The following is a 57671-nucleotide window of genomic DNA, read 5'->3' as shown; positions in this document are numbered from 1 at the left end:
TCGAGCGAACAGGCGGCAGGCAGTTTGCGCCGAAGCGCCGAAAGCTGTCAGTGTCAGCCATGCCGACAGTGCTATCGCGACGCGTGAGTGTTGCATTGGTCTTTTGCTCTACTGGTGATTATTGATCTGACTGCCTGGCGCTTTTCACGGCCCCCGTTTTGTCGCGGCCTCTGCGTCAGACGACGGACATTTAGGTGCGTAATGCGTTCGCACTGGTTCGTCCAGTCCACTGTGGTCGTTCCACGTCCCATGTGGCGATCGTCCTGGCTAATTCGGCCAGGACGAGACATTCGACACCACCACCTGAATTGGTGACGATTCACGCACCTCAAGCGATCGAGATTATAAAAGCGGGGCAAATTTGCCGACGATGCTTGATCTTGCCAACGTTGATGACATCGATTACGGCTCATGCGAAGGACAGACGAGCCGGTCTTACGCGTTCCGGACCGGTGATGCGTGCCTCGGTGAACTTAATCTTGGATTAGCTGTCAGCAACGGTCTTCAAATCTACAATCGCTGCATGGCCATTTTCGCGATGAACTTGCAACCCTTTTCCGGAACACAAATTTTGGTTAAAAATCGATGGATCGGAGTGGCATTCGCGCTTTGCAGCGCTAATGCCTGGGCGCAATTTGACGGCGCGAACAAAAATGATATTTTGACCGTCTCGGGGCCTTTGCAGATCGTCAAGCTTGCGCGCCCTGCGCCGGACGGCGCGAACTTCAGAGCGACTTTGAACGGTTCGCCGTTCGACCAGCTTTACGGTCTCCGCTTCATTTACTATACCGATTCGCCTGCGGAAGGCAAACCCGCCTCGCGCGTCGTCATTGAAGACTTTATTAATGGTTTTTCAGACGCACCGTCGGTCATCCTGTACGACTTCCAAAAGAAGCCAGCTACCGCGTTGCCCATCAGTGACAGGCTCGATGTCGACGACGTTCGCTGGACCAATAATTCCGTTGAGCTGAGTGCAAACGGCCAGTGGTTTGCATTCTCAGGTCACAAGTTGACCCGCATTCACCCCGTAGGCCAATGACAACGACGCCCGAAGATTTTCGATTCTCGTTTTTTCCGCGTGGTTGGCTATTAGATACGGTCTCCAGCCGATACTCAGGGCGCTAACGAGTGAAACTAAAGACGACCATACATGAAAATAGCGATCAAGCACATGATGCGCGCCGTCGGGGGCTGCCTTTTGGTTCTTACAGCGGCGTGGCTTTTCATATCGACCGATATACCTCGCGCGCCAAGCGTGCCGCCCGGGAGCCGTGAGTGGATCGCCTACGTTAGTGACCGTTATTTCGACATTTCGGATGGGGAAGGACACGGCCCCGATCCGGGGAGCGAGGAATGGCTGCACAGCGTGGAGAGGCAAGCGAAACTTCAAGACCACAACGATCTTCCATTTATCGAAGGCTGCAAGATGGTCCAACAGCAGCTCTTGCGGCATGTTTTCATCCTCAACCGGCCACTGGGCTGGATTTTCATGCTGTGAAAGAGACTGATGGGGATGGGTTAAGCCCCGCGAGGAAAAGACTGGAGCCTTTCAGTCTCGCGCTTGTCGGCAGGACACTCTCCGCTCGTACGCGACTCGCCGCGCGGGAGAGTGCTGCTTTGCCAGTCATTCTGCGTGGGCCGTAGGCACGCGTGCAATCGGCGCCTCGACGTTTCTTCCAATTCACTTTTCTGCCGGGGCTTAGGCGAGCCGTAACTTCGCCGGTTCGAACGGAGCAGCTATGACTGTCCGCTAACGAGAATCCCAGAGGTCCGCTCCGGGTCCGCGTGCTGCTGATCGCGACCGTGCGAGATTCGGGCGGTCTATGGCGTCTTGCATGAGGTAGAGATCGTTAACGGTTACCGCCCTCCTAGCCGGTGATGCATTGGGCATTCAGACAAACGCGGACCGCGCTGATCCTGGCAATCAGTCGATCGTGACGGCGGCGTCAATGCTCGTGACCGGCCTGATTGCCGGTGCGACGGGCGAAAATGTCCAAGGTGCGGCCGCTGCGGCGCAGAACGAGGCTCTAAACAACTATCTGTCGAAGAAGCAGGAGGCCGACAAAGCGGCCGCGGACCAGAATTGCGGGTCGAATTGTGACCAGGTCGATGCGGCGTTCAAGAGCCTGTCGGATGCAAATAACGCTGCTCTCGCATCGTGTCTCGCTAAAGGAAGCTGTCGAAGGACTGGGTGACGTCGGTACTGGGTAATCTTGACCCTGCATCGCCAGCGTATCAGGCGGTTCTCAAGGCGCAAGCCAACGGGACGTTGACAACTGCTGTTGCTGGAGTGAATCGGACAACTGGGCAGGTTATCGCGGTCCCTGTCAAAATTAGCCAATAGTAGGAAACGAGTGAATCATGGGAAAAACTGACAACACGAAGGATCTGCAGGCAGGCATTGCGCACGTGCAGGCTCACCAGCAGGTACTGTCTGACAACCTGGAATTGTTTTTGAAGCACGTTCAGAACGGGACAGGCGACGTATATTCGTGTTTGCTTAGCTTGCGTAGTCATGCTGCCGCATGTTCGCTGGTGGCGTGGTCCGTTAATCGGGATCTAGGTCTGTTCAAGCAGTGGTCCTATGTGGAAGGAAAGCTTTCGCGGATACTTTTTCAGCAGCAGCCGCGCAATTGGTATCCCGCTTATTTGTTGTTGGGCCCGTTGCTGTCCGATCATGAGCCATTGATTAATTGGTTCGCGCACTATGAGCTTCCTTTCGATGAGAGTCGAGCCGACGATATTTCAACCGCTGACTTTCACGGATATCAGGCGCTCTTAGCGATACGGGGCGATTGGGATTTACTGGAGGAGCGGTGTTTGCGAATTCTCAACAATCCAGTCACCGCGCAGAAAAAGTATGAGATCGATCATCGCTTTTATCTTGCCCTCGCACGTGGCGATCTGGGCGGCATGGAGTCCGCGCTGGAGGAGCTGACTTCGCCAAAGATAGCACGCGTTCGCAACGTGGAGCAGGCGTTTGGTTTCACTAAAAAGCTAATAGGAACGCACGCGGTAATCTACGCAAAAATCGCGTGGCGACACGGATACAGGGTGCAGCTTTCGTCTCCGTTTGTACCCGTCGAATGGTTGCCGGTGGCTCCGTTGGCGTCTTACGAGGATCCCTATGATTTTATGAAGAACTTCGACATTAATATGCCGGTGGGCTAGTCTCGACCGGCCGCAACAGTGATAGTCAGCTACGATGGCGGGACCGCATCGTCTGCGTTAAACCAATTTCTGAGTGACCTTGCAGGTGCACAAGGTCGTTAGAGGGTCCATGTTGGATTTCCCAACCGACGTGCCTAATCTGTTTGAAAAAGTACAGGCACAGGATTGGGAACGCTTGCTTGTCGATCGAGGTAGCGGCATCGGTAGACCAACCTGGCAAACGACAAGCGACGCCGTCGGCCTGGTACTCCAGATGTGAGGGCCTTCCGGTGACCTGACACATGTCTTCCTGCGGAAGGCGCACGATCCAGCTCGCGTCGCTCGACTACGAGCGCTTTCTGATTCTCGAACGTTGCGATCTCGCAGTTCGCTGCGGGGAGTCCGTACGCTGCTACGATTTTCGAGCACAGCCATTCGTTCTCGATTGAGGTCCGCATGTCCGCCTGCATGTTCCCAACCAGACCGAGCGGGAGCTTGAAGATATGCGTGGTCGGCGTGCTGCCAGTCGGGTAGATCCACTGTTCGTCGTGGCGAAGCAGCGCCGTTTTTTCCTGAGCCCCGGCAATCGATAACCTTAAATCCGCGCCGCTGTCGCATTGGCCGAGCGGCGCCGCTGAGGTGGCATTGCGCAGAAGCAACGCGATCTGCGGCTCGGATAACGGCGTTCCGGAGATGTTGTAAAGGTCGGTGGGTTGCTCGTCAGGCGGCAGTAGTTGGATCGCGCCGACGCAGTCACGGCCAAGCGCTACCAGCAGGTCGAATGCGTTCGTGCTGCCCGTGCGATGCCGTTGAGCCAATCGCCGGCGTATCGTATCGCTATCGGTATAGCAGATTGTCGAAGAATGCGTTGACTACATCGCCACGGTACGTTTGGTTCCCGGGCGTGAACGGCATCGATAGGGAAAGGGGACGCCCCTGTTCGTCTCCGAGCCACTTGTCGAAATAACTCAGGCGGTCGCCGTCCCGTGCTTTTTCCCAGTAGCCGACGGGCAAGCCGTTCATCCAGATGTTGAGCCGTTGTGTCTGAGAGCGGCGTGCCATGGTTACCAGTTTTCCCGTTTCTTTCCGGTCTTGGTTGCCCCGAGGGGATGCTGCGAACTCGACGCTTTCCGGGTTCGGCCCGAGTGGTTGGCCACCGACTGAGATTTCGTTTTCCTGGCGGCGGGGACGTGTTGTTGAAGCTCCGGCGTCTCGCCCTGCGCTGGTTCGCCGTCAGGCGCCGACGACGTCTGACTCATACGCAACTCCACGTTCAGCAAACGCATGACCTTAAAAAGCCGTGCGACGCTTGCCGATGCCGGATTGGCTTCCAGTTGCGCGTAGCTTTGCTGCGTGATGCCTAGCAGTCCGGCCACGGCGGCCTGTGTGAGTCCAGCAGACTTGCGGAAGCCCAGCAGAATGGGGCGGAGCTGACTTAGCGTCTTGATAGCGTAATCCATCGGATTTTCTTCAGGCTCGTACAGTCTCTGAACTGTGTCATGGAAATACAGACAATAGACTGTAATTTACCTATACAGGTTTTAGTTTGTATTTTCAATTTACAGATCACAGCCTGTTAAGACATAGCATAAAATCAATCGATGAACACGAGTTCACGGAAGCGCGAATAGCCTTGGTCCGCTTCATGCCCGCTCCCAGCAGCCCCAACGAGTCTGCGGTATAAATACCTCCCGCCTCACCCGCAAACCCCCAACACAAAACATGTCCCACTACTTCTACAACCCCGCCACCGGCCACGGCCTTCCGCACGACCCGTTCAAGGCCATCGTCGCTCCGCGCCTGATCGGCTGGATTTCCTCCCGCGCCACCGACGGCACGTTGAACCTCGCGCCCTACAGTTTTTTCGGCGCATTCGCCAGCTCCCCGCCGATCATCGGCTTCTGCAGCGAAGGCCGGAAAGACAGCATCGCCAACATCGAGGCCACTGGCGAATTCGTCTGGAATCTGTCCAGCAAGCCGCTCGCCGAGCAGATGAACCGCTCCTCCGCGCCGGTCCCGTCCCACGTCGACGAATTCGAACTCGCGGGCCTTACACCTGCACCGGGTCGCAACGTAGCCGTGCCGCACGTCGCCGAATCGCCGGCCGCGCTCGAATGCAAGTTGCTGCAAGTGGTCCGTCTGCATACCCTCGACGGCAAGCCCATGGACAACTACCTGTCGCTAGGCCAGGTAGTCGGCGTCCACATCAACGAGGCCTACCTGAAAGATGGCCTGTTCGACACCCACGCCGCGCAGCCGATCATGCGCGCCGGCTACCGCGCCGACTACGCCGATATAGGCGAAATGTTTCAGATGTTCCGCCCAACCGCATAAGCACCCAAATCGGCACCCAAAGCATTTGAATCACCTCGCGCCGCGCCATGCGGCGCGGCGCCCATCTGATCGCCTCCGCGAAACACAAAGCCAACGCCCCGCAAACTGGCCCGCTTGATGCTTGCAACCGACGCTCCAACGCGTCGTTTTCAACTGCCGGCTCACTCAAGAGGAGCGCGATCATGTCCACCGAATTCGCCACGCAGTTCAGCCATATCCGTCCGCAAGACACGTCCTACGTGGATCAGGGCTTACGCGATTTTTTTCTGTACCGGGATTTAGGCATCGCGCAGGCAACCGGCGGCAAGGTGCTCGCGCAACTCGTCAAGGCGAATCACGCACCAGAGCAAGGCACCGGTTGGCACCGCCATGAAGCCGATTTCCACATTGTGATCATGTTGAAGGGCTGGGCGCGCTTCATGTACGGCGACAAGGAGACGCTCGTCGCCGCCGGCGATTGCGTGCATCAGGCGCCGGGCATCGTCCACTATCTGTTCGATTACTCGGAGGATATGGAGTACATCGAAATCGTGTCGCCGGCCGATTTCAAGTCGATTGAAGTCGAAGGCCCGTGCGAAGTGCCGGCGGTGAAGCCGTGGAAGAGCGCCGTGACTTGACTCACGATTGCGTCGCGGGTGGCCGCCGGCGCGGTGCCCGTGACGCCTGCTGAGTCTTGGCGGCAGAGCCGGAGCCAACCCCGTTCGACGTGGTGGTCACCGCCGGCGCCGAATCCACCTCGACATCAACCACTGCAGCAGCGGCCGGGGCTGACGCGATCGCTTCCGAAGCGGCAGCCGCCGACACCGGTTGAATCGTCCGCGCCCGCGAACTCACCACCACGGCACGCGGTTCATTGTCGTAGATCACTGCCCGGACACGCGGATAAATCTGCCGTTCCCACCGATGTCCATTGAACACGCCATAGTGCCCCACGCCGGTCTGCACATGATGCGTCTTCAGATACGGCCGCAACTTGTCGCACATGTCCTGCGCAGCGAGCGTCTGCCCAACCGCGCAGATATCGTCTTTTTCGCCCTCGACGGTCAGCAGCGCAGTACGGCGAATCTTTGAAGGCTCCACGAGCCGGCCTTTCACCTCGAGTTCGTGCAACGGCAACGCATGTCGCTGAAAAACAGTGTCGACCGTTTCCAGATAGAAATCGGCCGTCAGGTCCATCGTGGCGAAGTATTCTTCGTAGAAAGTGTGGATCGTGTCGGCCTTCGCGGGATCGCCTTTGGCGCGCTCGTAGTACATGCTCTCGAATGATTCGAGATGACGGCCGAGGTTCATCGACATAAACGCGGTCAATTGCACGAAACCGGGGTACACGCGACGATGTGCGCCCGCAAAACCAAACGGCACCGCGCTGATCAGGTTCTGCTCGAACCACTCAATCGGTTTGCTTTTAGCCAGTTCGTTGACGCGCGTCGGATTGATGCGAGTGTCGAGCGGACCCGCCATCAGCGTCATGCTGGCGGGCTGCGCGGGGTTGTCGTCGGCGGCCATGAGGGCGACTGCGGCCAACGCGGCGACCGTCGGCTGACACACCGCCAGCAGATGCGCGCCCGGCCCGATCGTCTCGGTGAAGTCGATTACATGCTGCACGAATTCGTCGAAGCCGAAGCGGCCCTGGCTTAGCGGTACATCGCGCGGGTTGTGCCAATCGGTGATATAGACGTCGTGCTCGGCCAGCATCGTGCGCACGGTGCCGCGCAGCAGCGTCGCGAAGTGGCCGGACATGGGCGCGATCACCAGCACGCGCGGCTGCGGATGAGAAAGAGAGGCATCCTTCCGGAAATGCAACAGCGAACAGAACGGCGTGTGCGCCGCCACTTCCTCGACGATTCGCACTGATTTGCCTTCCGTCATCACGCTGTCGATATCGAACGGCGGCCTCACAGGCGTAAGTCCGGCGAGCGTCAGCAACTCGCAGGCCGCGCGTATCGAGCGTCCATGCGACGTGTCGCCAAATGCAGGCCACGCATCGAGCGAATGATTCATCAGTGCCGCGCCGTGCCGCATTGGCAGCATCGTGTCAGCGAAAGCCTGATATGTGGAATATGCGAACAGGTTCATAACCTTCGCACGAATGCAGAAAAGGAAGGAGCCCGAATATAGGCAAGTCATGTGCCAATTACGTGGCCGCGTGACGCAGCCGTCGCTGCACGTTGGCATAGCATTTGCGCGGGTTGTTGCAACGGGCCGAATTTGCCGCGCTTTGGTGCGTCCGCGCACGACAACGTGCATGCGCATTGTCAGACGTCGGCGGAACGCCTCATCTGGAGGAGAAACGTATGGCGAATACCACGCTCACCATCAGCAGCAAGAACTATTCGTCATGGTCGCTGCGGGGCTGGCTGCTGACAAAGTTCAGCGGCTTGCCTTTCGAAGAGATCGTGATGCCGATCGACGATCCCGCCGCGCGCGCCGAATTGCTGCTGTTGTCGCCGTCGATCCTGGTGCCGTGTCTCTTTCACGACGGCATCAAGATCTGGGACACCCTGGCGATCGCCGAGTATCTGAACGAGTTGAAACCGGAAGCGGCGCTCCTGCCGAAAGACATCCGCGCGCGGGCGCATTGCCGCTCGATTTGCGGTGAGATGCATTCGGGCTTTGCTTCGCTGCGTTCGGCTTTGCCGATGAACCTGAAAGCGCATTTTCCGGGCTTCAAGGTCTGGGCTCGGGCGCAATCGGATATCGACCGCATCGTGACGATCTGGAGCGAGTGTCTGCAACAGTACGGCGGCCCGTTTCTGTTTGGCGAGCGTAGCGCGGCGGATGCGATGTACGCGCCGGTGGTGACGCGCTTCGTGACCTACGACGTCAAGCTGGACCCTGGGATCGTCGATTATGGGCAACGCATTATGGCGCTGCCTGAAATGCAGCAGTGGATCGCGGATGCGCAGCAGGAAGTGGAAGAGATCGACGAACTGGATGTGGAGTTCTGATAACGTCGCGCAACGCTGAAAACCGCCGCCGCAGGCCAATATTGGCGCGGCCCGATGCCCCGCGCCAATGCAAAGGCAAACCTCAATCCCGCCCTGCTTCCAGCTTGAACACGCTAACTACCTGCGCAAGCCGCGCGGCCTGATCGCGCAACTCGGCTGCGGCGAGTTCCGCCTCGCCGACAATCGTCGCATTCTGCTGGGTCGCTTCACCGATCTGCGTGACAGCGAGATTGACCTGCTCGATGCCGCCCGATTGCTCGCGTGACGCCACGCTGATTTCCGCCATGATCGCGCGCACCTGGCCGACCTGTTGAACGATGCCTTGCATGGTCGAACTGGCTTCTTCGGCGATGCGGAAACCGCTTTGCACGGTCGCCGTGGAGGCGGCGATCAGCCCCTCGATCTCCTTGACCGAAGCCGCGCTGCGCTGGGCGAGCGCGCGCACTTCCGAGGCCACCACCGCGAAGCCCTTACCGTGCTCGCCGGCACGCGCGGCTTCAACGGCGGCGTTCAACGCGAGAATATTGGTCTGGAACGCAATGCCTTCAATCACGCTGGTGATCTCGGCGATTTTCTGCGACGAGCGGCTGATCTCGCCCATCGTCGAGACCACGCGTTCGACGGCGCGGCCGCCCTCGAGCGCGGCGTCCGCGGCATGCGTGACGAGCGTGTTGGCTTGCGCGGCGTGATCGGCGTTCTGCTGCACGGTCGAGGTGATCTGTTCCATGCTGGCGGCCGTTTCTTCGAGGCTGCTTGCCTGGGTCGCAATCCGCGCGGCGATGTTGCCACTGCCGGTGGCGATCTTTTCGGTGCCCTCCGACATGTCCGTCGACGCATTGCGCACTTGCGAAACAATGCGCGCGAGGCCTTCGCCGATGCCGTCGATCGACTGCATCAGGCGGCCGATTTCGTCGGCGCGTGCCTTCGTACCGTTGGCGCCCTTGGCCACGCGCACGCTCAGATCGCCCGAGGCGAAGCGCTCAGACGCCTTCGCGGCTTCATCGAGCGGACGGCTCACGAGGCGGCGCACGGCAATCAGGAACACGATCGCGAACACGCCGACCAGCACGAAACCGATCAGCAGGAACCGGTTGCGCGTGGCGCTCACCTCCGCCATCACCTCGTCGCGCGGCGCAACGCCGCCTACCAGCCATTGCCACTGCGGCACCGTGATGAACGACACGAATTTGTCGCGCGCGTTGTGCTCGCCGAGCGTGGCGTCGGCGGAGCTGAATTCGAGCTGGCCTTCCTTCATGTCGAGCATTTGCTGATACGGCGCGTTCGCGTTGTCCGCGTTCTGGCCGGCGGCGGCCGGATGCACGATCAGCTTGCCGCGATCCGCGCCCGTCGAGGCGTTGACCACGAAGTAATAGCCGCTGTCGCCGATTTTCAGTTGGCGGATACCGTCTTCGACCGACTGGATTTCCTTGTCCACGTTCACGCCGACGAACAGCGCACCGATCACGCGGCCGCTCGCGTCCGTGACCGGTCGATATTGGGTAATCCAACGTTTGCCAAAGAGCGTGGCAAGTCCCGTATACGATTTGTTCGCGAGAATCGGCGCGTATGCGGGCCCCTTGCGGTCGAGCAGCGTGCCGATCGCGCGCGAGCCGTCCTGTTTCTTCAGCGAAGTCGTCACGCGGACGAAATCGTCGCCGCTGCGGGCGAACACGGTGGCCACCGCGCCGCTGCGTTCGAGAAACTGGTCGGGAATCGAGAAGTCCATGTTCAGGACTTTGTCGCCGGCCTTGATGGTCGGCGTGGCGACGCCATTGACGTCGATTTTCTGGCTTTCGTCGAGCGTGTAGCCGGTGGGCAGGAAACTCGCGAATAGTGACGTCGAGCGATCGACTTCGGCAGACAGCGCTTCGTCGAACAGCGTGATCATGGCCGCAATCGAGCGGTCTTTATCGGCAATGCGCTGCAGGACCTGATCGCTGACCTGCTGGCCGGCGCTGCGCGTGAGCGCCCACGTAAAGGCGGCGAAAATCAGTGCCACCAGCGCGCACGACAGTACCGCGAGCCGGGCGCCGACGCTGGCGCGGCGCAAAGAGAGAAATTCCATGGGTATTCGGCGTAAAGGAAGACATGTGGTGTGCAAGCCATGTGAATACATGGTTTACACCTATGTCAGGATTACGGCCGAATCGCGCACATCTTTAGAGATTTCGAAGGCTTTTCGTAATGTATCGACGTATATTGCCGTTACCGTGCCGACGCGCCGCGCCAGGTGCGCAGCAGTAGCGCGTTGGTGACCACGCTGACGCTCGAAAACGCCATCGCTGCACCGGCTAACATCGGATTGAGCAGGCCGAAGGCGGCCAGCGGAATACCGATCAGGTTGTAGACGAACGCCCAGAACAGGTTCTGCTGGATCTTCCGCCAGGTACGCCGCGAAATGTCGAAGGCGTCGGCTACCAGCGCCGGATCGCCGCGCATCAGCGTGATGCCGGCCGCCTGCATGGCGACGTCGGTGCCGGTCGCCATGGCGATACCGATGTCGGCGGCGGCGAGCGCGGGGGCGTCGTTGATGCCGTCGCCCACCATCGCGACAATGCCGGCGCTGCGGATCTTCAGGTCGCGGATCACGCGGGCTTTGTCGTCGGGCAGCACTTCGGCATGGAATTCGGCGATGCCGAGCGCCTGGGCGACGCTTGCCGCACTGCCTTGGTTATCGCCGGTGACGAGCACGCTTTTGATACCCATCTGGGCGAGCCGTTCGACCGCCGCGCGCGCGCTCGGTTTGACGGTGTCGCCGAAGGCGATCAGCGCGAGCGCGGCGGGTGCCTGCGGCGCTCGCCGCATCAGCCAGGAGACGGTGTTGCCGGCGGCTTCGAGTTGTTTTGCGCGCTCGGCGAATGGCGCTGGTAACACGATGCCGAGTTCGTTGAGCCAGCGCGTGCTGCCGAGCGCGAGCGTACGGCCGTCGACGTCGGCTTCCACGCCGCGCCCCGGCACCGCGCGTGCGGCGCTGGCCGTGAATGCCGCAACCGGCGTAATTGACGCAAATGACGCAACCGGCGACTCCGTTGCGGCCTGCACCACGGCCCGCGCCAACGGATGATCGCTATGCCGCTGCACGGCTGCGGCGAGCGCGAGCGCCTCGTCGCGCCCGATGCCGTCGAGCGCTTCGAACGCTGTCACCGACGGCTGACCGAGCGTCAGCGTACCGGTTTTATCGAACGCGACGATATTCACCCGATGCGCGGTTTCCAGCGCCTCGGCGTCCTTGATCAGCACGCCGCGCCGCGCGGCGACGCCGGTGCCGGCCATGATGGCCGCGGGCGTTGCCAATCCGAGCGCACACGGGCAGGCGATCACCAGCACGGCGACCGCGTTCAGTATCGCGGTTTCACCGCCCGCACCGGCAATCAGCCAGCCCACCAGTGTGAGCGCCGCAATCGCCAGAATCGCCGGCACGAAGATTTCGCTGACACGATCGACCAGACGCTGTATCGGCGCCTTCTCGGCCTGCGCGCTTTCCACGAGGCGAATGATTCGGGCAAGCGTCGTTTCCGCGCCGATCGCGGTGGTCGTCACCGCAATCGCGCCTTCGCCGTTGATCGAACCGGCGGTCACCGGATTGCTTGCCTGCTTCGGCACCGGCAAGCTTTCGCCGGTAATCAGCGACTCGTCGATATGGGTGCGGCCTTCGAGCACCGCGCCGTCGACCGGCACACGTTCGCCCGGACGCACGATCACCACCGTGCCGACCCGAACTTGCGCGAGCGGCACTTCGCGTTCGTCCGCGCCGACGCGAATGCGTGCCCGGTCGGGGCGCAACGCGTTAAGCGCGCGGATCGCGTCCGTGGTCTGGCGCTTGGCGCGCGCCTCGAGCCATTTGCCGAAGCGCACCAGCGTAATCACCACCGCCGACGCTTCGAAATACAGATGCGTCATGTCGCCGCCATGGGTCGCCAGTTCGTAGACGCTGATCCCATAGGCCGCCGACGTGCCGAGCGCCACCAGCAAGTCCATGTTCCCGGCGCCGGCCCGCACCGCCCGGTAAGCCGCGCGATAGAAGCGCGCGCCGAATACGAATTGCACGATCGAGGCGAGACTGAACTGCAGCCAGGGAGACAGCATCGCGTGCAAGCCGAACCATTCGCCGACCATCGGCAGCAGAAGCGGCAGCGTCAGCACGGCGGAGACGACAACGGCCGCCAGTTCGCGGCGGGTCTGGTTGCATTTGCTTTGCGCGACTGAGGCGAGCGCGGCCGTGTCGGTGACGCAAGCCGCTGCGTCCGGCGGCGCCATTAGCGTCGCCTCGTAGCCCGCTTTTCTGACTGCGGCGATGAGCGCGTCGGTGTCGGCGCCCGCGCCCGTCTGGTCTGGATTGACGCTCGCCGTTTCGGTCGCCAGATTCACCGACACGTTCGCGACGCCCGGCACCTTGGCGAGCGCCTTCTCCACGCGCATCGCGCATGAGGCGCAGGTCATCCCGCCGATTGCCAGTTCCGTGGCCCGCGAGCCTGGCGCCGGCGTGGTGTCCCGTGGTGCCGACACTGTGGCTTCGTAGCCCGCTTTGCGCACGGCGCCGGCGAGCGTTTCGGGGTCCACTGCTGCGTCGCTGTCGACGCTGGCCTTTTCAGTGGCGAGATTCACCGACGCGCGCGTGACGCCCGGCACTTTGGCGAGCGCCTTCTCCACGCGCATCGCGCACGAGGCGCAGGTCATCCCGCCGATGTCGAGTTCGGTGGTTCTGGCGGGCGTAGCGTCCGCGGGACGCTGGGGTGTGGCAAGTTCTGTCATGGCAGGAAAGGCTCGTCGCAGCATTGGGCCGCATCATGAACCCAGTATTGACCTTCCCATAATGGGAAGGTCAAGGATGTTTTTGTCGCACGACGGTAGACCAGGCCGGTGAGCAAAAAGCTCACAATGGCGGCGGAGCGTCCAGCATCGCCTGCCCAACGGCTTTCTGTTCGTCGCTCGTGCGCGCCAGCAGCGTTTCGGCCGCGCCGCGCCGGTCGGCGGCTTCCTTGTTCTGACCGAGTTTCCATTTGCCGACCAGTCGCGTGACCTCGATCTCGAGACCCACAATCGCCCGCAGCATCTGGGCAATATAGTCGGCCGGCGCGTCGCCCATCTTCCAGGGTACCGGTTCGCCGGCTTCCATCTTGCGGGTGAGCCGCGCGACCAGGCCGCGCAAGAACGCCTCGTCGTCGCGCACCACAATCCGGCCGTGCGCGTGCACCACCATATAGTTGTAAGTCGGCACCTGGCGATGCGTCTCGTGCTTGCTCGGATACCAGGTCGGCGAGATGTAGGCGGCGGGGCCCTGGAAAATGACGAGGGCTTCCGGGTTGGCGGCGACTTCCTGCCAGACCGGATTGGCCCGGGCGACGTGAGCGCGGAGGATGCCGTGGGTTTGGGTGACGCCGTCAACCCCTCCGGGAACTGGTTTTGCGTCGAACTCGAATGGCAAATGGTTCGCATCGAGCCCATTCGGTCCGTGAGTAACCAGCGCGCCGAACGGCTGCCCGGCGATCAGGCTGTGGAGAACCTCCGGGCGGTTCTCTTCGAAATGGGCGGGCATATACATAAAACGCTCCGGGGAATAAAGGACAGCGAGTGGCCGGGATGGGCGGCCAACCGGCAGGCAGGAACCGACGTGGGAGTGACAAAACCGTTCACGCACCGCAAATGGTGTCCGCGCGCGCATTACAACGCGCTATTGCTGCCTTTGCGCTTGCCTGGCGAACAAGGATACGATACAACCCGATGTTGTCGGCAACACAAGCTGCGGACTCGCTGCGCCTGGCTTTGGGAGGCCACGCAAACAGGTTTCGCCGCGAACCGACGCCTCCCTTAGGACCGCACGTTCTGCCACCTGAACGAATGATAAAAAATCGCCAAGAACTGTTTTCGCTTCACTGGACCTGCGCATCGCTCGCAGGCCTCGCATTTCTGGCTGGTTGTGCGTCGACTCCGTCCACGACGCAGAAAACCACCGGCTGGATCAAGGACGAAGTTGCCGATTCGTATGTGTTCGGCTATCCGCTGGTGCTGATGGGCGTCGCGCGCGACGCGGCGGTTGGCACCGACCCGGGCCAGGCACCGATCAATACCTTGCGCCACGCCCAGGCCTTGCCGCCGATCGGCGCAGCCAATCCATTGCAGCCGAGCCTCGATACGCTCGATTCGACCGGCTGGCTGGACGTCGGCAGCGAACCGGTGATCGTGGCGCTGCCCGACTCGCACGGCCGCTACGTCGATGCCCGCGTGCTCGACATGTGGACCAATGTGGTGTGGTCGACCAGCTCACAATTTGCCACCCGCGCTGCGGGCATCAAGGCGCAAACGATTGCTTTCGTCGGCCCGGGCTGGCAGGGCGATCTGCCCAGGGGTGTTACGCGCGTCGACGTGCCGACCCGCAACGCATGGGTGAGCGTGCGTATCCAGTCGAACGGCACCCGTGACCTTACCGCGGTGCGCAAGCTGCAGCGCGCGATTCGCGTTGTGCCGCTGAGCGTCTACGCCGGCGGCACGCGCTCGGCGTCGATCGCGGCGCCGCGCAGCACGGCCGCCGATGCCGCGGTGGCCGCTTCCGGCACACCGGCCGCGCAAGTTGCCGCGCTCGACGCGAACGGTTTTTTCAGCCGGCTCGCGCAAGCGCTGCCGGACAACCCGCCAACGCCGGCTGACCCGCACGCGCTGAAAATCCTTTCCGATTTCGGCGTGACGCCAGGCGAGCCGGTGAAGTTGCCGAACTCGCCCGATGTGATTGCCGCGGGTCTCGCCGAGGGGCATGAGCGCGTCGTCACGCCGCCGTCCAATCTGCTGAGCAGCAATGGCTGGAGCTGGTTCGGCGACGGCGTCGGCAATTACGGCCCTGACTATGCGATGCGGGCCTACGCTGCGGCGACCCAGCCGGGCATCGGCACGAAGGACGACGAAGTGCGCGCAGTCGTCACCCAGGACAGCGACGGCCATGCGCTCAACGGTGCGAACCGCTACGTGATCCACTTCGCGCCGAATCAGTTGCCGCCGGTGCGTGGTTTCTGGTCGATCACCGCGTACACGAAGGACGGTGCGTTAGGGGAAAGCGCGCCGGCGCGTCTGGCGGTTGGCGATCGCAACGGTGCGCGCCGCAATCGCGACGGTTCGCTCGACGTGACGGTGTCCTCGGTGCGCAGCAGGAGCGGCAACTGGCTGCCGGCGCCGCGCGCCGATCTGCAACTGGTGCTGCGCTTGTACGCTCCTAAGCCGCAAGCGACTGACGGCAGCTGGCAACCACCGGCCGTGGTGCGCCAGTGAAATGGCGGCAATGCAGTTCGCGAGTGAAAGACCTCAATGAAATACCTTGGCGATATGCGTCGCTAATGTGACAGCCATGCATGAATGACGCATAAATCGCCCATGTCCGCCACTTTGTGCCGGCGGACATGGGCAACGGCAGCATGCAACAATATGTAAGCTGCGTCTGACATTGCTACCCCGCGTAAGATTCACCACTTATACTGCCGCTTGCGGGATTTTCGTTTCGCGGCGGGCTTGCCGCCGCATTACCCAAGACCGAGCATGGCAAGCCTCAACAAAGCATCAATCGCTTCTTCCATGCAGACCGTGCGCAATGTCGCGCAGTCACGCCGCACCCGGCGTGTCATCACAGGTCTGCTGATCTTCCTCTTATTGTTCGGTCTGCTGGGTTTTTTCGCGGCACCGCCATTGATTCGCCACATTGCCGAGCAGCAACTCAGCAAGCAACTCGACCGGCCTGCCACGATTGGCCGCATCGCGCTCAATCCGTACACGCTCAAACTCGAAGCCGATCGCGTGCATATTGGCGAGCGAGGCGGCGCGGGCGTCTTCGTCGATATTTCGCGGCTTATCGTGAAGCCGTCGTGGAGTTCACTGTTTCGCGCAGCACCGATCATCGACGAAGTGCAGCTCGATTCACCGCGTTTTCATATCGTTCGCTATGATGCGCAGCGCTTCAATTTCACCGACCTGATCGAGAAATTCTCGAAGCAGCCGGCCAAGCCTGATAGCAAGCCGACGCTCTTTTCGGTGTCGAACATTCGCCTCGAAAATGGCCAGATCACGTTCGACGACAAGCTGCTCGGCGTCACGCACGTGATCGATCAATGGAAGCTGGGCATTCCGTTCATTGCCACGCTGCCTTCGAAAACCGATATCTTCGTCGAGCCGTTGCTGCGTGCGCGGATCGACGGCAGCCCGCTCGCTATCGACGGCAAGACCAAGCCGTTTGCCGCTTCGCGTGAATCGGAAGTGTCACTGCGCTTCGACGGGCTCGATGTGCCGCGGCTCATTTCCTATGCGCCGACCAAATTGCCGGTGGTTGTGCAGAGCGGCAAACTGTCCACCGATCTCAAGCTCAATTTCGTAGTCTCCAACGACGCGCCTTCGTTGCGGGTGGCGGGCACGGTCGATTTGAACGACGTGGACATACGCGACCAGAGCAAGGCGCCGTTCTTTGCCGCGCGCACGGTGCATGTGGCCGCCGCGACGCTCGAGCCGCTGAAGAGCCTGTATCACTTCGACGATATCCGCATCGATGCGCCGAGCGCCAGTCTTGCGCGTGATAAAAACGGCGTGTTGAGTGTCGAGAAAATGTTCACGCCTGAGCCTGCCGCTCATGCATCCGTTCCGGCGTCGGCTGCGGCCGCATCCACAACGGCAAAAAATGCGGCGAGCGCGCCCGCTGCGGCATCCGGTGCAAGCGCCCCCGTCGCCGCATCCGGCGCAAGCGCGCCGGAAAAAACCGCGCAGCCGCTGGACCTCTCGATCAAGCGTTTTGCGATCAACGACGGCACCGTCAACGTTCACGACGAAGCCGCCTCGCGGCCTGTCGAGCTTGGCCTGCAAAAACTGGCCGTCACGCTGACTGATTTTTCGACGCTCGCGACTGCTCCCGCGCACTACACGCTCAATACCAACTTCAAGGACGCTACCGGCTCGCTCGGCGTGGCCGGTGCGTTCGGCCTCGTCGCGAAGACCGCCAGCGCAAAGCTCGATCTCAAGTCGCTGCCATTGCCGCCGCTGCAGCCATACCTCGATACGGCGACCGCGGCGCAAGTTGTCGACGGTGCGTTGTCTGTCAATGCGAATGTCGACGCGAACTGGTCGAAATCGCCGGTTGCTGTGATGGTCAGCGATACGCAACTGAATCTGCAATCGCTCAAACTCGCGGCGCGCGGCAGCAAGGCGCCAGCCGTCTCGCTCGCGCAAGGTCAGGTGACGATCAAGCAGGTGGACGTGGCGGGACGCACGGCCGACATCACCGGCGTCGATACGACCGGCCTGGCGGTCAATGCTCAGCGTCTGAAAGACGGCAGCATCGACCTCGCCGCCCTCGCGGGTCCGCATCAAGCCGAACAGCAGCGCACCGCGATCCACGCAGCGAAGAAAGCAGAGGCGGAGGGACCCGCCTGGCACTACAAGATCGGCGAACTCAATCTGAAAGACGCGACCGCGAATTTCACCGACAACACCACGCCGAATCCGGTGAAGCTGAGCGTGACGCCGCTGCAACTGAAGGTGCAGCAGATCAGCGACGATCTGAGCAAACCGTTGCCGATCGATCTGCAAGCCACGCTCAATAAAAAAGGCACGCTCGGCGTGAAAGGCGATGTCACGGCGACGCCGCTCAAGGTGGCCGTCAAGGTGAACGCAAACCGCCTGGATGCGGCGGCTTTCGAACCGTACTTCGGCGGCAAGCTCAATGCGCTGATCGCAAGCGCGTTGCTCAACGCGAACGGCGATCTCGCGCTGAGTCAGGCAAAGGCGCTGAAGGCGACTTATCGCGGCGACGTCGCGCTGGTCGACGTACGGATGCTCGACAAGGTGACGTCCGACCCGTTTGCCGGTTGGGGCTCGCTCGCGCTGACCGATCTGAAGGCAGACTACGACGAACGCGGCACGGTGGTCGACGCCGGCCGCGTCACGTTCACGAAGTTCTATGGGCGTGTGCTGCTCGACGCACAAGGCAAGCTGAATCTCAACGACGTGGTCGCGCATGAAAGCGGCGCCGCGCAATCGCTGACACGCGACAAGAGCGGTTCGGAACCCGTGCCGTTGACACCGCAAGCGGCCTCGTCGCCCGAGGTGGCGTCAGCGCCGGTACCGGCGTCGTCCGTCAAGTCCGCCACTGCGGCCGCTCCGGCCACGGTCACGGCAGCAACGCCGCCGCAAAGTCCCGTCAAACTGCATTTTGGCCAACTGGTGCTGCAACAGGGCCGCGTGACGTACACCGACAACTTCATCAAACCGAACTTCACGGCGAACCTGGTCAGTATTCAAGGCACGGTGGGTGCATTCGGCACACAATCGACCACCCCCGCTCCCGTGGACATTGCCGCGAAACTGGCAGCCAATGGCCCATTGTCGATTCGTGGCACGGTCAATCCGCTGATTGCGAAGCCCGCGCTCGATCTGACCGCGAGCGCGCACGATATCGAACTCACCAACCTCACGCCGTATTCGGCGAAATACGCCGGGTATCCGATCACCAAGGGCAAGCTGAACGTCGATCTGCACTACAAGCTCGATAACGATCAGTTGAACGCGAACAATCACATTTTCATCGACCAGCTCACGTTCGGCGATCATGTCGAGAACAATACGGCGACCAAGCTGCCGGTGCGTCTCGCGATCTCGCTGCTGAAAAATTCGCGTGGCGAAATCGATGTGAACCTTCCGGTATCGGGATCGCTGTCGAATCCCGAGTTCAGCATTGGCGGCTTGATCTGGCATGCGGTGCTCAATCTGCTGCAGAAGGCCGTGACCGCGCCGTTCTCGTTGATTGCCAACGCGTTTGGCGGCAGCGGCGAGGAAATGGGCTATGTCGAATTCGATCCCGGCTCGGCGAAACTATCGGACGCCGCCGATAAAAAGCTCGACGCCATCGTAAAAGCACTGGCCGACAAGAGTTCGATCCGTATCGATCTGATTGGCCGGGTCGATCCGGCGGTCGACGAACCGGGCCTGCGGGCGCAATACGTCGAGCGGGCGGTCAAGCAGCAGAAGATCAAGGACGTGGTGGGCAACGGCGAGAGCGTCGATCTGTCGACGGTCACGGTGGATCCGAAGGAATACGACAAGTATCTGACCAAGGCCTACAAGGCAGCCGACTTCAAGAAGCCGCGCAATTTTGTCGGCTTGACCAAGAGCCTGCCGGACGACGAGATGAAGGCCGCGATGGCCGCCAACGCGCCGATCGACGACGCCAGCTTGCGTCAGCTCGCGCAGCAACGGGCGCAAGCCGTGCAGCAGTATTTCGAGGGCAAGATCGACAGCAGCCGCGTGTTTATCGTCGCGCCGAAGCTGAATGCGGACGGCATCAAGGACAAGGGGGCGACGACGCGGGTGGACTTCGGCCTGAAGTGAGGCGCTCAGGCGGCGCGCGTGGGCTTTTTCTGCAACACCGTCTGCTCGATCACGCGCGCGAGGGTGTCGAACGCGGGACCGATCTTCTCGTTCGCCACGCACGCATAGCCCAGCAATAGCCCGCGCCGGGCGGGCGTCTCGCTGCTGTAATAAGCGGCGAGCGGCCGCACGATCACGCCGGCATCGTAAGCCGCTGCCGTTACCGCCCGATCGTTCGCATGATCGGGCAGGCCGAGTACCAGATGCAGGCCGGCCTCGTCACCCATCACCGGCAGTTCGTTGCCGAACCGCGCGGTGATCGCATCGATCAGAATCTGCCGCCGCTCGCCGTATAGCGCACGCATACGGCGAACGTGCGATGTGAGATGCCCGTCCATGATGAAATCGGTCATCACAGCCTGTTGCATCAACTGGCCCTCGCGGTAGAGCTCGGCAACGCCCGTGCGGAAGGTATCCACCAGATGCTCCGGCGCGATCATGTAGCCGATTCGCAAACCCGGAAACAGCATCTTCCCCAGGCTTCCCACATAGATCACCTGGCCGGCGTCGTCGAGTCCTTGCAGGGACGCGAGTGGACGGCTGCCGTAGCGGAACTCGCTGTCGTAGTCGTCTTCGATGATCCAGACGTTGTGCTGGCGTGCGTACTCGAGCAGCGTGCGGCGGCGCGCGAGACTCATCACCATGCCAAGCGGATACTGATGTGACGGCGTGACGAGCGCCAGGCGCGGCGGCTGTTGCAAATCCTGCTCGCGCGGGTTGAGTCCCTCATCGTCCACCGGCACCGGCACCAACGTGATCCCCGACGATTGCAGCACACTGCGCGCGCCCCAGTAGCACGGCTCCTCCACCCAGGCGCGATCGCCGACGTCGGTCAACAGCCGCACGGCCAGGTCGATCGACTGATGGATGCCTGTCGTGATGATGATCTGATCGGGCGTGCAATTCACCGAGCGGGCGACGCGCAGGTAGTCGGACAACGCGCGCCTTAACGGCCGATAGCCGCCGCCTGGCGCATAGGTCAACAGATCGGGATTGGCCTCCTTCCAGAGTCTTGCCTGCAAACGGCTCCATGTACGCGCCGGAAATTCGGCGACGTCGGGCACGCCCGGCATGAACGCACCCCACTGTTTGGCGGAGACGCCGGCCTGATCGATGAGTCTGCGTCCACGCGTGGAGAGGTCACCCAGATCGCGTGCTGGCGGCGTGAAGGCCTCGTCGGCCGGACTGGCGCCGGCCGCATCGACGCCCACCGCCACCGGCTTCTTGCGCGTATTCATGGCTGCCGCGTCCGGCCGCGTGTCGGCGACGTAGGTGCCGCTGCCGGTGGTCGAGATCACGTAGCCTTCGGCAGTCAACTGGTCGTAGACATGCAGCACCGTATTGCGCGCAATGCCGAGGTCTTCGGCAAGCGTGCGCGAGCTCGGCAGCTTGGTGCCGGGCGGCATCTGGCCGGTCAGGATGGCCTGCTGCATCAGCCGCAAAGTCTGCCTGTAGACCGGTTCGGCGGCGGCGCGGTCGAGCCGCGCGGCAAGCCAATCCGACAAGATCACGGTGTCCAAGTGGTTCTATCCAGAATAATGAAATGGCTCCATATTGTAGAACCGTAAGGGACTATAGTGAGCCACGCAATTGATACACACCTCTGTTTGCAGAGGGAGTCAGCCGGACCGTAGAGGAGACTGAAGCGATGAAAACCGATGACGTGATCGTCAGCTTTCGAGGGGTGCGCAAGACGTACGACGGCGAAACGCTGGTCGTCAAGCAACTCGATCTGGATATCTATCAAGGCGAATTTCTGACGCTGCTCGGACCGTCGGGATCAGGGAAAACCACATGTTTGATGATGCTGGCGGGCTTTGAATTTCCCACCGGCGGCGAGATCTGGCTCGATGGCACGCTGCTCAATACCGTGCCGCCGCATAAGCGCAACATCGGCATGGTGTTTCAGAACTACGCGCTGTTTCCGCATTTGACGGTCGAGCAGAACGTTGCGTATCCGCTTACCGTGCGCAAGCTATCCGCGGAAGAGCGGGCCCATCGCACGAATAACGCGTTGAAGATGGTGCGCATGGAGAGCTTCGCGAAGCGCTATCCGGCGCAGCTTTCCGGCGGCCAGCAGCAGCGTATCGCGTTGGCGCGGGCGCTCGTGTTCGAGCCGAAGCTCGTGCTGATGGACGAGCCGCTCGGTGCACTCGACAAACAATTGCGCGAACACATGCAGTACGAACTTAAATCACTGCACGAGAAGCTTGGCGTGACTTTTGTGTACGTCACACACGATCAGGGCGAAGCGCTGACCATGTCGGACCGCGTTGCCGTGTTCGACAAGGGCATCGTGCAGCAACTCGACACCGTGGACCGTTTGTACGAATCACCGTGCAACGAGTTCGTTGCGAACTTCATTGGCGACAGCAACAAGCTGCGCGGCACGATCGCGAACGTCGACGGCGAGTACTGCGAGTTTCACCTGATCGACGGCACGCGGCTCACGGGTCGCAATATCGGCGGCGCGCGGGCGGGCACGCCGGCGGTCGCGTGCATCCGGCCCGAGCGTATGAAACTCGCCAACATGGCGAATGGTGCATCGCGGCACGGCGCCAACGCGCTCAACGGCGAAGCACGCGGGTTGATCTATTTCGGCGACCACGTGCGCATGCGCTGTGGCCTCCCGGAGCAGGACGAGTGCTTCGTCAAGGTGCCGCTCGGTACCGACGCACTCGACACCTTCTCGCCTGGCGCACCGGTCGCGCTGGAGTTCGCGCCCGAGCATCTGCGGGTGTTCGCAGGGGCGTGAGGCGCGTTCGAGACGTTAGCCGCTCCACGCAGGAAAGAAGTAATCCACGCAGGCAGTACATAACAAGTCGCACTCTAAATAGCTTGAAGCACACCATCAAAGGAGAGCAACACACCATGAGCAAGATCGGGAAATCGCGCTGCGCCATCGCTGTCGGTGCTGTGGCGCTTGCGTTGGGCGCTGCGCAAGTCAATGCAGCCGAACTGACGGTCGTCAATTTTGGCGGCGCGAATGGCGACGCGCAAAAGGTCGCCTTCAACCAGCCGTTCGAAACGCAAACCGGCAACAAGGTGACCGCCGTCGAGTACAACGGCGAGCAGGCCAAAGTGAAGGCGATGGTCGAAGCGAAGCACGTGAATTGGGATGTGGTGGAAGTCGAATCGGGCGACATCGGCCGTGGCTGTGACGAAGGGCTGTACGAGAAACTCGACTGGTCGAAGATCGGCAAGAAGTCGGATCTGATTCCGGAAGCGCCGCAAACTTGCGGTGTGGGTTTCTTCGTGTGGTCGACGGCGCTGGCCTATAACGCCGACAAACTCAAAACCGCACCGACCGGCTGGGCCGATTTCTGGGACGTGAAGAAATTCCCGGGCAAGCGCGCAATGCGCAAGGGCGCGCGTTACAACCTCGAATTCGCACTGATGGCCGACGGCGTAGCGCCGAAGGACGTCTACAAGGTGCTCGCCACCAAGGAAGGCCAGGACCGTGCGTTCAAGAAGCTCGACGAACTGAAGCCGAATATCCAATGGTGGGAAGCGGGCGCCCAGCCGCCGCAATTCCTGGTTGCGGGCGACGTGGTGATGTCCACCGCTTACAACGGCCGGATCGACGCCGCGCAGCGGGAAGGCAAGAACCTGAAAGTGGTGTGGAACGGCAGCATTTACGACCTCGACTACTGGGCAATTCCGAAGGGCACGCCGAATAAGGCGCTGGCGGAGAAGTACATCGCCTATTCGATTTCGTCGAAGCCGCAGCAGGATTATGCGCACAACATTGCGTACGGTCCGGTGAATGTGGCGGCCATCAAGGCGCTCGATCCGAAGACGCTCTCCAATCTGCCGAACTCGCCGGCCAACGGCAAGAATGCCGTGCTGCAGAACCTCGCGTTCTGGACCGACCATGGCGATGAACTGGAGCAACGTTTTGCGTCGTGGGCCTCGAAGTAATTAGCCGGGTGCAGGAAGGCGCGGTTTTTCTACGGTGAAGCCGCGCCGTATTGATGCGATGAAGCGCAAACGCAGGTCTTCGCGATGTGCGCGAACGGGCGGATCGACTTGCGATGCGTGAGATTGGAGTAGTCGCCAAAGCGTCAACTCCGATCGACTTAGGAGACGGGTGTGACTACGATGACGATCGCCGCCGATTCAACGCCTGAGTCGAGTGTTCGGCTCAAGCGAGAACTGAAAGCAGCGGAAGCGAAGAAGCGCGCGATGGCGCTGTTGTTGATTGCACCGCTGGCTATTTTTTTACTGCTGATTTTCGTCGTGCCAATTGGCGCGCTGCTTACGCGCGCCGCACAGAATCCGGAAGTGGTGAGCGCCTTACCGCATACGCTGAATGCGTTGAGTGGCTGGGATCGCAAGACGCTGCCGCCCGATGCCGCGTATGCGGCATTGGCCGCGGACCTGACCACGGTTGCCGATGGCGACGGCATGGGTGCGCTGGCACGTCGGCTGAACGTCGAAATTCCGGGCTACCGTTCTTTGGTCGCGAAATCGGCACGCGCGATGCCGTTTGCCGACGATAACAGCAAGCCGTTGAACCTCACGCCTGCTCAGACCCACGCGAAGTTCGTCGAACTTGACGAGCGCTGGAACGATATTACTTACTGGCAAGCGATCGCAAAGAACTCAGGCGCCTATTCGCCGTTTTATCTACTGGCTTCGTTGGACCACAAACAGGACGCATTCGGCCATATCATTCCGACCGACCCCGATCAGCAGATCTATCTCGCCGTATTCAGCCGTACGTTTGTGATCGGTGCAGCTGTGACGTTTTTCGCGCTGCTGCTCGGCTATCCGCTCGCTTACTGGATCTCCACGCTTTCCGAGCGTCGCGCGAATCTGGTGATGATTCTCGTGTTGATTCCGTTCTGGACGTCGATTCTCGTGCGCGTTGCCGCTTGGATTGTGATTCTGCAAAGCGAAGGTTTGGTGAACAAGGCGCTGATGGCCACCGGGCTACTGCATGACCCGTTAACGTTACTGTTCAATCGCACGGGCGTGTACATCTCGATGACGCACATTCTGCTGCCTTTTATGATTCTGCCGCTGTACAGCGTGATGAAGTCGATCCCGCCGACGTATCAGCGTGCCGCGATCTCCCTCGGCAGCCATCCGTTTGCCGCATTCTGGCGCGTGTACGTGCCGCAGACCTATCCGGGCATCGGCGCCGGCGCACTGCTCGTGTTCATTCTCGCGATCGGTTACTACATCACGCCGGCGCTGCTCGGCGGTCCGGGCGACCAGATGGTCAGCTACTACGTCGCTTACTTCACCAACGTGACGATCAACTGGGGCATGGCGTGTGCGCTCGGCGGCTTGCTGCTTGCCGCGACGCTCGTGTTGTATGTCATTTATCGGCGCTTTACGCGTTCGTCACTGAGCCTTGGCTGATTGCCTGAACGGAGCTGATTCGCGATGAAACTTGCCAAGCCCTTGTTCGCACCGCACACCTCGTTGGTGGAACGTGTGTGGTATTTCGCGCTGCGTGCGCTTGCCGTGCTGACCCTGCTGTATCTGATCTTGCCGGTGCTGGCGATCGTGCCCTTGTCGTTTTCGTCGAGCACGTTTCTGGTGTATCCGATTCCGGGCTGGTCGCTGCGCTGGTATCAGAACCTGATCGCGTCCGATGAATGGCGCATGGCGGCAAAGAACAGCTTTATCGTTGCGCCGTCCGCGACGGTCGTCGCAACCGTACTCGGCACGCTGGCCGCTATCGGACTGACGAAAGCCAACTTCCGCGGCAAGGCGCTGCTCATGGCGATTCTGATCTCGCCGATGATCGTGCCGGTGGTGGTGGTTGGCGTGGGCATGTATCTGTTCTTCGCACCGCTGGGACTGGCGAATACGTATATCGGCTTGATTCTCGCGCATGCTTCTCTGGGCGTGCCGTTTGTCGTGACCACGGTAGCGGCGACGTTGCAGGGCTTTAACTACAACCTGGTGCGTGCGAGTTTGTCGTTGGGCGCGAATCCGGTGAAGACGTTCTTCCGCATCACATTGCCGGTGATTGCGCCGGGAGTGATTTCGGGTGCGCTGTTTGCGTTTGCGACTTCGTTCGATGAGGTGGTTGTGACGCTATTCCTGGCTGGCGCGGATCAAACGACCCTGCCGCGGCAGATGTTCACGGGTATTCGTGAAAACATCAGTCCGACGATCGCGGCATTGGCGACGATTTTGATCGTGTTCTCCACTTGTTTGCTGTTGGCGTTGGAGTGGTTGCGTGGGAGAAATGCGGCGCGGGCTGTCAGGGCTTGAGCACAGAGCCAGCTGAGAATTTATCGACAAACACAGTAGAAAAATCTAACCACTATCGGGCCGATTGAACGTGGTCGTTGAGAATCCTCACTTCACTCGAACGGGCAGCAGCACATACCATGTGCGCCCAAGTGGATGTGCGAGCGCGCGTACGTTTAGGCCGCCGGTCGGCGGTGGATGAGTGCGCCGGTTCCCACACCGGCATTCCGAACGTCTTAGCGATATAAAGCGGCTCCCTTTCGCGGCTGTCAACGACAGCTTGTGCATATTTCATCGACCTTGTTTTGCATGCCGATTGCACACCGCATTTGCAGCCGAGCGTGCCGAACCGGTCGTCAGCCTTCGCTCTGTCGAACGCGTCCCTTCTCGGCGCGAATCCCATCTCCCATAGTCCAAAATCGCATTCACAGCCGCCTTAAAGGGTAAAAGCCGTTGTATCAAGCACGCACTCAGAAAATCGTCAACGCGGTGCGATTTCTCATTGACCGGCGACCTGTCCGACAGAACTCCAGGACTTTTCTCATTCCATACGCATCTTCGTGTCTCTAAGCTCGACTTTTCTCAAGTAAACGTGGGCGACACGTAAGGGCACTATGAAATTTCACACAACAATGCTTGCTTGTGCGCTGGTTCTGTCCGGCTGCGCGAGCCAAGCGGAACGTGACCGACTGGGCATCGCAGATCCCACGGTCATGAAGACGGGTATCGGTGCGACGCAAGATCTTGCGGCAGGCGCTGCAACCCCGCAATGGGTCGGCACTTACGCGCCGATCAAGAATCGAGGTGCTGTGTTGGAAGGTCTACAGAGCCGGCTCGACAAACTAGCCACCGACAAGAAAGGCTATTTCCAGGCAAAGGCCCAATGCTGGGTCGATGCCGGACAGCAGGCGTTGCGTGAGCACGATCAGTGGGGATTCGTCGAAGAGGCAATTGGCCAGGCCGCCACAATCACCATCGGTCTCGAACGGGGTACAGCGCTTTCCGCAGCTAACCCGGAGCTGCGTACCGTATCGACGGTGCGGCCGGATTTGTGGAACATTGTCAACGTGATCAAGGCCGACCCGGCTATCGCCAATTGTCCTGAAGCACAACAACCGCTCGCTTGCGCCGAAGTCGAACTGATTCGCGCCGGCCACTATGCATGGACGCGCAACTTCCAGGCCGCTGAGAAGGTCCTGCCGGGCGTTCAGAGCACACTGCAGAAATCGGCCCAAACAGCGCTTCAATGCGCACAACGGAAACCTGCCGCGCCGGCAGTGCCGCAAAAAATCACGCTGCGAGCGGATTCTATGTTCCGTTTTGATCGCGGCGACGAAGCGGGCATGCTGCCCGGCGGGAAGACGCAACTCGACACACTGGTGACCGGCTTGCAGCGGACTAGCAATATCGAGAAGCTGAATATCAGCGGCTACACGGATCGGCTTGGCAGCGATGCCTATAACCAGAAGCTTTCGCTTCAACGTGCTCAGACCGTTCAGGATTATCTGCGCAAGCACGGCGTGTCGTTACCGATGTTGGCACAAGGACGCGGTAAGGCAAATCCGGTTGTGCAATGCGAGCAAAAGAATCGCGACGAACTGGTGCAATGCATGGCGCCGAACCGGCGTGTCGAGATTGAGTTGGTGCGCGGCGCGGCACTGAACACGGTTGTTGTGGAGTAAATTCGAATGACTACAATTCTTATCGTCGACGATCATCCGGCCTTCCGGCTGGTGATCAAAACACATCTTACGCAGTTGCTCGGCGTCACCGATGTGATCGAGGCCGAAAACGGCCAGACTGCGGTCGAAATGGCCAGACTTCATACGCCTGATCTGGCCATTCTCGATCTGGACATTCCCCGCATCAACGGGCTGGACGTTATCTCCCGTCTGAAACTGACCTCCCCGCAGATTCGCATACTAGTTCTGTCCGGTCACGATCAGGCGACTTTCGCACCGCGTGCGTTGCGCGTGGGTGCGCAAGGTTACGTCTGCAAGTCGCAGGAAATGCGCGCCATCATGCGTGGTGTAGAGGCCGTGCTCGCGGGTTACACGGTATTCCCTGTGATGTCCGAAAGCGCTGATAAGGGTGTGGCCAATGACGAAGACAGGCTCGCGCGCCTATCCGACAAGGAGCTCGCTATTCTTCAAATGCTCGCCAAGGGGATGTCCAACAAAGCCATCGGTGACGCACTGTTCATCAGCGACAAAACCGTCAGCACATATAAAAGCCGTTTGCAGGAAAAGCTAGGTGTCTCGTCGCTTGCCGGTTTGATCGAATTCGCGTCGCTAAACAAGCTGATCGACTGAGTTGTCGTGAGTATGAACACCATGAACCAGTCCGGTTCCCCATGGAGCGAGCACGGCCGTACGCGGCAGATTTCGCGCGCCCGCCGCCTGAATTCGATTCGCTACGCTACCTTTGCAGGTGGTCTGCTGGCGTTCACGCTGTTGTGGGCCGTATCGACGCGCGTCAGCGCAATGCCGGTTAGTGTCGCGCCCATCGAAACAGGCATATTCCGATTGCCGAGCGTGTTCACGTCGATATCGCACATCTGGTTGATACTGGTGCTCGCGATGATGATCGAGAGCGTCGCGCTGGTGGATCTGTTTCGCTCGCGCACGGCGCAATCGCGCACAAAGAGGCAATGGCCATTGCTCGCTGCCGGGAGCAAGTCGGAGAATCTATTCAGTACGGCGGAAGCGCGGGAACAACCTGCGAGCAACTTTGATTCCACATGTGCGGCTTCCCGGACGTTGATCCTTGACGAGAGCGTGAGTGATCCCCGCGCGGTCATCCACCATGCGGTTGCGCAATTCTCTCAAACAGTCACACCAAACGGGTGTCATCCAAGCATCAGCGTCGACGATTCCGTTGCCCCGCGTATCTTGGCTGATGGCGCGCGTCTGGGCCAGATCGTGTTCCATCTGTTGAGTTGGGTCGCGCGGTGGACAGAGCACGCACGGATTGTGGTTGCCGTGCGCGCAGACTCGCTGAACAGCGGCGCACAACGAATTTTCATTAGCGTTGGAGGTATTGACGCAAACGCGTATCGGATTGCCGAGGCACGGGTTGATTCATTATCCTCAGTGCCGGCAGTTCGGTCCGAGACGGATAAGGAAACCGATCCTGACCTCGCTCGATGCGGACTGCTGGCACAGCGCATGCGCGGCGAATTGAGATTCACAAACAAGGCGGACCGCGAGGTCTACGTCACGTTCAGCGCGCCGTTCACAATCGAACATCGGCATATCGCAGCGGAGCCGTCGTTACCGGGCGCTCAACCGCAACAGCCCGCCGATGTTGCGCGCGAGGAAGATCTGATGGATCCCTCCGTTGAGCCATTCGATGCTCACTATCTCCACGCTCTTGCAGAAGAAGGCATCGATCTGCCGACGTTTCTAAGGGGTTGGCGCGCCTCGATGAAAGACGATGTACAACGCGTGCGCACCATGCTCAAGCAGACCGATGCGGATGGTGTGCATGCCGCGCTGCACAGATTGAGCGGCGCTGTAGGTCTGGTCGGGGCGCACAGCCTGATGGCCGCGTTGCGAAGCGCGTATGTTGCCGGTGCGCTAGCTGAACCGGCCGCGATCGAACAGCTAGCGCTACGCGCCGAAGCATTGATGAATCAATTTGACGAAGCGGCCGATTCGCATTGGAGCACCTTGCGATGAATCGACCGTTAGCTTTGATCGAAGGCGATCTCGCCGTTCCGCTACCCCTTCCGTTCGACAAGCTGCCGCCGCCGTTTGGCGGCGGTCGTTTGCGAGTGGTGCCAAAGCCGGAGCAACATTCAGGTCCGTCTTCGCAAGCCGTGAAGTCGACACAAGCTGTGCCGCCGAAAATGGGCAGACGCTTTCCGCCCGGCGCCAAGATATTGGTGTACAAGGCGCCGCCGCCGCGCGTGGACTCTGGACGTTTCGACGAAGCGCTGGCTGAAGCTAAGCGCTATCAGGAAATGGATACGTTCCGCCCGAGGTCATCACGTTCGGATCACGTGTACAGCGCGTTGATCTTCGCGGGATGCAGTATTGCGCTTGCGTGGCTGGTCACGACTTGTTCGATGCAGGAGGCGCAGAAAGCGCAGATCGCGAGTGTGTTGCCGGCAACTCAACCGGCAGTCAGCACACCGGCCACGGCGCCGTCGCAACAACCTGTCGCGTCGGTCGTCGCAGATGTCCATACTGCCTCGCAGGACGCCGTTGTCGCGACAGCGGCGAACACAGATACGTTGCGAGTGGCGCCTGTCGGCAACGCCGTATTGCCTCAGGTCGTGCAGTCCGCGAAAGCGGCGAAAAAGGTAAAGACGGCGCGCTTCACCCAAGCCCAGTTGGCCGAGCGGCAAGCTTCGGCACGCGTTATCCGTTCGTCGACGCGGCCTTCCGTGTCGAGGCAACCGGAATGGACTGCGCCGGCGTTACGAGATGCTGACGAGACCGAACGGGCACAGTGGCTCAAATGGGCCAATCAGCAACCGCGCGTTCAAATCACCACGCGTGAGTCGTCGGTGCCAGCCGACACCAACTGGAAGGCCCACATGACCCAACGCCGCGTCACCGACAACCCAGATGCCTTTCAGCACGACGATCGTAGTAAGCAGTAAAAGCCCATAAAAAAAGCCCGACCAGAGGTCGGGCTTCTAAAGTCGGCTGCGCCCTCCACAGGACGCAGCCCCTGCAAAACAACTCGCAGTTACTACTTGCGTCAGCTAGTACCTTAAGCAGCCAGCAACGAACGCAGCACGAACGGCAGAATCCCGCCGTGCTTGTAGTAATCGACTTCGATCGGCGTGTCGATACGCAGCAGCACCGGCACACGCTTTTCCTTGCCGTCCTTGCCACGAATCACCAGCGTCACTTCCTGTTGCGGCTTGAAGTCAGCGCCCAGGCCTTCGATGTCGTACGTTTCTTCGCCGGTGATGCCGAGCGATTGCACGCTATCCGAGCCCTTGAACTGCAGCGGCAGGACGCCCATGCCGACCAGGTTCGAGCGGTGGATGCGCTCGAAGCTGCGTGCGACCACAGCCTTCACGCCCAGCAGTTGCGTGCCCTTCGCTGCCCAGTCGCGCGACGAGCCCGTGCCGTACTCTTCGCCCGCGAACACGATGGTCGGCGTGCCGGCGTCGATGTACTTCATCGCTGCGTCATAGATCGACAGTTGTTCGCCGCTCGGCTGGTGAATGGTCAGGCCGCCTTCGACGCGCGAACCGTCTGCCTTCGCCGGGATCATCAGGTTCTTGATCCGGACGTTGGCGAACGTGCCGCGCATCATCACGTCGTGGTTGCCGCGACGCGAGCCGTAGCTGTTGAAATCGGCTTTCTGCACGCCGTTTTCCTTCAGCCACTTGCCTGCCGGCGAGTCTTCCTTGATCGAGCCAGCCGGGCTGATGTGGTCGGTCGTGACCGAGTCACCGAAGATGCCCAGTGCGCGTGCGTTCTTGACCGCAGCGATGCTGTCGGCCGGCGTCATCGAGAAGTCCTTGCCGAAGAACGGCGGCTCAGCGATGTAGGTCGACTTCGGCCAGTCGTAGACTTGACCTTCTTCGCCTTCGATCTTGCTCCACAGGTCGCCCTTCTTGGTCAGCGACGAGTAGTTCTTGCGGAACGCATCGGCGTCCAGCGCAAACTTGAGCAGCGCATCGACTTCTTCGCTGGTCGGCCAGATGTCGCCCAGGTAGATGTCGCGGCCGCCCTTGCCCTTGCCGACCGGTTCGGTCATCAGGTCGCGCGTGATGTTGCCGGCGATCGCGTAAGCCACCACCAGCGGCGGCGAGGCCAGGAAGTTCGCGCGGATGTTCGGGTGAATACGCGCTTCGAAGTTACGGTTGCCCGACAGCACCGCAGCCGCGACGATGTCGTTCTTCGTGATCGCTTCGTTCAGTTCCGGCGTCAGATCGCCCGCGTTACCGATACAGGTCGTGCAACCGTAAGCGGCGAGCGTGAAGCCGAGCTTGTCGAGGTACTTCATCAAGTCGGTCTTCGTCAGGTATTCCGTGACGATGCGCGATCCCGGTGCCAGTGACGTCTTGATGTGCGGAGCGACCGTCAGGCCGGCTTCCACAGCCTTCTTTGCCAGCAAACCAGCAGCCAGCAGCACGCTCGGGTTCGACGTGTTCGTGCACGACGTGATCGCAGCGATCAGGATGTCGCCGTTCTTCACGTCGACGCCGTTGCTCGTCGTGTATTGCGCGTCGAGGTCTTCCGACTTCTTCGCAAAGCCGTTTTCCGCCACGGGCTTCGAGAACAGGTCGCTGAAGGTCGACTTCACGTGACCGATTTCGATGCGGTCTTGCGGGCGCTTCGGACCCGCCAGCGACGGCGTGACCGTGCCGAGATCCAGCGTGACGACCTTGGTGTAGTCGATCTGTCCAGCCTTCGGGATACCGAACAGCCCTTGCGCCTTGAAGTAGTTTTCGAAGGCGGAGATTTCCGCGTCGGTGCGGCCCGTGCCCTTGAAGTAGTCGATGGTTTTTTCGTCGACCGGGAAGAAGCCCATGGTTGCGCCGTATTCCGGCGCCATGTTGCCGATCGTCGCACGGTCCGGCAGCGACAGCGACTTCGTGCCTTCGCCGAAGAACTCGACGAACTTGCCGACAACCTTTTCCTTACGCAGCAGTTCGGTGACGGTCAGGACCAGGTCGGTTGCCGTCAGGCCTTCGCGCAGCTTGCCCTTCAGCTCGACGCCGACCACGTCCGGCGTCAGGAAGTACACCGGCTGGCCGAGCATGCCGGCTTCAGCTTCGATACCGCCCACGCCCCAGCCCACCACGCCGATACCGTTGATCATGGTCGTGTGGCTGTCGGTGCCGACCAGCGAATCCGGGTAGTACACGGTGTCCGCGCCTTCGGCCTTCTTGTGCACGCCGCGTGCTAGGTATTCGAGGTTCACCTGGTGAACGATACCGACGCCCGGCGGCACGACCTTGAACGTGTCGAACGCCTGCATGCCCCACTTCATGAACTGGTAGCGCTCGTTGTTGCGCTGGAATTCCAGTTTCATGTTCAGGTCGAGCGCGTTCTTTTCGCGGAAGTGATCGATCTGCACCGAGTGATCGACGACCAGATCGACCGGGACCAGCGGTTCGATCGACTTCGGATCCTTGCCCATGTGCTTCGCGACGCCACGCATTGCTGCGATGTCGGCGAGCAGCGGCACACCGGTAAAGTCTTGCAGCACGACGCGCGACACGACAAACGGGATTTCGTCGACGCGTGCTGCCGTCGGCTTCCAGTTCGCGAGTTGCTCGATGTGTTCTTCGGCGATCTTCTTGCCGTCGTAGTTACGCAGCACCGATTCCAGCACGATACGGATCGAAACCGGCAGGCGGTCGATCTTGATGTTCAGTGCCTTGCCGAGTTGCGGCAGGGAGTAGAACTTGCCTTTGCCGGAACCGCTGTCGAATTCCTTGAGCGTTTTGTGGAGGTTGTGGGCCATGGTGTTTTCCTTGGTTTGATCGCGGAACTACAGTACTTAACTTGACTAGATGACGTACAGATCGACGTATTCATTGACCGGCATGGCTTCGAGCCGTGCCTGATCCAGCGACACATCGAGAATCGCCAGTTGTTGCTTGACCGGAAAGCGGCGCGCGAGGTTGGTCTTGAACTTCTCGACCAGCAACGGAATTCCGTCTTCGCGACGACGCTTATGACCGATCGGGTATTCGACTACAACTTCGTCGAACGTCGACCCGTCGTTGAATTCGATCGTCAGTGCATTGGCGATCGAACGCTTCTCCGGATCGTGGTAATCCTTCGTGAACTGCGCATCTTCGACACATTCCATCTTCGCGCGCAGCACATCGATGCGCGTGTCCTGCGCGATCGAATCTTCATAATCCGCGGCCGTCAGGCGGCCATGGATCAACGGCACGGCGATCATGTACTGAATGCAATGATCGCGGTCGGCCGGATTGTTCAGGGGGCCTTTTTTGTCGATGATGCGGATTGCGGCTTCGTGCGTGCGGATCGTGATCTTCTTGATGTCCTCCACTCGCTTGCCCGCGCTCTGCAATTGCGCGTGCAACGTCATCGCCGCCTCCACCGCCGTCTGCGCGTGGAATTCAGCCGGGAACGAAATCTTGAACAGCACGTTTTCCATCACATACGAGCCGTAAGGGCGCTGGAATTTGAACGCGTTACCCTTGAACAGCACATCGTAGAAGCCCCACGTTTTCGCGGTCAGCACCGACGGGTAGCCCATCTCGCCGGTCTTCGCGATCAATGCGAGCCGCACGGCGCGCGAGGTTGCATCGCCCGCGGCCCACGACTTGCGCGAGCCGGTATTGGGCGCATGGCGGTAGGTGCGCAGCGCGTGCCCATCGACAAACGCCTGCGACACCGCGTTGATCAACTCGTCGCGCTTCAAACCGATCATCTGGCCGACCACCGCGGTCGAAGCCAGTTTCACCAGCAATACATGATCGAGCCCGACTTTGTTGAACGAATTTTCGAGCGCGATACAGCCTTGAATTTCGTGCGCCTTGATCATGCCGATCAACACGTCTTTCATCGTCAGCGGCTGCTTGCCCGCTGCGATGGCACTGCGCGAGAGCCAGTCGGCCGTCGCCAGAATCCCGCCGAGATTATCCGACGGATGGCCCCACTCGGCGGCGAGCCATGTGTCGTTGAAGTCGAGCCAGCGGATCATCGCGCCGATGTTGAAGGCGGCTTGGACAGGATCCAACTGGAACGACGTGCCGGGCACCTTCGCGCCGTTGGGGACGATCGTGCCCGGCACGATCGGTCCCATCAGCTTGGTGCAGGCCGGGTAGGTGAGCGCCTCGAGTCCGCAACCGAGCGTATCGATCAGGCAGTTACGCGCGGTGTCCAGCGCGAGCGTGCTGTCGATCGGGAAATCCAGCACGTAATCGACAATATCGACCAGGACGGAGTCCGGGGCGGGTCGTACGTTGGAAATCGGAGCGGACATCGGGGTGCTTTCCTGATGTAACGGATTAGTTGGTTTTGTTGATCGCGTTGGATTGCGTCGGAGCCGGCGCGCCCTGGATCATCTCTGCCGTCTTGCACTCGTCGGCCAGACGCGAGCTGTCCTTGTCCGAGAACAACATTGCCTTCGTCGGGATCACGACCAGATCCATACCCGATGCGGCGTCGTGGAAACGGTCTGCGCCCGTGGTGGTCGATTCGCGCGGCAGATTGTAGTTTTTGTTCGCCCAGTGAACCGTGACGATCTGGTCACGCTTCATGTCGCCCTTCAGGTCGAAGGCCAGACCTTCGTTGCACGACCACTTGACCGAGCCGTCCGGCACCGGATCGACCTTCGCTTCCTTGGCCGGATTGGCTTTGCGCTTGATCAGGCGCTTCGGTTGCGGGCGCTTAGCCACAGCCTTGGCAGCCGGCTTCGTGGTGGTGGTCGCCGTTTGCGCGACAGCGTCGGTGGCGACGGTCAGCATCGTGGTGGACAGGGCGCCAATCACTGCGGCGATCATCAGTTTTTTCATGGAGAAAACCTTTCTATCTAGTTTCAGTTAAACAGTGCGCGGTTGGCCATCTGGAGAACCGCGAGGTTGAACTGCACGCGCTTTGAAAGCGCACAGCGCCCGCTATTTTCTCCTATTTAGCGGCACGTACTTCAAATTCTCGGGACCGGTGTAATTCGCGCTCGGCCGGATGATCTTGTTGTCGATCCGTTGCTCGATGATGTGCGCGCTCCAGCCCGCCGTGCGGGCGATCACGAACAGCGGCGTGAACATCGCCGTCGGCACGCCCATCATGTGATACGACACCGCGCTGAACCAGTCCAGATTCGGGAACATCTTCTTCGCTTCCCACATCACCGCCTCGAGCCGCTCGGCGATGTTGAACAGCTTCAGGTTGCCTGCTTCCTTCGACAGCTTCTTCGCGACTTCCTTGATGACCTTGTTGCGCGGATCGGAAATCGTGTACACCGGGTGACCGAAACCGATCACCACTTCCTTGTTTTCCACTCGCTTGCGGATGTCGGCTTCAGCCTCATCCGGCGTCTGATAGCGCGACTGGATTTCGAACGCGACTTCGTTCGCGCCGCCGTGCTTCGGGCCGCGCAGCGCGCCGATCGCGCCGGTGATCGCCGAGTAGATATCCGAGCCCGTGCCCGCGATCACGCGGCCGGTGAAGGTCGACGCGTTGAATTCATGCTCGGCATACAGGTTCAGCGACACGTGCATCGCGTCGACCCATTCCTTCGACGGCTCCTCGCCATGCAGCAGGTGCAGGAAGTGGCCGCCGATCGAATCGTCGTCGGTTTCCACTTCGATGCGCTTGCCGTTGTGCGAGTAGTGGTACCAGTACAGCAGCATCGAACCGAGCGAGGCCATCAGCTTGTCGGCGATGTCGCGCGCGCCCGGCAGGTTGTGATCGTCCTTCTCGGGCAGCACGGTGCCGAGCACCGAGACGCCGGTGCGCATCACGTCCATCGGGTGCGCGGCGGCCGGAATCCATTCGAGCGCGGCCTTGACGTTCGCGGGCAGGCCGCGCAGCGCCTTGAGCTTCGTCTTGTAGGCAGTCAGTTCGGCCTGGGTCGGCAGCTTTTCGTGAACCAGCAGATAGGCGATCTCTTCGAATTCGCACGCGCCGGCGATGTCGAGAATGTCGTAGCCACGGTAGTGCAGGTCGTTGCCGGTCTTGCCGACCGTGCACAGCGCGGTGTTGCCCGCCGTTACGCCGGACAGGGCGACCGACTTCTTCGGTTTGAAGGCGCCTTTCGATTCGTTCTCGCCCGGTGCGCCGGTACTTTGCGTCGTCTCGCTCATTTCCCGCAATCTCCTTTATGCCTGCTCATGATGCGGCTTGCCCGTTAGCGCCCACTTTCGTGAAGAGCGGCGCGGCGTCTTGCGGGACGGCGCGGCCAGTGGATTGCGCGCGGCGCAGCACCGACCAGTAATAGCGATAGCTGGCCCGGTCGTGCAGCGTGTCGTGATGGCGCGTCGGTCCCCATTGTGCGGATTGCGCGGCCAGCAGAATCTCGGTAGCGGTGGCGATTTCTTCGTCGCGCGGTGCAAATGCGGCCACGATCGCCTCGATCTGCGCCGGGTGGATGCTCCACATGCGCGTGTAGCCGAACTCGTTGCGGGCGCGGGCGGCGTCGTTCGCGACCACGCTCATGTCGCGCACTTCGGTGCTGACGTTGTGCGACGGCACCTTGCCGTACGCGTGACAGGCCGCCGAAATCTCGAGCTTCGCGCGCCGCACCAGCGGGTGATCGAACTGACCGGGCGAGCGCATGGCGGTGTCGGGAATCGCGCCATCGTGCGCGGAGACGAAGTCCATCAGGCCGAAGCTCAGCGCCTCGACGCCGGGCAGCGCGGCCAGATCGAACACGCGCGTCAACGCGCCATGTGTTTCGACCAGCAATTGCACCGGCACCGGCTGGGCAATGCCGAGTTCGCGCCGCGTCGCCTCGATGAACGCGACCATTTCGGCTGCATCGGGAACGTTGCGGATCTTCGGGAGGGTGATGTAAGCAGGCGCGCGTTTCGCTGCGCGCAGAATGAGGCGGACGTCGTCGCGCCAGTGCGCGTGATCGAAGTCGTGAATCCGCACGCCGACGCGGCCAAAGCGGTCATGTTCGCTGCCCAGCAGCGACGCGACCAGCTCCGCGTGCTCGGCTTCCCGGCCTACTTGCGCGCCGTCTTCACAATCGAGCGTGATGTCGAACACCGGGCCGAGTTGCTGCTGCAATGCCAGCGATTTCAGCATCAGCTTCTCGCTGCCGGCGTAGTGATCGCAGGCAGGCAGCACAGCGGGCGGCACTTCGCCGTCAAACAGCACTTCGGCGGGTGTGAGGGCGCGCATCTTCGGCGTCAGGATTCTGGGTGGTCGGGTGAGTAAATCGGATTCGGACGCGTTCTGCCCGGCGATCAGCCGGCCATGCCGCAAAGCGCGTTCGAATCAGAGGCGAATACTGGCACGACAAATTGCGAAGTGAACCGCAATTTCGTGGGGCGTACCTGCATTCGCACGTAAAAAACCGGAACCCGCCGCAACGAAGCTACGGAGTTCCGGTTCATCTGCATCAGGCGCTTAGCCGAGCAGGTGTTGAACGCCTTCGCGCTCTTCGAGCAGCTCGTTCAGCGTGCCGTCCATCTTCTCGCGCGAGAACGCGTCGATTTCCAGACCTTCGACGCGCTTGTACTCGCCGTTTTCGCAGGTAACCGGCACACCGTAGATGATGTCTTCCGGAATGCCGTACGAACCGTCCGACGGGATACCCATGGTGACCCACTTGCCGTTCGTGCCGAGCACCCAGTCACGCACGTGGTCGATTGCAGCGTTAGCCGCCGATGCCGCCGACGACAGGCCGCGCGCTTCGATGATCGCCGCGCCGCGCTTGCCGACCGTCGGGATGAATTCGTTGCGATTCCATGCGTCGTCGTTGATCAGCTTGGTCAGGTCCTGACCTTCTGCGGTTGCGAAGCGGAAATCCGGGTACATGGTCGGCGAGTGGTTGCCCCACACAGCCAGCTTTTCGATCGAAGCGACCGGCTTGCCCGACTTGGCGGCCAGTTGCGACAACGCGCGGTTGTGGTCCAGACGCAGCATGGCGGTGAAGTTCTTCTTCGGCAGATCCGGTGCCGACTTCATCGCGATGTAAGCATTCGTGTTGGCCGGGTTGCCGACCACCAGCACCTTCACGTCGCGGCTGGCGACTTCGTTCAGCGCCTTGCCCTGAACCGTGAAGATTTCGGCGTTGGCCGACAGCAGGTCTTTACGCTCCATGCCTTTCGAACGCGGACGTGCGCCGACGAGCAGGGCAACGTCTGCATCCTTGAACGCAACCTTCGGGTCGTCAGTGATCACGACGCCCGACAGCAGCGGGAATGCGCAATCATCCAGTTCCATCACGACGCCTTTGACGGCGCCTTGCGCTTGCGGCAGGTCGAGCAGTTGCAGGATAACCGGCTGATCCTTACCGAGCAGATCGCCATTGGCGATGCGGAATAGCAGGGAGTAAGCGATTTGACCTGCGGCGCCGGTGACGGCAACGCGCTTTGCGGGCTTAGCCATTGAGAAATCTCCAGGACGATGCGTTAGACGCTAGGGAAAACGCCATTCTATATGCGCGTTCAGCGAAGCGTTGTGAAACACGGCGGAATTCACTGTTCGCGTACGGCCTCGTAATTTTGCGAGGCTGTGCGGCGCGCTGCGGCAAGACCGCCATGCCGGAAATCTGTACTACTAGCGGGGAAGCGAGGCAGCCTGGTGCCGGTAGCCGCTGCACAGTGCGGGCTCCTGCAAACAGCGCGTTTCGGCAAGCGTCTGACCAAGCGAATGGCGGCGAATCGAAACCTGGACTGCGTGGGAACAGCATGGTGCAGAGTGGCTGCCGGTGCGCTACGGCGCTGCATTGCACAGTGCAAAACAGCCGCCAAAAAACCCGCAAACCCTTGCTCGACAAGGAGTGTAGGAGTCGCCAGACACAAAGTCAACATTATCTTATGTCTTATATAAGACATATCTATTGCGGGGAAAACCCTAGACGCGGCCCAGCCCTTTATGATGAAATGCGCGGATGAATTCGAACCCGGCGAACACCACGAATCCGAGCGGCCATGGGGCCGCGGGCGAGGGTGTATCCGCCGCCTCGACCGCTACATCGCCCACCTTCAGCCCCTTGTATCAGCAGATCAAGGGTTTGATTACGCAGAGTCTCGAAAGCGGCGAGTGGAAGCCTGGCGAGATCATTCCTAGTGAAGTCGAATTGGCGGCCAGATACAAGGTCAGTCAGGGAACCGTACGCAAAGCGATTGACGAGCTTGCCGCCGACAACCTGCTGGTGCGCCGTCAGGGCAAGGGTACTTTTGTTGCAACGCACAATGAAGACCGTGCCCAGTTTCGCTTCCTCAGATTACTGGCCGATGACGGCGCGGAACACCCGCACGTCAGCCGCCTGCTTGAGTGCCGGCGCTTGCGCGCATCGGCGGATATTGCCCGGCAACTCGATCTCAAGCCCGCCGATCCGGTGGTGTTGATCAAGCGCTTGCTGCAGTTCGACGGCGAAGTCACCGTGCTCGACGAAATCTGGTTGCCCGGCGCGGTGTTCCGCGGGCTCACGCTCGAGCGGCTGTCGGAGTATAAAGGTCCCCTCTACGCAATGTTCGAGACGGAGTTCGGTACGCGCATGATCCGCGCCACGGAGAAAATCCGCGCGGTTGCGGCCGAGCCTTCGGTGGCCGATCTGCTGCATGTGCCGGCGGGTTTTCCGCTGCTCTCGGTCGAGCGGGTGTCCTACACATACGGAGACCGGCCGGTCGAGGTGCGCCGTGGTTGGTATGTCACAACCGGGTATTACTATCAGAACGATCTGAGCTGAAGCAGGATGAAAAAGGGCGCCGCGCCCCACGCGCGCGCCTGTTTGACGAAGCCTTTATCGCGCGCGCTGTAACGGACCTGTGGTGGTTTTCGCTGCAGCGCGATATAAAAAGGCGCTAAAATTGCGGATTAGTGTGACTACATAGTAGGGGTCTAGCATGGCTGAAGCCGTAAAAAAACCGAGGCCGGAATTCCGGAACATCGGTATCGGGCAGATTTTGACGGCATACCGTCTCCCGCTAGCGGGGCGAGTGTCGATCTTGCACCGCGTGAGCGGTGGTCTGCTTTTTGTTTTTCTTCCGTTCCTGCTGTACCTCTTCGATCAGAGCCTGACTTCCGAACTTAGTTTCGAAGTCTTCAAGGGTTTCCTCTCCAACATCGTCGTCAAGCTCATCACGCTGGTCCTCGCGTGGGCTTTCCTGTTTCACTTCTGCGCCGGTGTCCGTCACCTGTTCATGGACACGAGCCACGGTCTCACGACTAAAGAGAAGGGCAAGCAAACCTCCATCGTGGTGCTGGTCGTTTCGTCGCTTCTGACGATTGCATTCGCGCTCAAACTCTTCGGAGCATTCTAAAAAAATGGCAGCTAATAACCGAATCGGTCCGAAGCGTCTTGTCGTCGGCGCACATTACGGTCTGCGCGACTGGCTCGCCCAGCGCATTACCGCCTGCATCATGGCGATCTACACGGTCATCCTGCTCGCCTGGTTCTTCGGCGCGCGCGATTTCTCGTACGACGGCTGGGCATCGATCTTTGCAACGCAATGGATGAAGCTCGCCACGTTTGTCACGCTGCTGTCGCTGTTCTATCACGCGTGGGTTGGTATCCGCGATATCTGGATGGACTATGTGAAGCCCGTTGGCATGCGTCTGTTGCTTCAGGCGCTGACGATCGTCTGGCTGCTCGCATGTGCGGGCTACGCTGCGCAGATTCTCTGGAGAGTGTAAAAGAATGGCTGCAATCAAGAATTCTCTGCCGCGTCGCAAGTTTGACGTGGTTATCGTCGGCGCAGGCGGCTCGGGGATGCGCGCTTCGCTGCAACTCGCGCGCGCCGGTCTGTCGGTCTGCGTGCTGTCCAAGGTGTTCCCGACGCGTTCGCACACGGTGGCGGCTCAAGGCGGCATCGGCGCATCGCTCGGCAACATGAGCGAAGACAATTGGCACTATCACTTCTACGACACGATCAAGGGTTCCGACTGGCTCGGCGACCAGGACGCGATCGAGTTCATGTGCCGTGAAGCACCGAACGCCGTGTACGAGCTCGAACACTTCGGCATGCCGTTCGACCGCAACGCTGACGGCACGATTTACCAGCGCCCGTTCGGCGGCCACACCGCCAACTACGGCGAAAAGCCGGTGCAACGCGCTTGCGCGGCCGCTGACCGTACCGGTCACGCGCTGCTGCATACGCTGTACCAGCAAAACGTGGCGGCCAAGACGCAATTCTTCGTCGAGTGGATGGCGCTGGATCTGATCCGCGACGCCGACGGCGACGTGCTCGGCGTGACCGCGCTGGAAATGGAAACCGGCGACGTCTACATCCTCGAAGGCAAGACCACGCTGTTCGCTACGGGTGGCGCGGGCCGGATCTTCGCGGCTTCGACCAACGCGTTCATCAACACCGGTGACGGTCTGGGCATGGCGGCGCGTTCGGGCATCGCGCTGCAAGACATGGAATTCTGGCAATTCCACCCCACCGGCGTGGCCGGCGCGGGCGTGCTGATTACCGAAGGCGTGCGTGGTGAAGGCGGTATTCTGCGTAACTCGAATGGCGAGCGTTTCATGGAACGCTACGCACCGACGCTGAAGGATCTGGCGCCGCGCGACTTCGTTTCGCGTTCGATGGACCAGGAAATCAAGGAAGGCCGCGGCGTGGGTCCGAACAAGGATCACGTGCTGCTCGACCTGTCGCACATCGGCGCCGAGACGATCATGAAGCGTCTGCCGTCGATCCGCGAAATCGCGATGAAGTTCGCGAACGTCGATTGTATTAAAGAGCCGATTCCGGTTGTGCCGACCATCCACTATCAAATGGGTGGTATCCCGACGAACATCAACGGCCAGGTCGTCGGCACGTCGCGGGATCATAAGGAAGTCGTCAACGGTTTCTACGCAGTGGGCGAATGCTCGTGCGTGTCGGTGCACGGTGCAAACCGTCTCGGCACGAACTCGCTGCTCGACCTGGTGGTGTTCGGCCGCGCGGCCGGCAACCACATCGTCAAGCACGTGAAGGACATCAAGGAGCACAAGCCGCTGCCGGCGGATGCGGGCGATTTCTCGCTGGCGCGTCTGAACAAGCTGGACAAATCGACGTCGGGCGAATACTCGCAAACCGTCGCGGCCGACATCCGTTCCACCATGCAGGCACATGCCGGCGTGTTCCGCACGTCGAAGCTGCTGGCCGAAGGCGTCGAGCGGATCCGCGAAGTGGCTGACCGGGTCGACAACATCTACCTGAAAGACAAGTCGAAGGTGTTCAACACGGCACGTATTGAAGCGCTGGAAGTGGAGAACCTGATCGAAGTGGCACGCGCCACGATGGTTTCCGCCGAAGCGCGCAAGGAAAGCCGCGGTGCGCATGCGCAAAACGACTTCGAACATCGCGACGACGAAAACTGGCTGCGTCATACGCTGTGGTTCAGCGAAGGCGATCGCCTCGACTACAAGCCGGTTCAAATGCAACCGCTGACCGTCGAATCGGTGCCGCCGAAAGCGCGTACCTTCTAAGGCACAAGTCAAAGGAATTCAGAAATGGCTAAGCGTACATTTGAAATTTACCGCTACGACCCGGATAAGGACGCAGCACCGCGCATGCAAACGTACGAGATCGAAATCGACTCGCACGAACGCATGCTGCTCGACGCACTGCTCAAGCTGAAGGCGATGGACGAAACCTTGTCGTTCCGCCGTTCGTGCCGCGAAGGCGTGTGCGGTTCGGACGCAATGAACATCAACGGCAAGAACGGTCTGGCGTGCTTGCAGAACATGAACGATCTGCCGCAAAAGATCGTGCTGCGTCCGCTGCCGGGCCTGCCGGTGGTGCGCGACCTGATTTGCGACTTCACGCAGTTCTTCAACCAGTATCACTCGATCAAGCCGTACCTGATCAACGATACGCCGCCGCCGGAAAAGGAACGTCTGCAGTCGCCGGAAGAACGCGACGAGCTCGACGGCCTGTATGAATGTATTCTGTGTGCCAGCTGCTCGACCTCGTGCCCGAGCTTCTGGTGGAATCCGGACAAGTTCGTCGGCCCGGCAGGCTTGTTGCAAGCCTATCGTTTCATCGCGGACAGCCGCGACCAGGCGACGGGTGAGCGCCTCGACAATCTGGAAGATCCGTACCGTCTGTTCCGTTGCCATACGATCATGAATTGCGTCGACGTCTGCCCGAAGGGCCTGAACCCGACCAAGGCGATTGGCAAGATCAAGGAATTGATGGTTCGCCGCGCGGTCTGATATGAATAGTCCCCTCGCTTCCTGGCGTTCGCTGCTCCCCGAGGGAGCGGTCGGTACGCTTGGGGCGGGCCGGGGCGTAACGACATGAACACCGAAACATCGCATCAGTCCGACCCTCTCCGCCGCGCGCGCCTTCGCTGGCGTGCGCGGCGGGGCCTGCTGGAAAACGATCTGATTTTTGAACGTTTTTTCAGCCGATATGAGCATGACCTCAGCGATGCCGATGTGGGCGCTCTCACGCGCCTGCTTGAGCTGAGCGATAACGACCTGATGGACTTGCTGCTGGCTCGCAAGGAACCGGAAGGCGAGCTTGCCGACCCGGATGTCATCCGGGTGCTGGAGCTGTTGCGGAATGCTTGAGCGCCGCTAACGCCTTGAGCACCGCTTGTCCGTTGTTCCCAGGCGTGCAAATTATCGAAACCCTGTTTCCATACTTCGATTGAGGATGTGCTATGACCCCGTCAGATGTTAAAGCCACGCTATCGTTCAGCGACAATTCGCCGAGCGTTGAAATGCCGATTTACAAGGGCACTCTCGGCCCGGACGTGATCGACATCCGCAAACTGTACGGCCAGACTGGCAAGTTCACGTACGACCCGGGCTTCATGTCGACGGCGGCGTGCAACTCCGCGATCACCTACATCGACGGCGACAAGGGCGAGCTGCTGTACCGCGGCTACCCGATCGACAACCTCGCGCAAAACGCCGACTTCCTCGAAACCTGCTATCTGCTGCTGAAGGGCGAACTGCCGAACGCGCAACAGAAAGACGAGTTCGTGAACACCGTCACGAAGCACACGATGGTGCACGAGCAGATGCACTTCTTCTTCCGTGGCTTCCGTCGCGACGCACACCCGATGGCGATTCTCGTCGCTGCGGTCGGCGCACTGTCGGCGTTCTATCACGACTCGCTCGACATCAACAACCCGCGTCACCGTGAAGTGTCGGCCATTCGCATGATCGCGAAGCTGCCCACGCTGGTCGCAATGGCGTACAAGTACAGCATCGGCCAGCCGTTTGCGTACCCGAAGAACGACCTGTCGTACAGCGCGAACTTCATGCACATGATGTTCTCGAACCCGTGCGAAGAGTACAAGGTCAACGACGTGCTGGTGCGCGCGCTCGACCGTATCCTGATCCTGCACGCTGACCACGAACAGAATGCGTCGACCTCGACGGTTCGTCTGGCCGGCTCGTCGGGCGCGAATCCGTTCGCGTGTATCGCAGCGGGTATCGCCTGTCTGTGGGGCCCGGCACACGGCGGTGCGAACGAAGCCGCACTGAACATGCTGGAAGAAATCGGCTCGGTCGATAACATTCCTGAGTTCATCAAGCAGGTGAAGGACAAGAACTCGGGCGTGAAGCTGATGGGCTTCGGTCACCGCGTCTACAAGAACTACGATCCGCGTGCGAAGCTGATGCGCGAAACCTGCCACGAAGTGCTGGAAGAGCTGGGCCTGCACGACGACCCGCTGTTCAAGCTGGCCATGGCACTGGAAAAGATCGCGCTGGAAGACGAATACTTCGTGTCGCGCAAGCTGTACCCGAACGTCGACTTTTACTCGGGCATCGTGCAGCGCGCGCTGGGCATCCCGACCTCGATGTTCACGTGTATCTTCGCGATGGCACGTACGGTCGGCTGGATTGCACAGTGGAACGAAATGATCGCCGATCCGGAACAGAAGATTGGCCGTCCGCGTCAACTGTTCATCGGCGACACGCAGCGTGAAGCGAAGCCGATTGCGCAACGCTAAGCGGTAGCCGGTTCCGCGTTTCGCATGGCTCGCGGGGCCGTAAATTACGCGCGAGGCAGCACGGATTAAAAAACGCCCCAACGGCCAACCCGTTGGGGCGTTTTGTTTGGGGCGTGCATAAGCTGTGCGCGGCAAATGGGGTTCGATCTCAAGCATTGAACCGAGCCTATGCGGCTGGGCGTGTTAGCGCGTGAAGCGGCACGCCGCGACGACCCTTCGAACTTGCGTGGTCCTTCATCGCGCACGCCACGCCATCCCATGCCGGGTAACATCCATACAGGTATCGGCACTACCACCCAACTCCATGTTTTTTATCGGTTTTTTCCATGATTCATGGTCCCATGGCGCGGTTCTGCGTGGCATAATCGACTGACACAGTCAGCCCGCAGTCATTACTACCCCGCATACCATGGCACAGACTCTCTACGACAAATTGTGGAACACACATGTGGTCCACACGGAAGAAGACGGTACGACGATTCTTTATATCGACCGTCACCTGCTGCACGAAGTGACCAGCCCTCAGGCGTTCGAAGGCCTGAAACTGGCTGAGCGCCCGGTGTGGCGCATCAGCGCAAACCTGGCGGTGTCGGACCACAACGTGCCCACCACGGATCGCAGCCACGGCATTGCCGATCCGGTTTCCAAGCTGCAAGTCGATACGCTCGACACGAACTGCGACGCCTACGGCATCACGCAGTTCAAGATGAACGATCTGCGCCAGGGCATCGTGCATATCATCGGGCCGGAGCAGGGCGCTACGCTGCCGGGCATGACCATCGTCTGCGGCGACTCGCACACGTCCACGCACGGCGCGTTCGGCGCGTTGGCGCACGGCATCGGCACCTCGGAAGTCGAGCACGTGCTGGCTACGCAAACGCTCTTGCAGAAGAAGAGCAAGAACATGCTGGTGAAGGTCGAGGGCCCGTTGCCGCGCGGTTGTACCGCCAAAGACATCGTGCTCGCGATCATCGGCAAGATCGGCACGGCAGGCGGCACGGGCTACGCGATCGAATTCGGCGGTTCGACGATTCGCGCGCTGTCCATGGAAGGCCGCATGACGGTCTGCAACATGGCGATCGAAGCGGGCGCGCGCGCCGGCATGGTCGCTGTCGACGACACCACGATCGAATACCTGAAGGGCCGTCCGTTCTCGCCGACGGGCGTCGAGTGGGACCATGCGGTTGAGTACTGGAAACAGTTCAAGTCGGACGAAGGTGCGCAATTCGATCGCGTGGTCGAACTGAACGCCGCGGAGATCGTGCCGCAAGTCACGTGGGGCACGTCGCCGGAAATGGTCACCGCCGTGGACGGCCGTGTACCGGACCCGGAACGCGAAAAAGACCCGGTCAAGCGCGACGCCATGGAGCGCGCACTGAAGTACATGGCGCTCGAACCGAATGCGCCGATCGAATCCATCAAGCCGGATAAAATCTTCATCGGGTCGTGCACCAACGCGCGCATTGAAGACATTCGCGCCGCGGCCTACGTCGTAAAGAAGCTCGGCCGCCGCGTTGCGCCGAACATCCGTCTGGCCATGGTCGTGCCGGGTTCGGGTCTGGTGAAGGCGCAAGCGGAACGCGAAGGCCTCGACAAGGTCTTTACCGATGCCGGTTTCGAATGGCGTGAGCCCGGTTGCTCGATGTGTCTCGCGATGAACGCTGACCGGCTGGATCCGGGCGAGCGTTGCGCATCCACGTCGAATCGTAATTTCGAAGGTCGTCAGGGCGCCGGTGGCCGTACCCACCTCGTGAGCCCCGCGATGGCTGCCGCTGCGGCTATCGAAGGGCATTTCGTCGATATTCGCAAGCTTGGATAAACACGCATGATGAAAAACATGAATCGCACCACTCTATTGCGCCGCTTCGCACTCGGTACGCTAGCCGGGCTATTGCTCGGTCTGGCCGGTTGCAACACGGTGCACGGATTCGGCGAGGACATGTCGCACCTCGGCAATTCGATCAGCAATCACGCTGACAAATAAGCGGTTTTTGATTTTTTGCCGGCAATGCGGCGAGCGGCTTTCCGGCCGCCGCGCGCATCGCCCGGTCTTGAAACAGGCGCAAGCGTCATGGATAAATTCATCGTACATACCGGCGTCGTGGCGCCGCTCGATCGCGAGAACGTCGACACGGACGCGATCATTCCGAAGCAATTCCTGAAGTCGATCAAGCGCACGGGCTTCGGCCCGAACGCGTTCGACGAATGGCGTTACCTCGACCACGGCGAGCCGGGTCAGGACAATTCGAAGCGTCCGCTGAATCCGGATTTCGTGCTGAATCAGCCGCGCTATCAGGGCGCGTCGGTGCTGTTGGCGCGCAAGAACTTCGGCTGCGGCAGCTCGCGTGAGCATGCGCCGTGGGCGCTGCAGCAATACGGCTTCCGCGCGATCATCGCGCCGAGCTTCGCCGATATTTTCTACAACAACTGCTTCAAGAACGGCCTGCTGCCGATCGTGCTGACCGAGCAGCAAGTCGATCACCTGTTCAATGAAACGTACGCATTCAATGGCTTCCAGTTGACCATCGACCTGGACGCGCAAGTCGTACGCACAACGGATGGCAACACCGCGTATCCGTTCGAAGTCGCGGGCTTCCGCAAGTACTGCCTGCTGAATGGCTTCGACGATATCGGCCTCACGCTGCGTCATGCCGACAAGATTCGCCAGTTCGAAGCCGAGCGGATCGCGAAGCAGCCGTGGCTGAATCACCGCATCGTCGGTTAAAGGCTGACAAGCCTTAGAGCCCTATGGCTCGCTGATTCACGCTCAACAGTTTCCAGGAAAACCATCAAGGAATTCGCATGAAGATCGCAGTCTTGCCGGGCGACGGCATCGGTCCCGAAATCGTCAAGGAGGCCGTGAAGGTCCTGAACGTGCTCGGCGAAAAGTTCGAGCTCGAAGAAGCGCCGGTTGGCGGCGCGGGCTACGAAGCCAAGGGCCACCCGCTTCCCGATTCGACGCTGGCGCTGGCGAAGGAAGCCGACGCGATCCTGTTCGGCGCCGTCGGCGACTGGAAGTACGACTCGCTCGAACGCGCGCTGCGCCCCGAGCAGGCCATTCTCGGTCTGCGCAAGCATCTGCATCTGTTCGCGAACTTCCGTCCGGCAATCTGCTATCCGCAACTGACGGGCGCCTCGTCGTTGAAGGAAGAAATCGTTTCGGGTCTCGACATCCTGATCGTGCGCGAACTGAATGGCGACATTTACTTCGGCGCGCCGCGCGGCGTGCGTTCGTCGCCGGACGGGCTGTTCGAAGGCGCGAAAGAAGGCTTCGACACGATGCGTTATTCGGAACCCGAAGTACGCCGCATCGCGCATGTGGCGTTTCAGGCGGCGCAAAAGCGCCAGAAACGGCTGACGAGCGTGGACAAGGCCAATGTGCTCGAAACGTCGCAGTTCTGGCGTGACGTGATGATCGACGTTTCGAAGGAATACGCGGACGTCGAGTTGTCGCACATGTACGTCGACAATGCCGCGATGCAATTGGTCAAGGCGCCGAAGGCGTTTGACGTGGTCGTGACCGGCAACATGTTCGGCGACATTCTCTCCGACGAAGCCGCCATGCTGACGGGTTCGATCGGCATGCTGCCGTCAGCGTCGCTCGACAAGAACAACAAGGGCTTGTACGAGCCGTCGCACGGTTCGGCACCGGATATCGCCGGCAAGGGCGTGGCCAATCCGCTGGCCACGATTCTGTCGGCGGCGATGATGCTGCGTTACTCGCTGAACAAGGCGGAGCAGGCGGATCGCATCGAAAATGCGGTGAAGAAAGTGCTGGAGCAAGGTTTCCGCACGGGCGACATTCTCACGCCGGGTTGCAAGCAGGTCGGCACCGTCGCCATGGGCGATGCGGTGGTCGCGGCGCTGTAAGGCAATAAAAGGCAGGTGGCCGTCAGATCGCCAGACGACCGTCAAAGCGGCCTTTAAAACGCGAATCGGCCTAAAAACAGGCCGATTCGCGCGTGATACGAACGATAGCGGCAGACAATCGCGTCGCCAGATTCCGGTTTTCGTGTATATTGTAGCGATGGCACAGACGGCTCAAATCTCCTCGATTTCGAAACTGCACGGCAAAACGGCCCGTGTGGTTGAGCTCGCCATTACCACCACAAAAACGATTACCCCGAAAACGATCACGAAACGCTGATCGTCCGTCGTGCCCGCTCATCTTCCCCGCGCGGTCACTGCGCGGCAAAGATGCGGGGAAGTTTCCATTCGAAGGGTATGAAGTCATGAACGTAGGTCTCGTAGGTTGGCGCGGTATGGTCGGCAGCGTCCTGATGCAACGTATGCAACAGGAAGGCGATTTCGACTTGATCGAACCGGTGTTTTTCAGCACCAGCAACGCGGGCGGCAACGCGCCGTCGTTCGCCAAAAACGAGACCAAGCTCAAAGATGCGACAAGCATCGAAGACCTGAAGAAGTGCGAAGCAATCATCTCCTGCCAGGGCGGCGATTACACCAATGAGGTGTTCCCGAAGCTGCGCGCAGCGGGCTGGAACGGCTACTGGATCGACGCGGCTTCGTCGCTGCGCATGAAGGACGACGCAGTCATCATTCTCGATCCGGTCAACCTCGACGTGATCAAGAACGCGCTGGTCAAGGGCCAGAAGAATTTCATCGGCGGCAACTGCACGGTCAGCCTGATGCTGATGGCGCTGGGCGGCCTGTTCCGCGAAAACCTCGTCGACTGGATGACGGCCATGACGTATCAGGCCGCTTCGGGCGCGGGCGCGCAGAACATGCGCGAACTGCTGCAACAAATGGGCACGCTGTACGGTGCGGCCAAGGAAGATCTGGCTGATCCGTCGTCGGCGATTCTCGATATCGACCGCCGCGTGCTGAGCGCCATGAACAGCGACCGCATGCCGACCGACAACTTCGGCGTGCCGCTCGCCGGCTCGCTGATTCCGTGGATCGACAAGGATCTCGGCAACGGCATGTCGAAAGAAGAATGGAAGGGCGGCGCGGAAACCAACAAGATTCTCGGCAAGCCGGCCATGGGTACGCCGGGTTCGATCCCGGTGGATGGCCTGTGCGTGCGGATCGGCGCGATGCGCTGCCACTCGCAGGCGCTGACCATCAAGCTGAACAAGGATGTGCCGCTGGACGAAGTGAACAGCATCCTCGCGTCGGGCAACGATTGGGTCAAGGTCGTGCCGAACGAACGCGAAGCGTCGATGCGCGATCTGTCCCCGGCGGTAGTCACAGGCACCCTGACGGTACCGGTCGGCCGGGTGCGCAAACTGGCGATGGGCGGCGAATATCTGTCGGCCTTCACGGTCGGCGATCAGCTGCTGTGGGGCGCGGCGGAACCGCTGCGTCGCATGCTTCGCATTGTGCTCGACAAGTAAAGTAAACTACGCGCTCACGACGCGTAGAAAACTCAAGAAGCGTCGCGCTTGCGCGGCGCTTTTTTCATTGTGCTCCGATTATCTTGTCTCTTTCCAACCGCAAAAAAGGGCTGCGCGCTGACGCGCCAGGGGTCCCGATGAACCTTCGATTCTCCTCCCTTCGGGCTATGTTTATGCATCAAGCTACCGGCCGACTGACGGCCGCAGCCGCTTTGGCGTTTGCATTGGCCGGTGCCGGCATGAATAGCGCGATGGCCGCGCCCGGTGACGCCGCAAGCGCGCCGGAGGGCGCCTCCGTGTCTTATGCCGCCGGGAGCCAATATACGGTGCGGCCCGGGCAGTCGCTGAACGACGTGGCGATCGCCGTCACCCAATCGCATGACAAGGGGACGCTCGCACGTGCTTCGCGCGCGCTGTTCGATGCGAATCCGAATGCCTTCATGAGTCATGACCCGAGCCGGATGCGCGTCGGCGCGCTGCTGACGATTCCGGCACTGGATGCATCGGGCGCGCTGGCCGCTTCCGCGCCGGTGGCGGGGTCTGCGTCTGCCGCACCATCGGCTGCGCCGGTGACGTCGGCTTCCGCGCCGAATGCAGCACCGGCCGGTGCGGTGGTCGGCGCCGCAAGCGGCGTGGCACAGGTCAATGCCGCTGCTGCAAGCGCGGCAAGTGCCGCGGCTCGCGCGGCAGCACCAGCCACGGCGGCGGTTTCAGAAGCGGGCAGCTCGACGGTTGGAGCCAGTCCGGTTGCGCCGGGCAGCTCGACAGCGGCGGGGATGGCTCCGGCAGCGCCAGCGGCGGGCTCACAAGCTGCGGCCGCGTTGCCGGGCAGCGGCGCCCATGTCTGGTCGGGTGCGATCCAGCCTTCCGCCAGCGAGGCGGCCGAAGGCGCGTCGGCGGCCACAGCAGCCACGCCGGCAACGGCCGCCGCGCAGTCGGCGTCGCAACCGCGCGCGCAGGTGTCCAGCCTGCAGCAATTGCTCGCGCTGAAAAACCGCGTGCTGATGGAGTTGCAAAAACATGGTATCGGCGGTTCGCCTGCCGCGCCGGTCAAGCCTTCGACGAACGCGGTGCGGCCGGCCACAGGCGCTTCGTCTGCGGCTGCGGTTTCCAGCAGTGGCGCCGTGCCGGCTTCCACGTCGAATGACACCGGCATCTCGCAAACGAATTTGAGCATAGCGGCGGCAATCGGTGCGGCTTTGGTCGTACTGTTGGCGGCTTTCCGCATGCGTCGGCGTAAGCGCGTCGCCGTTGCCGCGACTGAGGGTACGCTGGCAGCCGATGCGGCGGCGGCTGCCGCCCGAGCGGCAGAATTACAGGAAGCCGGTTCGACGCACGAGCCGACCCCGGCGCCCGAAGCGTCGGACGCAGGCGGCGAAGCGGCGCAAGGATACGCAGTAACGCTGACGCCGGCTGACCGGGAGGCGGCGGAAGCTGACGCAGTGGCGCGGGAAACGGCAGAACGCGTGGCAGCAGAGCGCGCAGCGGAAATTCACGCGGCGGCAGAGCGTGAGGCAGCGGAGCGGGAAAGGGCGGAGCATGCAGCGGCGGAACAAGCCGCAACCGACCATGCGGATCAGGAACGTGCAACAGCGGAGCGTGAAGCCGCAGAACAAGCTGCAGCGGAACATGAGGCCGTTGCCCGCCAACTGCACACCGACTTGCCTGCGCAAGATATCAACACGCCTCAACACGTGTTGCAGGAAAGCCACCCGGCGCCTACCCCCATCGAACCAGACGAGCAACGGAATTCGGAGCTCACGTCGGCTGCCCAAGGCGGTCCGACGGCCGAACCGCTTCCCTCCGCTCATCACGAAAACCTCGACGGCGCGACCACGGCTGCGAGCCTCGCTGCCGCGGCGGAACTCGGCGCTGACGCGTTGCCGCGCACGCCGCTTGAGCCGGTCAACGAGACCTTCCCGGAAGAGGTGCCTCCGCACCGTCTGCAATGGGATGACGAACCGGCATCAAGCGTGCCGCTGGCCGAGCCGAAGAACGACGTGTCCGCTGATTCGCCGCACCCGCTCGACACGCCGGCTCCGGTCATCGATTTCACGCAGCAGCCGGTCGAGCCGCATACGACGTCGCCATTCGGCAATCCGCTTGTCGAGACGCAACCGCAGCCCCCTCAGCAAGTCGAAACCGCGACGCCTCATGAAGCGTCGCACGCCGAGCCGGCACCGGTCGCGCAAGTTCCGCCCGCGCTGTCCGTGCCGTCCGAGTTTCCGCGCGATGCCGTCGACGCGTTCAGCAGTCTCGACATGCCGTTGCCGCCGCGCATCGAATTGCCCGACGCAGCGCTGGGCACGCCCGAATCGCTTGCGACCCAGCCGGTCGCATCGCCAGAAAGCACCGCGCGGCAAGCTGTGGCGCCGCACGATCCGGACGACGTCCCGCACGCCGCCGACGAAATCTCCGCGGGCACCGCTGGTCATGCAGCCGTCGCAGGCCTGGGCGCGGTCGGCTTCGGTGCGTTGAAGCTCGATTTCGACCTTGAATTGCCGCCGAGTCCGGCTCAGCCCCTGCCCGTTTTCACATCGGCCGATCTCACCCGCATCGCCCGTAACAAGCTCGATCTGGCCGCCGAATATATTGACCTCGGCGATCTGTCCGGCGCGCGCGTGCTCATCAACGAAGTGATCGAAGCGAACGATCCGGCCACGCGCACCGAGGCCCGCGCGCTGCTCTCGACGCTTGCGCCGTTGTCGTGAAGCGTATTGCGCTAGGCGTCCAGTACGACGGTTCGGCATTTTGTGGCTGGCAGTCGCAGCCGCACGGCAAAACCGTGCAGGATGAGCTCGAACGGGCGTTGCGCGAGTTCGCACAAACGCCCGTGCAAACCGTTGTAGCCGGTCGCACGGATACCGGCGTGCACGGCCTGGGCCAGGTGGTGCATTTCGACACGGAACTCGATCGCACGGATTTTTCGTGGATTCGCGGCACCAATGCGTTTCTGCCAAAGACGATCGCCGTGCAATGGGCCAAGCCAATGCCGGATGAGTTCCACGCGCGCTTTTCGGCGTTCGAACGCACGTATTACTACGTCCTGTACGTCCATCCGTTCCGTTCGCCGATGCAGGCCACGCGGGCTGGCTGGGTGCATACGCCGCTCGACGTCGACGCCATGCGGGCTGCCACCGCTCATCTGATTGGCGAGCACGATTTTTCGGCGTTTCGCTCGTCGCAATGTCAGGCGAAGACGCCGGTCAAGCATCTGTATCAGATCGACATCCTGCAACAGGGCGACTTCGTTCATTTCCGCTTCCGGGCAAACGCGTTCCTGCATCATATGGTGCGCAACCTGATGGGTTGTCTCGTCGACATCGGCCGGGGACGCCATCCGGCCGAATGGATGGCAGAGGTGCTCGCCAGCCGCGATCGCGATTGTGCTGCGCCGACTTTCATGCCTGACGGCCTGTATCTGGCGCAGGTGGGCTATCCTGAGCAATTCGCCGTGCCCGCGCCGCACACCGGCAGCGTGCCCTGGAGTACTGTATGGATCGAGCAAGCGAAACCATGAAATCAACCGAAAACCTGGCGGCCGAAGCTCACGCGGGCGCATCGCAACACGCCGTGCCGCATCGCACGCGTATCAAGCTGTGCGGCCTGTCGAAGCCGGAAGACGTGGCGTACGCGATCGACCTCGGCGCCGACGCGATCGGCCTCGTGTTTTATCCGCCGAGCGCGCGCTCGGTGAGCGTCGCGCAGGCCGTCGAACTGGTGCACGATGTGCCGCCGTTCGTGTCGGTAGTCGGCTTATTCGTGAACCCGACGCAGGACTGGATTCGCGAAGTCGTCAGTAACGTCGGGCTCACGCTGCTGCAGTTCCACGGCGACGAAACCGTCGCGCAATGCGAATCGCTCGCCAGTCTTGCGGGTTTGCCTTGGTTGCGTGCTTTGCGGGTTGCGGCGGATACTCAACCGGCAGATTTGGTAAAATCAGCGCTTAACTATTCAGCAGCCAATGGCCTTCTGTTCGACACCCATGTCGAAGGCTATGGCGGCGGCGGGAAGGTTTTCGATTGGTCACTTATTCCAGCAGAGCTCGCGCGTCGGGCCGTTTTGAGTGGTGGGTTGAACGCGCAAAACGTCAGTGATGCGATCCATCGCGTGCGCCCGTACGCGGTCGATGTCTCGAGCGGCATCGAAGTACCGGGCGCCCGGGGCGTGAAAGATCACGCCCGGATGGCGGCGTTCGTACGCGCAGTGCGCGCGGCGGACGCTGAATGATTCAGGCGGCGCGGTTTCTCCCATGACAACCGCGCGCCACACTGAGAAGAGTGATCACCATGTATAACTTGCCTGACGAAAGAGGCCATTTCGGCCCATATGGCGGCGTGTTCGTTGCCGAAACGTTGGTTCATGCGCTCAACGAGCTGCGTGCCGCATATGAGAAATATCAGAAAGACCCGGAATTCGTCGCCGAATACGAGCGCGAACTGAAGCATTTCGTGGGTCGTCCGTCCCCGATTTATCACGCACAGCGCTGGAGCGAAATGCTCGGCGGCGCGCAGATCTTCCTTAAGCGTGAAGATCTGAATCACACCGGCGCGCACAAGATCAATAACGTGATCGGCCAGGCGCTGCTCGCAAAGCGCATGGGCAAACCGCGCGTGATCGCGGAAACCGGCGCGGGCCAACACGGTGTGGCGACTGCGACCATCGCGGCGCGCTTCGGCATGGAATGCGTGGTCTACATGGGCGAGGAAGACGTGCGCCGCCAGGCCGCCAACGTCTATCGGATGAAACTGCTCGGTGCGAGCGTCGTGCCCGTGCAGTCGGGCTCGCGCACGCTGAAGGACGCGCTCAATGAAGCGATGCGCGACTGGGTGACCAACGTCGAAAATACCTTCTACATCATCGGCACAGTGGCGGGACCGCACCCGTATCCGATGATGGTGCGCGACTTCCAGCGCGTGATCGGCGACGAGTGCAAGGTGCAGATGCCTGAACTGGTGGGCCGTCAACCGGATGCTGTAATTGCGTGCGTTGGCGGTGGTTCGAATGCAATGGGTATCTTTTACCCGTACATTGACGACACTTCTGTTCAGTTGATTGGCGTTGAGCCTGCCGGTGACGGGATCGAAACCGGCCGCCATGCGGCTTCGCTGATCGGCGGCAGTCCGGGTGTGCTGCATGGTAACCGCACTTATCTTCTGCAAGACGAGAACGGGCAGATCATCGAGACGCATTCGATCTCGGCCGGTCTGGATTATCCGGGCGTCGGTCCTGAGCATGCATGGCTAAAAGACAGCAAGCGCGCGCAATATGTCAGCATCACCGACGAAGAGGCGCTTAAGGGATTCCACGATTGCTGCCGCATCGAAGGCATTATTCCGGCATTGGAATCCAGCCACGCGCTGGCCTATGCCGCGAAGCTCGCGCCGACACTGCCGAAGGACAAGGTCCTTCTGGTCAATCTGTCGGGCCGCGGCGACAAGGATATGCACACGGTCGCTGAGCGATCGGGCATTCAGTTCTGAGCGCCGCGACGATGCGCGACGAGTTCGACGAGCCGCAACCGGCACTTGAAACCACGACCCCGGTCGCCGAGGTCGTGGTGGCCGAGGTGCCTGCACCCTTATTGCCGCAGGTGCCCGCCGGTATCCGGCTGTTGAACCGCGATTTTTTGTCCGATGTGTCGAACATTCCCGACGGGTCGATCGACCTGATCCTGTGCGATCCGCCTTATGGGCTCGGCAAGGATTATGGCAACGACTCCGACATGCGTTCCGGCGAGGATTTTCTCGCCTGGACGCGTGGCTGGCTCGAGCTGGCTATTCCGAAGCTCAAGCCGTCGGGTTCGCTCTATATCTTCTGCACATGGCAGTACGCGCCGGAAATCTTCAGTTTCCTGAAGACAAGACTCACGATGATCAACGAAATCATCTGGGACCGGCGTGTGCCGAGCATGGGTGGAACGGTGCGCCGTTTTACTTCGGTGCACGACAACATCGGTTTTTTCGCGGTGTCGAAAGATTACTTTTTCGATCTCGATCCCGTCCGCATCCCGTACGATGCCGTCACGAAGAAGGCGCGTTCGCGTAAGCTGTTCGAAGGCAGTAAGTGGCTGGAGCTTGGCTATAATCCCAAGGATGTCTGGTCGGTATCCCGGCTGCATCGGCAACATGCCGAGCGCGTTGATCACCCGACCCAGAAGCCTCTGGAAATTGTCGAGCGGATGGTGCTGGCAAGTTGTCCGAAGGGCGGGCGCGTGCTCGACCCGTTCATGGGCAGCGGCACCACCGCAGTTGCTTGCGCCCGGCAGCAGCGCGAATTCGTCGGCTATGAGATCAATGAAAGTTACTGCGCAATAGCGCGCGAACGCGTTAGCGCGGCCGCGTCGGCGCCCATTGCCGCCCGCAAAACCCGCAAGAATGCGGCCAAGGCTGAGCGGCAAACCGAGGCGCAATAAGCGCGCAGTAGCTTAAAAATCCGAGAATATTCCATGTCCCGTATCAAGAACACGTTTGCTGCGTTGTCCGCCCAAGGTAGGAAGGGCCTGATTCCGTTCATGACGGCCGGTGATCCGGATCCGGCTCGCACGGTCGAATTCATGCACGCGCTCGCTGCCGGCGGCGCCGATGTGATCGAACTTGGCGTGCCGTTTTCCGACCCGATGGCCGACGGCCCGGTGATCCAGCAGTCGTCCGAACGCGCGCTGGCGCATGGTGTGTCGCTGCGTCACGTGCTGGCCGACGTGAAGCGCTTCCGCGAAACCGACGACAAGACGCCGGTAGTGCTGATGGGCTACG

Annotated in this window: 48 protein-coding genes and 1 pseudogene (1 of these 49 only partly in view); 35 read left to right on the top strand and 14 right to left on the bottom strand. The window is 61.0% G+C overall.

Going from position 1 to position 57671, the window contains the following annotated elements; all coding sequences use genetic code 11:
- The first annotated feature begins 370 nt into the window (after positions 1–370).
- The 4 genes from HWX91_RS00970 to HWX91_RS00955 all read left to right on the top strand — a co-directional run bounded on the left by HWX91_RS00970 (position 371) and on the right by HWX91_RS00955 (position 3171).
- A complete protein-coding gene (locus HWX91_RS00970) occupies positions 371–1039 on the top strand; it encodes a hypothetical protein (protein ID WP_235430114.1) in 669 nt (222 codons plus the stop codon).
- Positions 1040–1150: 111 nt separating this feature from the next.
- A complete protein-coding gene (locus tag HWX91_RS00965) occupies positions 1151–1498 on the top strand; it encodes a hypothetical protein (RefSeq protein WP_235430113.1) in 348 nt (115 codons plus the stop codon).
- Positions 1499–1934: 436 nt separating this feature from the next.
- The gene (locus tag HWX91_RS00960; RefSeq protein ID WP_338138001.1) at positions 1935–2195 is read left to right on the top strand and encodes a hypothetical protein; all 261 of its coding nucleotides are present in this window, start codon (positions 1935–1937) and stop codon (positions 2193–2195) included.
- A gap of 166 nt (positions 2196–2361) precedes the next feature.
- Positions 2362–3171 (top strand): Imm49 family immunity protein, encoded by an 810-nt coding sequence (locus HWX91_RS00955; RefSeq protein ID WP_042274760.1) that lies wholly within the window; start codon positions 2362–2364, stop codon positions 3169–3171.
- Positions 3172–3403: 232 nt separating this feature from the next.
- Here HWX91_RS00955 and HWX91_RS00950 read toward each other — a convergent pair.
- Both HWX91_RS00950 and HWX91_RS00945 read right to left on the bottom strand, forming a co-directional pair.
- Positions 3404–4212, bottom strand: a pseudogene (locus HWX91_RS00950) (HipA N-terminal domain-containing protein); the annotation flags it as partial.
- Positions 4213–4214: 2 nt separating this feature from the next.
- Entirely contained in the window at positions 4215–4610 is a 396-nt protein-coding gene (locus tag HWX91_RS00945) for a helix-turn-helix domain-containing protein (RefSeq protein WP_028196082.1), read from the bottom strand.
- Positions 4611–4872: 262 nt separating this feature from the next.
- On the opposite strand from HWX91_RS00945, the gene HWX91_RS00940 reads away from it, so the two are divergent.
- On the top strand, positions 4873–5484 hold the full coding sequence (locus HWX91_RS00940) for a flavin reductase family protein (RefSeq protein ID WP_028196083.1): 612 nt from the start codon (positions 4873–4875) through the stop codon (positions 5482–5484).
- A 182-nt stretch (positions 5485–5666) separates the two neighbouring features.
- The gene (locus tag HWX91_RS00935) at positions 5667–6101 is read left to right on the top strand and encodes a cupin domain-containing protein (RefSeq protein ID WP_028196084.1); all 435 of its coding nucleotides are present in this window, start codon (positions 5667–5669) and stop codon (positions 6099–6101) included.
- 1 nt (position 6102) lies between these two features.
- Here the strand turns inward: HWX91_RS00935 and HWX91_RS00930 are convergent, their stop codons facing one another.
- Positions 6103–7560, bottom strand: a complete 1458-nt coding sequence (locus HWX91_RS00930; RefSeq protein ID WP_042274762.1) for a polyhydroxyalkanoate depolymerase — start codon at positions 7558–7560, stop codon at positions 6103–6105.
- A 218-nt stretch (positions 7561–7778) separates the two neighbouring features.
- On the opposite strand from HWX91_RS00930, the gene HWX91_RS00925 reads away from it, so the two are divergent.
- Complete coding sequence (locus HWX91_RS00925; RefSeq protein WP_028196086.1) at positions 7779–8432, top strand: glutathione S-transferase family protein; 654 nt, start codon at positions 7779–7781, stop codon at positions 8430–8432.
- 82 nt (positions 8433–8514) lie between these two features.
- On the opposite strand, the gene HWX91_RS00920 is transcribed toward HWX91_RS00925, so the two are convergent.
- The 3 genes from HWX91_RS00920 to HWX91_RS00910 form a co-directional block, all read right to left on the bottom strand.
- Positions 8515–10497 (bottom strand): methyl-accepting chemotaxis protein, encoded by a 1983-nt coding sequence (locus HWX91_RS00920; protein ID WP_028196087.1) that lies wholly within the window; start codon positions 10495–10497, stop codon positions 8515–8517.
- Between the two features lie 140 nt (positions 10498–10637).
- Positions 10638–13184: a heavy metal translocating P-type ATPase gene (locus HWX91_RS00915; RefSeq protein WP_028196088.1), complete on the bottom strand. Its 2547-nt coding sequence runs from the start codon at positions 13182–13184 to the stop codon at positions 10638–10640.
- 121 nt (positions 13185–13305) lie between these two features.
- Complete coding sequence (locus HWX91_RS00910) at positions 13306–13974, bottom strand: FMN-binding negative transcriptional regulator (protein ID WP_028196089.1); 669 nt, start codon at positions 13972–13974, stop codon at positions 13306–13308.
- Positions 13975–14270: 296 nt separating this feature from the next.
- On the opposite strand from HWX91_RS00910, the gene HWX91_RS00905 reads away from it, so the two are divergent.
- On the top strand, positions 14271–15689 hold the full coding sequence (locus HWX91_RS00905; RefSeq protein WP_028196090.1) for a DUF1254 domain-containing protein: 1419 nt from the start codon (positions 14271–14273) through the stop codon (positions 15687–15689).
- A 264-nt stretch (positions 15690–15953) separates the two neighbouring features.
- Entirely contained in the window at positions 15954–19781 is a 3828-nt protein-coding gene (locus HWX91_RS00900; protein WP_028196091.1) for a DUF748 domain-containing protein, read from the top strand.
- Between the two features lie 5 nt (positions 19782–19786).
- Here the strand turns inward: HWX91_RS00900 and pdxR are convergent, their stop codons facing one another.
- Positions 19787–21340 carry a MocR-like pyridoxine biosynthesis transcription factor PdxR gene (gene pdxR, locus HWX91_RS00895; protein ID WP_028196092.1) on the bottom strand — a complete coding sequence of 518 codons (1554 nt, stop codon included), beginning with the start codon at positions 21338–21340 and terminating at the stop codon, positions 19787–19789.
- Between the two features lie 128 nt (positions 21341–21468).
- Here pdxR and HWX91_RS00890 point away from each other — a divergent pair, with 128 nt between their 5' ends.
- The 6 genes from HWX91_RS00890 (at position 21469) to HWX91_RS00865 (ending at position 28345) form a co-directional block, all read left to right on the top strand.
- Positions 21469–22575, top strand: coding sequence for an ABC transporter ATP-binding protein (locus HWX91_RS00890; RefSeq protein ID WP_028196093.1), 1107 nt, complete (start codon positions 21469–21471; stop codon positions 22573–22575).
- Positions 22576–22691: 116 nt separating this feature from the next.
- Positions 22692–23741, top strand: coding sequence for an ABC transporter substrate-binding protein (locus HWX91_RS00885; protein ID WP_028196094.1), 1050 nt, complete (start codon positions 22692–22694; stop codon positions 23739–23741).
- A 180-nt stretch (positions 23742–23921) separates the two neighbouring features.
- On the top strand, positions 23922–25190 hold the full coding sequence (locus tag HWX91_RS00880; protein ID WP_028196095.1) for an ABC transporter permease: 1269 nt from the start codon (positions 23922–23924) through the stop codon (positions 25188–25190).
- A 24-nt stretch (positions 25191–25214) separates the two neighbouring features.
- Positions 25215–26054, top strand: coding sequence for an ABC transporter permease (locus HWX91_RS00875; protein WP_028196096.1), 840 nt, complete (start codon positions 25215–25217; stop codon positions 26052–26054).
- 593 nt (positions 26055–26647) lie between these two features.
- On the top strand, positions 26648–27715 hold the full coding sequence (locus tag HWX91_RS00870) for an OmpA family protein (protein WP_028196097.1): 1068 nt from the start codon (positions 26648–26650) through the stop codon (positions 27713–27715).
- Between the two features lie 6 nt (positions 27716–27721).
- Entirely contained in the window at positions 27722–28345 is a 624-nt protein-coding gene (locus tag HWX91_RS00865; RefSeq protein WP_028196098.1) for a response regulator transcription factor, read from the top strand.
- Positions 28346–28446: 101 nt separating this feature from the next.
- On the opposite strand, the gene HWX91_RS00860 is transcribed toward HWX91_RS00865, so the two are convergent.
- Positions 28447–28659, bottom strand: coding sequence for a hypothetical protein (locus HWX91_RS00860; RefSeq protein WP_127837976.1), 213 nt, complete (start codon positions 28657–28659; stop codon positions 28447–28449).
- A 31-nt stretch (positions 28660–28690) separates the two neighbouring features.
- Between HWX91_RS00860 and HWX91_RS00855 the strand changes: the two genes are divergently transcribed.
- Complete coding sequence (locus tag HWX91_RS00855; RefSeq protein WP_127837975.1) at positions 28691–29713, top strand: hypothetical protein; 1023 nt, start codon at positions 28691–28693, stop codon at positions 29711–29713.
- Positions 29710–30642, top strand: a complete 933-nt coding sequence (locus HWX91_RS00850) for a hypothetical protein (RefSeq protein WP_028196100.1) — start codon at positions 29710–29712, stop codon at positions 30640–30642. The genes HWX91_RS00855 and HWX91_RS00850 overlap by 4 nt, the downstream gene beginning before the upstream one ends.
- Before the next feature lie 113 nt (positions 30643–30755).
- On the opposite strand, the gene acnA is transcribed toward HWX91_RS00850, so the two are convergent.
- The 6 genes from acnA to HWX91_RS00820 form a co-directional block, all read right to left on the bottom strand.
- Positions 30756–33473, bottom strand: coding sequence for an aconitate hydratase AcnA (gene acnA / locus HWX91_RS00845; RefSeq protein WP_028196101.1), 2718 nt, complete (start codon positions 33471–33473; stop codon positions 30756–30758).
- Between the two features lie 45 nt (positions 33474–33518).
- Positions 33519–34970 carry a bifunctional 2-methylcitrate dehydratase/aconitate hydratase gene (locus HWX91_RS00840; RefSeq protein ID WP_028196102.1) on the bottom strand — a complete coding sequence of 484 codons (1452 nt, stop codon included), beginning with the start codon at positions 34968–34970 and terminating at the stop codon, positions 33519–33521.
- A gap of 25 nt (positions 34971–34995) precedes the next feature.
- A complete protein-coding gene (locus HWX91_RS00835; protein ID WP_028196103.1) occupies positions 34996–35502 on the bottom strand; it encodes a hypothetical protein in 507 nt (168 codons plus the stop codon).
- A gap of 102 nt (positions 35503–35604) precedes the next feature.
- Positions 35605–36792, bottom strand: coding sequence for a bifunctional 2-methylcitrate synthase/citrate synthase (prpC, locus tag HWX91_RS00830; protein WP_028196104.1), 1188 nt, complete (start codon positions 36790–36792; stop codon positions 35605–35607).
- 25 nt (positions 36793–36817) lie between these two features.
- Entirely contained in the window at positions 36818–37834 is a 1017-nt protein-coding gene (locus tag HWX91_RS00825; RefSeq protein ID WP_028196105.1) for an HpcH/HpaI aldolase/citrate lyase family protein, read from the bottom strand.
- A 228-nt stretch (positions 37835–38062) separates the two neighbouring features.
- Complete coding sequence (locus HWX91_RS00820) at positions 38063–39046, bottom strand: malate dehydrogenase (protein ID WP_028196106.1); 984 nt, start codon at positions 39044–39046, stop codon at positions 38063–38065.
- A 505-nt stretch (positions 39047–39551) separates the two neighbouring features.
- Between HWX91_RS00820 and HWX91_RS00815 the strand changes: the two genes are divergently transcribed.
- The 18 genes from HWX91_RS00815 to trpA form a co-directional block, all read left to right on the top strand.
- Positions 39552–40352, top strand: a complete 801-nt coding sequence (locus tag HWX91_RS00815; RefSeq protein ID WP_028196107.1) for a GntR family transcriptional regulator — start codon at positions 39552–39554, stop codon at positions 40350–40352.
- A 157-nt stretch (positions 40353–40509) separates the two neighbouring features.
- Positions 40510–40926, top strand: coding sequence for a succinate dehydrogenase, cytochrome b556 subunit (gene sdhC, locus HWX91_RS00810; protein ID WP_028196108.1), 417 nt, complete (start codon positions 40510–40512; stop codon positions 40924–40926).
- Between the two features lie 4 nt (positions 40927–40930).
- On the top strand, positions 40931–41299 hold the full coding sequence (sdhD, locus tag HWX91_RS00805; RefSeq protein ID WP_028196109.1) for a succinate dehydrogenase, hydrophobic membrane anchor protein: 369 nt from the start codon (positions 40931–40933) through the stop codon (positions 41297–41299).
- A 4-nt stretch (positions 41300–41303) separates the two neighbouring features.
- The gene (gene sdhA / locus HWX91_RS00800; protein WP_028196110.1) at positions 41304–43079 is read left to right on the top strand and encodes a succinate dehydrogenase flavoprotein subunit; all 1776 of its coding nucleotides are present in this window, start codon (positions 41304–41306) and stop codon (positions 43077–43079) included.
- A gap of 24 nt (positions 43080–43103) precedes the next feature.
- Complete coding sequence (locus tag HWX91_RS00795) at positions 43104–43808, top strand: succinate dehydrogenase iron-sulfur subunit (RefSeq protein WP_028196111.1); 705 nt, start codon at positions 43104–43106, stop codon at positions 43806–43808.
- An 84-nt stretch (positions 43809–43892) separates the two neighbouring features.
- Positions 43893–44168: an FAD assembly factor SdhE gene (locus HWX91_RS00790; protein ID WP_028196112.1), complete on the top strand. Its 276-nt coding sequence runs from the start codon at positions 43893–43895 to the stop codon at positions 44166–44168.
- Positions 44169–44260: 92 nt separating this feature from the next.
- The gene (gene gltA / locus HWX91_RS00785; protein WP_028196113.1) at positions 44261–45562 is read left to right on the top strand and encodes a citrate synthase; all 1302 of its coding nucleotides are present in this window, start codon (positions 44261–44263) and stop codon (positions 45560–45562) included.
- Between the two features lie 409 nt (positions 45563–45971).
- Entirely contained in the window at positions 45972–47381 is a 1410-nt protein-coding gene (gene leuC / locus HWX91_RS00780) for a 3-isopropylmalate dehydratase large subunit (protein ID WP_028196114.1), read from the top strand.
- A gap of 6 nt (positions 47382–47387) precedes the next feature.
- Positions 47388–47546 carry an entericidin A/B family lipoprotein gene (locus HWX91_RS00775; RefSeq protein ID WP_028196115.1) on the top strand — a complete coding sequence of 53 codons (159 nt, stop codon included), beginning with the start codon at positions 47388–47390 and terminating at the stop codon, positions 47544–47546.
- Between the two features lie 87 nt (positions 47547–47633).
- Positions 47634–48287 (top strand): 3-isopropylmalate dehydratase small subunit, encoded by a 654-nt coding sequence (gene leuD, locus HWX91_RS00770; protein ID WP_028196116.1) that lies wholly within the window; start codon positions 47634–47636, stop codon positions 48285–48287.
- Positions 48288–48364: 77 nt separating this feature from the next.
- Positions 48365–49432, top strand: coding sequence for a 3-isopropylmalate dehydrogenase (gene leuB / locus HWX91_RS00765; RefSeq protein ID WP_028196117.1), 1068 nt, complete (start codon positions 48365–48367; stop codon positions 49430–49432).
- Positions 49433–49794: 362 nt separating this feature from the next.
- A complete protein-coding gene (gene asd, locus HWX91_RS00760; RefSeq protein WP_027805102.1) occupies positions 49795–50916 on the top strand; it encodes an aspartate-semialdehyde dehydrogenase in 1122 nt (373 codons plus the stop codon).
- Between the two features lie 167 nt (positions 50917–51083).
- Positions 51084–53627, top strand: a complete 2544-nt coding sequence (locus HWX91_RS00755; RefSeq protein WP_244144003.1) for a motility hub landmark protein FimV — start codon at positions 51084–51086, stop codon at positions 53625–53627.
- On the top strand, positions 53624–54436 hold the full coding sequence (gene truA, locus HWX91_RS00750; protein WP_028196119.1) for a tRNA pseudouridine(38-40) synthase TruA: 813 nt from the start codon (positions 53624–53626) through the stop codon (positions 54434–54436). Before HWX91_RS00755 ends, truA begins: the two co-directional genes overlap by 4 nt.
- Positions 54433–55146, top strand: a complete 714-nt coding sequence (locus HWX91_RS00745) for a phosphoribosylanthranilate isomerase (RefSeq protein WP_028196120.1) — start codon at positions 54433–54435, stop codon at positions 55144–55146. Before truA ends, HWX91_RS00745 begins: the two co-directional genes overlap by 4 nt.
- Positions 55147–55205: 59 nt before the next feature.
- On the top strand, positions 55206–56399 hold the full coding sequence (trpB, locus tag HWX91_RS00740) for a tryptophan synthase subunit beta (protein ID WP_028196121.1): 1194 nt from the start codon (positions 55206–55208) through the stop codon (positions 56397–56399).
- Positions 56400–56410: 11 nt separating this feature from the next.
- Positions 56411–57331: a DNA-methyltransferase gene (locus tag HWX91_RS00735; RefSeq protein ID WP_028196122.1), complete on the top strand. Its 921-nt coding sequence runs from the start codon at positions 56411–56413 to the stop codon at positions 57329–57331.
- A gap of 33 nt (positions 57332–57364) precedes the next feature.
- Positions 57365–57671, top strand: partial view of a tryptophan synthase subunit alpha gene (gene trpA, locus HWX91_RS00730; RefSeq protein WP_028196123.1) — the 5' end (the start) only. It continues 506 nt past the right edge of the window; only the first 307 of its 813 coding nucleotides appear in the window; its start codon is at positions 57365–57367; the stop codon falls past the right edge of the window.

The organism is Paraburkholderia fungorum (genome assembly GCF_902833645.1).
GTDB lineage: Bacteria > Pseudomonadota > Gammaproteobacteria > Burkholderiales > Burkholderiaceae > Paraburkholderia > Paraburkholderia fungorum.
Note: the sequence above shows the minus strand (reverse complement) of the source record. Positions and strands in the feature narration are given on the sequence as shown.

Excerpts from the sequence above, each read along its gene's own strand:
- HWX91_RS00970 (WP_235430114.1), top strand. The coding sequence starts at position 371 with ATGCTTGATCTTGCCAACGTTGATGACATCGATTACGGCTCATGCGAA.
- HWX91_RS00965 (WP_235430113.1), top strand. The coding sequence starts at position 1,151 with ATGAAAATAGCGATCAAGCACATGATGCGCGCCGTCGGGGGCTGCCTT.
- HWX91_RS00955 (WP_042274760.1), top strand. The coding sequence starts at position 2,362 with ATGGGAAAAACTGACAACACGAAGGATCTGCAGGCAGGCATTGCGCAC.
- HWX91_RS00945 (WP_028196082.1), bottom strand. The coding sequence starts at position 4,610 with ATGGATTACGCTATCAAGACGCTAAGTCAGCTCCGCCCCATTCTGCTG.
- HWX91_RS00940 (WP_028196083.1), top strand. The coding sequence starts at position 4,873 with ATGTCCCACTACTTCTACAACCCCGCCACCGGCCACGGCCTTCCGCAC.
- HWX91_RS00935 (WP_028196084.1), top strand. The coding sequence starts at position 5,667 with ATGTCCACCGAATTCGCCACGCAGTTCAGCCATATCCGTCCGCAAGAC.
- HWX91_RS00930 (WP_042274762.1), bottom strand. The coding sequence starts at position 7,560 with ATGAACCTGTTCGCATATTCCACATATCAGGCTTTCGCTGACACGATG.
- HWX91_RS00925 (WP_028196086.1), top strand. The coding sequence starts at position 7,779 with ATGGCGAATACCACGCTCACCATCAGCAGCAAGAACTATTCGTCATGG.
- HWX91_RS00920 (WP_028196087.1), bottom strand. The coding sequence starts at position 10,497 with ATGGAATTTCTCTCTTTGCGCCGCGCCAGCGTCGGCGCCCGGCTCGCG.
- HWX91_RS00915 (WP_028196088.1), bottom strand. The coding sequence starts at position 13,184 with ATGACAGAACTTGCCACACCCCAGCGTCCCGCGGACGCTACGCCCGCC.
- HWX91_RS00910 (WP_028196089.1), bottom strand. The coding sequence starts at position 13,974 with ATGTATATGCCCGCCCATTTCGAAGAGAACCGCCCGGAGGTTCTCCAC.
- HWX91_RS00905 (WP_028196090.1), top strand. The coding sequence starts at position 14,271 with ATGATAAAAAATCGCCAAGAACTGTTTTCGCTTCACTGGACCTGCGCA.
- HWX91_RS00900 (WP_028196091.1), top strand. The coding sequence starts at position 15,954 with ATGGCAAGCCTCAACAAAGCATCAATCGCTTCTTCCATGCAGACCGTG.
- HWX91_RS00890 (WP_028196093.1), top strand. The coding sequence starts at position 21,469 with ATGAAAACCGATGACGTGATCGTCAGCTTTCGAGGGGTGCGCAAGACG.
- HWX91_RS00885 (WP_028196094.1), top strand. The coding sequence starts at position 22,692 with ATGAGCAAGATCGGGAAATCGCGCTGCGCCATCGCTGTCGGTGCTGTG.
- HWX91_RS00880 (WP_028196095.1), top strand. The coding sequence starts at position 23,922 with ATGACGATCGCCGCCGATTCAACGCCTGAGTCGAGTGTTCGGCTCAAG.
- HWX91_RS00875 (WP_028196096.1), top strand. The coding sequence starts at position 25,215 with ATGAAACTTGCCAAGCCCTTGTTCGCACCGCACACCTCGTTGGTGGAA.
- HWX91_RS00870 (WP_028196097.1), top strand. The coding sequence starts at position 26,648 with ATGAAATTTCACACAACAATGCTTGCTTGTGCGCTGGTTCTGTCCGGC.
- HWX91_RS00865 (WP_028196098.1), top strand. The coding sequence starts at position 27,722 with ATGACTACAATTCTTATCGTCGACGATCATCCGGCCTTCCGGCTGGTG.
- HWX91_RS00850 (WP_028196100.1), top strand. The coding sequence starts at position 29,710 with ATGAATCGACCGTTAGCTTTGATCGAAGGCGATCTCGCCGTTCCGCTA.
- acnA (WP_028196101.1), bottom strand. The coding sequence starts at position 33,473 with ATGGCCCACAACCTCCACAAAACGCTCAAGGAATTCGACAGCGGTTCC.
- HWX91_RS00840 (WP_028196102.1), bottom strand. The coding sequence starts at position 34,970 with ATGTCCGCTCCGATTTCCAACGTACGACCCGCCCCGGACTCCGTCCTG.
- HWX91_RS00835 (WP_028196103.1), bottom strand. The coding sequence starts at position 35,502 with ATGAAAAAACTGATGATCGCCGCAGTGATTGGCGCCCTGTCCACCACG.
- prpC (WP_028196104.1), bottom strand. The coding sequence starts at position 36,792 with ATGAGCGAGACGACGCAAAGTACCGGCGCACCGGGCGAGAACGAATCG.
- HWX91_RS00825 (WP_028196105.1), bottom strand. The coding sequence starts at position 37,834 with ATGCGCGCCCTCACACCCGCCGAAGTGCTGTTTGACGGCGAAGTGCCG.
- HWX91_RS00820 (WP_028196106.1), bottom strand. The coding sequence starts at position 39,046 with ATGGCTAAGCCCGCAAAGCGCGTTGCCGTCACCGGCGCCGCAGGTCAA.
- HWX91_RS00815 (WP_028196107.1), top strand. The coding sequence starts at position 39,552 with ATGAATTCGAACCCGGCGAACACCACGAATCCGAGCGGCCATGGGGCC.
- sdhC (WP_028196108.1), top strand. The coding sequence starts at position 40,510 with ATGGCTGAAGCCGTAAAAAAACCGAGGCCGGAATTCCGGAACATCGGT.
- sdhD (WP_028196109.1), top strand. The coding sequence starts at position 40,931 with ATGGCAGCTAATAACCGAATCGGTCCGAAGCGTCTTGTCGTCGGCGCA.
- sdhA (WP_028196110.1), top strand. The coding sequence starts at position 41,304 with ATGGCTGCAATCAAGAATTCTCTGCCGCGTCGCAAGTTTGACGTGGTT.
- HWX91_RS00795 (WP_028196111.1), top strand. The coding sequence starts at position 43,104 with ATGGCTAAGCGTACATTTGAAATTTACCGCTACGACCCGGATAAGGAC.
- HWX91_RS00790 (WP_028196112.1), top strand. The coding sequence starts at position 43,893 with ATGAACACCGAAACATCGCATCAGTCCGACCCTCTCCGCCGCGCGCGC.
- gltA (WP_028196113.1), top strand. The coding sequence starts at position 44,261 with ATGACCCCGTCAGATGTTAAAGCCACGCTATCGTTCAGCGACAATTCG.
- leuC (WP_028196114.1), top strand. The coding sequence starts at position 45,972 with ATGGCACAGACTCTCTACGACAAATTGTGGAACACACATGTGGTCCAC.
- HWX91_RS00775 (WP_028196115.1), top strand. The coding sequence starts at position 47,388 with ATGATGAAAAACATGAATCGCACCACTCTATTGCGCCGCTTCGCACTC.
- leuD (WP_028196116.1), top strand. The coding sequence starts at position 47,634 with ATGGATAAATTCATCGTACATACCGGCGTCGTGGCGCCGCTCGATCGC.
- leuB (WP_028196117.1), top strand. The coding sequence starts at position 48,365 with ATGAAGATCGCAGTCTTGCCGGGCGACGGCATCGGTCCCGAAATCGTC.
- asd (WP_027805102.1), top strand. The coding sequence starts at position 49,795 with ATGAACGTAGGTCTCGTAGGTTGGCGCGGTATGGTCGGCAGCGTCCTG.
- HWX91_RS00755 (WP_244144003.1), top strand. The coding sequence starts at position 51,084 with ATGTTTATGCATCAAGCTACCGGCCGACTGACGGCCGCAGCCGCTTTG.
- HWX91_RS00745 (WP_028196120.1), top strand. The coding sequence starts at position 54,433 with ATGAAATCAACCGAAAACCTGGCGGCCGAAGCTCACGCGGGCGCATCG.
- trpB (WP_028196121.1), top strand. The coding sequence starts at position 55,206 with ATGTATAACTTGCCTGACGAAAGAGGCCATTTCGGCCCATATGGCGGC.
- HWX91_RS00735 (WP_028196122.1), top strand. The coding sequence starts at position 56,411 with ATGCGCGACGAGTTCGACGAGCCGCAACCGGCACTTGAAACCACGACC.